The sequence below is a fragment of the Azoarcus sp. DN11 genome (assembly GCF_003628555.1).
In the GTDB taxonomy this organism is placed as follows: domain Bacteria; phylum Pseudomonadota; class Gammaproteobacteria; order Burkholderiales; family Rhodocyclaceae; genus Aromatoleum.
On sequence record NZ_CP021731.1, the window covers coordinates 1,464,853 to 1,520,989 of the forward strand.

Consider the following 56,137-nt stretch of genomic DNA (forward strand, 5'->3'; position numbering starts at 1 on the left):
ATCCGCACGCCTGAATGCGACGGCGTCGAACCTCGCGAACGCGGATAGCGTCGCCGGGCCGGACGGGCAGCCGTATCGCGCGAAGCAGGTGGTGTTCACGGCGACGCCGGTGGCGGGGCCGGGCGGGGTCGGCGTGAAGGTGTCGGACGTCGTCGAGAGTGCGGAGCCGGGGCGGCTGCAGTATGACCCCAGCAATCCGGCGGCGAACGGGGAAGGGTATGTGACGATGTCGAACGTGAATGTGGTCGAGGAGATGACCAACATGATTTCGGCATCGCGCGCGTACCAGGCCAACGCGGAAGTGATGAATACGGCGCGCACGCTGCTGCAGCGTACGCTGCAGATCGGACAGTAAGGGTTCCTGGAGCGGATCATGGCAACGGTCAACAACACGGTTTCGGCGGCGGCAGATTCGGCACTGGCCTTACTCGCGCGGAAGGACAAGCCCGAGGCGAAAGCGGACGCGAATGGCCAGGGCCGCTTTCTCACGCTGCTGACCGCGCAGCTGAAGAATCAGGATCCGATGAATCCGCTGGACAACGCGCAGGTGACTTCGCAACTCGCGCAGATCAGCACGGTGGATGGCATCGAGCGGCTCAACACGATGCTGACGCAACTGCTCGGCGGTCAACAGTCCGCCGAGTCCCTGCAGGCGGCGTCGCTGGTCGGGCGCGGGGTGCTGATTCCGGGCAACAGCCTGAAGCTGGGCGACGCGGGGTCGATCGGCGGTTTTGCGCTCGACGTGCCTGCCGATGCGGTGACGATGCACATCAAGGACGCGCAGGGCCTGGAGGTCGCGGCGGTCAACCTGGGGTCCTTCGCCGAGGGGACGCACAACTTCCAGTGGGACGGCACGACGCTCGGCGGCAGCCGTGCGGCCAACGGCAAGTACAAGGTGAGCATCGAGGCGGTGACCGGCGGCAAGTCCGTGCAGGCGGAGGTCCTCGAGTTCGGGGCGGTATCTAGCGTGGTGCGCGGCACCAAGGGGACCGACCTCCAGATTGGCGACCTCGGCATCGTGAAGATGTCCGACGTCAGGCAGATTGTTTGAGACTGAAGGTCCAGGGAGACGATCATGGCATTCCAGCAAGGCTTGAGCGGACTGAATTCCTCGTCCAAAGCCCTCGATGTCATCAGCAACAACGTGGCGAACTCGAGTACGGTGGGCTTCAAGGCGGGGCGTGCGGAGTTCTCCGACGTCTACTCGGCGGCGATGAACGGTGCGGCGGCTGGTGTCCAGGTGGGCATCGGTTCGGCGATCGGCGCGGTGACGCAATTGTTCTCCCAGGGCAACATCACGACGACGAACAACCCGCTCGACGTGGCGATCAACGGCAACGGCTTCTTCCGCATGACGGCGCCGGATGGGTCGATTGCGTACACGCGCAACGGGCAGTTCGATGTGAATAAGGACGGTTTCATCGTCAATGCGCATGGCTTCCAGCTGACGGGTTTTGCCGCGACGAATGGCGTTATCCAGGCGGGTGGGGTGCCGCAGCGGCTGCAGCTCGATTTCTCGGACGTGCAACCGAAACCGTCGTCGCAGATGACGCTGGCGATGAACTTCGATTCGCGCGAGCCGGTTTCGCCGTCTTTCAACCCGGCGAACCCGACGCCACTCGATCGTGCGAACGTGGCGGCGGGCGGGTACAACTTCTCGACGTCCGCGACCGCCTATGACACGCTGGGCAATGCGCATACCCTGACCTTCTTCTTCCAGAAGACCGCAGCGGGCGTGTGGAACGGGTACTACCAGGTGGATGGCACGGGCAGCGCGACCGCGATCCCCGCACCGGGTTCGCCGCTGCAGTTCGACACGGCCGGCAAGATGACATCAGGCGGCCAGTTCAGCATCACCTTCCCTCAATTTGCCGGCACCGGCGCATCGGCGACGCAGGCGATCAGCTTCAATCTGGCGGATTCGTCGCAGTTCGGCAGCGCGTTCGGCGTGAATACGCTGCGCCAGGACGGTTTTGCCTCGGGGCGCCTGACGGGTATCACGATCGGGAGCGACGGCGTCGTCCTGGGGCGATACAGCAACGGCCAGAGCCGCGATCTCGGTCAGGTGGTGATGGCGAATTTCCAGAGTCCCAACGGGCTGATGTCGCTCGGCAACAACCTGTGGGCGGAATCGCCGGATTCGGGGCAGCCGATCATCGGTGCGCCGGGCAGCGCGAATCTCGGTTTGCTGAATGCGGGTTCGGTCGAGGAGGCCAATGTCGACCTGACGGCGGAGTTGGTGCAGTTGATCGTGCAGCAGCGCGCCTACCAGGCCAACGCCCAGTCGGTGCGCGCGCAGGACCAGATCCTCCAGACGCTGGTCAACCTGCGCTGATCGGTTCCGGATAAGGGGGTAAGACATGGACCGGTTGATTTATACGGCGATGACCGGGGCGAAGTCCACGCTGGACCAGCAGGCCGCCGTGTCGCACAACATGGCGAATGCGACGTCGACGGGTTTCCGCGCCGAGATGCACAAGCTGCGCGCCGTGCCGGTGCAGGGCGAGGGGCTGGCGACGCGGGCCTTCGTCGTCGATGCGAGCGTGGCGACGAATTTCGAGCCGGGTGTGATTCAGCAGACCGGGCGTCCGCTGGACGTGGCGGTCGAGGGCAAGGGTTGGCTCGCGGTGCAGCTGCCCGACGGGCGGGAAGCCTACACGCGCGACGGCAGCCTCGAACTGAGCCCGAATGGCGTGTTGCAGACGCGCCGCGGCCTGCCGGTGCTCGGCGACGGCGGTCCGATCACGTTACCGCCGGACAACGAGATCTCGATCGGCAAGGACGGCACGATTTCGGCGATGCAGGCCGGCGGAGCCGAGAACGTCGTGAACGTCGTCGGGCGGCTGAAACTGGTGAATCCGCCCGAGGCCTCGCTGGTGCGGGGCGACGACGGGCTGTTTCGCACGCCCAATGGTCAACCCGCGCCGTTGGACGAGAACGCGCGCGTCGCCGGGGGTTTCCTCGAGGGCAGCAACGTCAGCGTGGTCGACCAGATGGTGACGATGATCTCGCTGGCGCGCCAGTTCGAGATGCAGACCAAGATGCTGCAGACCGCCGAGGCCAACGACCGGGCGGCAACGCAGCTGCTCTCGGCGCGTTGAGCAGGACGGGGCGAGCCAGGAAATTAGCGGGTCTTTTCGGCGGGTGTTCCGGCGATTGAGTCGTCCGGCGCCGCCGTAAACTGGCCGCGAGACTGCAGGCAGACCGTCTGCCAGCGAAGGGAAAGGGAGTCAGGATCATGATTCGCTCATTGTGGATTGCACGGACGGGCCTCGAGGCGCAGCAGACGCAGCTGGACGTGATTTCGAACAACCTCGCGAACGTTTCCACCAACGGTTTCAAGCGCGCGCGCGCGGTGTTCGAGGATCTGCTCTATCAGACGATCCGGCAGCCGGGCGCGCAGAACACACAGCAGAACCAGATCGGCAGCGGACTGCAGATCGGCGCCGGCGTGCGCACGGTGGCGACCGAGCGCATCCACACGCAGGGCAACCTGCAGCAGACCGGCAATCCGCTCGACATGGCGATCCAGGGCAACGGTTTCTTCCAGGTGACGCTGCCCGACGGCACGCCCGCCTATACACGCGACGGCGCCTTCCAGCTCGATTCGCAGGGGCAGATCGTGACGGCGAGTGGCTTCCCGATGGAGCCGGCGATCATCATCCCGAACGATGCGCAGACGATCACGATCGGCCGGGACGGGACGGTGAGCGTGTTGCAGGCGGGGCAGACCGCGCCGACGGTGGTGGGCAACATCCAGATCGCGACTTTCGTGAATCCGGGCGGCCTCTCCAGTGCAGGCGAGAACCTGTTCCGCGAGACGGTCTCAAGCGGCACGGCGACCCCCAACACGCCGGGAAACAATGGTGCCGGCCTGATCAACCCGCAGTTCGTCGAGACCTCGAACGTCAACGTGGCCGAGGAGCTGGTGAACATGATCACGACGCAGCGCGCCTTCGAGCTCAACTCGCGCGCGGTGCAGACGTCCGACCAGATGCTGGGACGGCTGACGCAGCTGTAAGGAGCGCATCATGAACCGCCTGAGCTTGCCGGTCCTGTCGATCCTGATACTGCTGTCGGGCTGCGCGTCGATCTACACCACGCCGCCGACGGTGGTGCATCAGCCGATGTCGGTGCGGCCGGAGGCTCGCTCGCAGACGGTGCCCACGAACGGCTCGATCTACCAGGCGGCGCAGATGCGGCCGCTCTTCGAGGACCGGCGCGCACGCCTCGTCGGCGACACGCTGACGATCAACCTCGTCGAGCGCAACACTGCACAGAAGCGCGCCAACAGCAGCGCCACCCGCGATTCAGACACCACCGGCGGCATCACGGCCGCATCGAAAGTGCCGCTGGCGGGGCTGGCAGGCATGAATCTGAAGGCCGGCGTGAAGTCCGATTTCGAGGGCAAGGGCGCTTCGGCAGCGAACAACGTGTTCAACGGCACGATCACCGTGACGGTGATCGAGGTGTATGCGAACGGCAACTTGCTGGTGTCGGGTGAGAAGCAGGTGGCGATCAACCAGGGCAGCGAGTTCATCCGCTTCTCGGGCGTGATCAATCCGAACACGGTGACGGCGGCGAACACGGTGCAGTCCACGCAGGTTGCGGATGCGCGGATCGAATACAAGGGTAGCGGTTATATCGACGAGTCGAACACGATGGGATGGCTGCAGCGCTTCTTCGTTGCGGTGTCGCCGTTCTGAACGTTCGAGTCCGTCGCGGGAGTCGATGATGTGGCGCATTAGGGGGCTTCGCGCGTTCGCGTGCGCGCTGGCGTTGCTGGTTGCGGGAACGGCGTGCGCCGCGGAGCGGCTGAAGGACCTGGCAACGATTGCCGGTGTGCGCGAGAACCAGCTCGTCGGCTACGGTCTGGTGATCGGTCTTGACGGTAGCGGCGACCAGACGACGCAGACGCCTTTCACGGTGCAGAGCATCATCAACATGCTCGGCAACATGGGCGTGTCGATTCCGACGGGCACCAACCTGCAGCTCAAGAACGTCGCCGCGGTGATGGTCACCGCGAGCCTGCCGCCGTTTGCGCGGCCCGGCCAGCAGATCGACGTGACGGTGTCCTCGATGGGCAATGCGAAGAGCCTGCGTGGCGGCACTCTGGTGATGACCCCGCTGAAGGGGGCGGACGGCCAGGTGTATGGCGTGGCGCAGGGCAACTTGCTCGTGGGCGGCGCGGGAGCGGCCGGGGGCGGTGCGTCGCAGACCATCAATCATCTGTCTGCCGGGCGGATTCCCGGCGGTGCGACCGTCGAACGCGCCGTGCCGACCCCGATCGCGCAGGGCGAGTTCGTGGTGTTCGAGCTCAAGGACACCGATTTCGGCACCGCGCGGCGGGTCGTCGACGCGATCAACATGGCGACTTCCGGCGGGACGGCTCAGGCGCTGGACGGGCGCTCCGTCCAGGTGCGCGCGCCGCTCGATCCCTCTGACCGGGTTGCCTTCCTCGGCAGGCTCGAGAATCTGGAGGTCACGCCGGTGCAGCAGGCGGCGAAGGTGATCGTCAATTCGCGCACCGGTTCGGTGGTGATGAATCAGACGGTGACGCTGCAGAACGTTGCCGTCGCGCATGGCAACCTGACCGTGACGGTGGGGGTCGAGACCGCCGTGAGCCAGCCGGCACCGCTGTCGGGCGGGCGCACGGTGACGACGCAGAGCGGTGCGGTCGATATCAAGCAGGAACAGGGCACGCTGCACAACGTCCGTGCCGGGGCGAACCTCGCGGACGTGGTGAAGGCGCTGAACGCGCTCGGCGCCACGCCGATGGACCTGGTGAGCATCCTGCAGGCGATGAAGGCTGCGGGGTCGCTGCGTGCGGAGCTGGAGGTGATCTGACATGGTTGCCGTCCCCCAGATCAACGTCATGGACCCCAACGCGCTGGCCGGCATGAAGCGGCTCGCGCGCGATGGCAATTCGCCCGAGGGCCTGCGCGCCGCGGCGAAGCAGTTCGAGGCGATGTTCCTGCAGATGGTGCTGAAATCGATGCGCGATGCGACCCCGTCGAACGGCATGTTCGACAGCGACCAGACGCGGCTTTTCCAGACGATGCAGGATCAGCAGATGGCGATGAACATGGCGCAGGGGCGCGGCATCGGCCTGGCGGACGTGATCTTCCGCCAGCTGGGCGGGGAGGCGGCGACGCAGGCGGCAGGCGGCGAAGGCAGCCTCGATGTGTCGCGCATCCCGCGGCGGGCGGCAATCGTTGCCGGCAGCCGCTTGCCGGCGGCAGAGTTGGCCGCAGGTCGCGCCGCAGACCCGGCCGATGACGCCGACGAGTTGTCGCAGTTCGTGGCCCGCCTTGGTGCCGTGATCGGGGGGGGCGGGAAGGAAGACCGACACGATGCGTCCGGCCGGTGGTGCCGCCGAATCGCCGGATGCGCTGTCGTCGTCGCGCCCGGCTCCCGAAGGGGCGCGGGAGTTCGTGAACCGCGTGTGGGCACATGCCGGCGAGGCGAGCCGCAGCACGGGAATCCCGGCCCACTTCATGGTCGGGCAGGCGGCGCTGGAAACCGGGTGGGGGCGTGGAGAACTGCGCCGGGCCGACGGGGCGCCGAGCTACAACCTCTTCAACATCAAGGCCGGGCCGAACTGGAAGGGGCCGGTGGTCGAGGTGCCGGTCACCGAATATGCGAACGGCCGGCCCTACACCGAAACCGCGCGCTTCCGCGCCTATGGCTCGTATGCCGAGGCGTTCCGCGACTATGCGGGCCTGTTGCGTGGCAATCCGCGCTATGCCGAGGTGCTGGGCCAGACCGACGCCGCCGGTTTCGCCCGCAGCCTGCAGCAGGCAGGCTACGCGACCGACCCGATGTATGCGGACAAGCTCACGCGCATCATCGGCGGCGCGACGCTGCGGACGGCTCTCGCCGGATGAGGCTGTCGCCTGGCAAAAGTTTTGCTAGGTAATGCCGTAAGAGCAGCGGTAACGAGGAAGTCATCATGGCAGGACTACTGAGCATCGGTCTGACAGGCATCAACAGTTCGCAAGCGAACCTGTTGACGACCAGCCATAACATCAGCAACGCGAACACGCCGGGCTTCAACCGCCAGGAGACCCTCCTGACCACGGCGGATCCGTTCTTCTCGGGCGCCGGGTTCTTCGGCCAGGGGGCCAGGGTCGACGGCGTGCGGCGGCAGTACGATCAGTTCCTGAGCCAGCAGGTGCTCAATGCGTCGGCGCGCAAGGAAGAATTTTCCGCCTACAACACCCAGATCTCGCAGATCGACAACCTTCTTGCCGATACCAGTTCGGGGCTGTCTCCGGCGCTTGCCGATTTCTTCGCCGGCGTGCAGAACGTGGCGACGAATCCGACGAGCGTTCCTGCGCGACAGGCACTGATTTCCACCGCGGGGTCGTTGGCGGCGCGCTTCAACGGACTCGATACGCGGCTGAACGAGATCCGCGACATCAACGAAGGCCAGATCGTCAGCGCGGTGGATTCGATCAATGCCTTTGCGCGCCAGATCTCGGACATCAACGAGCGCATCGCGCTGGCGCAGGTCGGCGGGACCTCGATCCCGGCGAACGACCTGCTGGACCAGCGCGACAACCTCGTCGCGGAACTCAACAAGTTGGTGAAGGTGAGCACGACAAAAGAGTCGGACGGCTCGCTCAGCGTGTTCATCGGCAGCGGCCAGCCGCTCGTCGTCGGCAAGTCGGTATCGCAGCTGCTCGTCGCGGCCGATTCGTCGGTGCCGCCCGACCCCTTCCGCGGCGAGATCCGGCTCGCGACGCCCGGCGGCGGTTCGGTGCTGCTGCCGGATTCGCTGCTCACTGGCGGGCAGCTCGGCGGGATGCTGAAGTTCCGCAACGAGACGCTCAACTCGGCGCGCGAACAGCTGGGCGACCTCGCCATCGCCGTCTCGGGCCAGTTCAACGCGATTCACGCTGCGGGCTACGACCTTGACGGGACGACCACCGGTGTCGCCTTCTTCAAGGATCTGAGCAGTTTCGCCGGCACGGCCCTCGGGCGCCGCGAGGCCGCCGGGGCCTTCTCAGTCGCGATCACCGACCCGCGCAAGGTGGCTGCTTCGGGGGCGCCGACCGCGACGGTGGGGGCCGGCGGCAGCAACAACGAGAACGCGCTGAAGCTCGCCGCGCTGCAGACCGAAAAGGTCATGAACGGCAACACCGCGACCTTCCAGTCGGCCTATGGGCAACTGGTCAGCTTTGTCGGCAACAAGGCGCGCGAGGTGCAGATCGGCGAGCGCAGCCAGGACGCGCAGCTGCAGCAGGCGGTCGATGCGCAGCAATCCCTGTCCGGGGTGAATCTCGACGAAGAGGCGGCCAACCTGATCCGTTTCCAGCAGTCCTACCAGGCGGCGGCCCGGGTCATGTCGGTCGCCGGGACGCTGTTCGACGATATCCTGTCGATTTCACGTTGAGCGGGAGTGACATCGTGAGAATTTCCAGCAGCATGATCTTCGACGCGGGCCGCAACGCGATGATGCAGCAGAGCGGGAGCCTCCTGCACACGCAGCAGCAGCTGTCTTCCGGGCGCCGCATCCTTACCCCTTCCGACGACCCGATCGGTGCATCCCGTGCGCTCGAAGTGACGCAATCGAAAAGCGTCAACACGCAGTTCCAGACCAACCAGGGTTATGCCAAGGATGCGCTGGCCGGTCTTGAGAGCAATCTCGGCAGCATCACCGACATCCTGACCTATGTCCGCACCCGTGCGGTGGAGGCGGGCAACGGGGCGTTCAGCGCCAGCGAGCATCAGTCGATCGCGACCGATCTCGAGGCGCAGTTCAACGCGCTGCTGGGCATTGCCAACAGCAAGGATGCGGCGGGGGATTTCCAGTTTGCCGGCTACCAGTCCGCGCAGCCCGCCTTCTCGGGTGGCGCTGCGGTTCCGTCGGCCGGGCCGGCTACCGTGACGTATGCGGGCGATGGCGGCGAACGCAGCATGCAGGTCGGGTCGACCCGCGTCATGCCGGTCGCCGAGCCGGGCAGCAAAGTGTTCATGGCGGATGCGACCGGCAAGTCGCAGATGTTCGGCGCCATCTCGGATTTCATTACCGCGCTGCGCGATCCGGCATCCAACGTTTCGACGGCCGTATCCAAGGCCATCGGCGACATGGATGCAGCGCTCGAGAACGTCAACACCATCCGCGCGTCGGTCGGCTCGCGCATGACGGAACTGGATTCGCTGGGTGACCTGTCGGCAGTCCAGGACCAGCAATATGCCGGAACCCTGTCCCGGCTGCAGGATCTCGACTACAACGAGGCGATCACGCGCTTCACGCAGCAGCAGACGGTGCTGCAGGCGGCTCAGCAGTCCTACCTGCGCGTAACGGGCCTGTCGCTGTTCAACCTGCTCGGCCGCTGAGGTTTCGAAGGTGATCCGCGTGCCCGCCCGCCTCGCCCTGTGGCTGATGGTCCCTGTCGTCGCGGGATGCGCAATGCTGCAGGAAAACGGGGCGAAGGTCGCGGGGGGCGTCGGCGCGGCGATCACCGCTTCCGAGCTCGACCTGTTCAAGACGGAGTTCATCGGCGGCGCGTTGATCGCTTACGCGATCTACGATCCCCTGGCGCCGACGTGGACGATCTCCGTGACCCGGCTCGACGAGGAGCGCGTGCGCTTCGACTTGCGCATGAAGAGCCTGGTCACGGGCGGCGAGGGCGAGGCGCGTCAGGTCTTCATGCGCAATGCGCGGGAAATCGCCGAATCGAAAGGCTTTGCCGGATACGACGTGATGCGTTTCGAGGAAGGCATCGACTCGACCCGTCCGTTCGCGCAGCGGGTCGCGAGCGGCGAAGTGCGCTACCGGCGTTCGCGCACCTTCCCGGGCATCTGAAACCGCATTAAACGAAAGCGCGCAGCAGCCGGTCTATCCCGTCGAAGCCGGATTCGAAGATGCGCTGCAGCACCGGCGCAAGGCGCCCCAGGCTCAGCAGCAGCACCACGAACCCTACCGAAAGCGTCACCGGAAAACCCACCGCGAAGAGGTTGAGCTGCGGTGCCGCCCGCGTCAGCACGCCGAGGGCGGTGTTGGTGATGAGCAACGCCGCGACCATCGGCAGCGCCAGCAGCAGGCCCGACGCGAACATCACGGCGGCGTACGAGGCGATCACCATCCACCCCGCGCCCTTGGGCAGCTTGCCGACCGGAAGCCATTCGAAGCTCGCGACGACGACGTTCACGAGCATCAGGTGGCCGTTCATCGCCACGAACACGAGCAGCGTGAGCAGGCCCATGAATTCGGCGATCACCGATGACTGGCCGCCGGTCTGCGGACTGAAGAACACCGCGAAGGACAGGCCCATCTGCAGGCCGATCAGTTCGCCGGCGACGTCGACCGCGGCAAACATCAGCCGCATCATGAAGCCCATCGCGATGCCGATGAAGGCCTGCTGGGCGAGGACCGCCAGCGCCAGCATCGAGTCGGCCGGCACCGCGGGCATCGGCGGCAGGGCCGGCAGCACCGCCATCGCCATCGCCAGGCCGATGGCCAGGCGCACGCGCACGGGCACCATGCGGTTGCTGAACAGGGGCGCCGCCGTGATGAGGCCCAGCAGGCGCGCCAGCGGGAACATCAGCGCGGCGAGCCAGGCATCGAGCTGGGCGGAGGTGACGCTCAGCATCGCCGCCGCTATCCGATCATCGTCGGAATCGATTCGAACAACCGGCGCGTGAAATCGGTGATGAGCGTGATCATCCAGTGTCCGGCGATCACCATCGTGACGAACACCGCGACGAGCTTCGGCACGAAGGTGAGCGTCATCTCGTTGATCTGCGTGGCGGCCTGGAAGACGCTGACGATCAGGCCGGTGACGAGTGCGGCGAGGAACATCGGCGCAGCCAGCATCAGGGTGATCTCGACGGCCTGGCGGCCGATATCGACGATGGTGCCCGGGGTCATGGCGAATTCTCCTGTCTTACACCGCGAAGCTGCCGACCAGCGATCCGACGAGCAGGGTCCAGCCGTCGACCAGCACGAACAGCATGATCTTGAAGGGCAGCGAAACGATCACCGGCGACATCATCATCATGCCCATCGACATCAGCACCGACGCAACCACCATGTCGATGATGAGGAAGGGGATGAAGACGAGGAAGCCGATCTGGAAGGCGGTCTTGAGTTCGGACGTGACGAAGGCCGGCACGACGACACGCATCGGCAGGTCCTCGGCCTTTTCGACGGGCGGCGTCTTCGACAGCTTCGTGAACAGCGCGACGTCGGGCTCGCGCACCTGCTTGAGCATGAAGGCCTTCACGGGCACGGAGGCGCGTTCGAGGGCCTGGTCGAACTGGATCTCGTTGCGCGACATCGGCAGGTAGGCGTCCGTATACACCTTCTCCGCGATCGGCGACATGATGAAGAAGGTCAGGAACAGCGCCAGGCCGAGCAGCACCTGGTTGGGCGGCGAAGTCTGCGTACCCAGTGCGGTGCGCAGCAGCGAAAACACGATGATGATGCGCGTGAAGCTCGTCATCATCAGCACGACCGCGGGCAGGAAACTCAGCGAGGTGAGCAGCAGCAGCGTCTGCACGCTCAGGCTGTAGGTGGTGCCGCCGCCGGGGGCGGGTGTGCCGGTGATGGCGGGCAGGCCCTGGGCGCTCGCTGCGAGCGGCAGGAGCAGCAGGCCGAACGGCGCGAGTGCGCGGATCAGCGCGCAGGAGGTGAGGGCGCGCATCGGCGCGCAGGGGGCGTCATTTCGCATCGTTGCGACGCTCCATCGAACGCTTGAGCCAGCCCTGGAAGTCGCCGAATGGGCCGGAGACGGAAGGGGCGTCGGGCGGTGTGGTGCCCTGCAACGCTTCCGCGGGCAGGGTGTGCAGCGTGCGCACGTTGCTTGGCGTCACGCCCAGCACCAGCACCGCGCCGCCCACTTCGACGAGGACGACGCGCTCGCGCGGGCCCACGGGGACTGCGCCGAGCACTTTCAGCCCGGCGGCGGCTCCGTGCGGCGCCGACAGTTTCTTGATGAGCCAGAGGCTGCCCAGCAGCAATCCGAGGACGACGGCGAGCCCCAGCAGCATCTGCGCGAGGCCGTCGGTGATGCCCGGGGCTGCGGGAGCGGCTGTCTCCGCAGCCAGGGCCGGCGTGGCCACGCCGGCGAGTGCCAACGGCACGAGGGCGGCGAGACCGGTAAATTTCTGGAAATGCGTCACGGCGAATCTGCGCTTCTTCGGATGGAGGAAGCATACCCGCGGGCCTGTCTTGCCGACCGGGCAATAAGACGGGCAAAAGGGGGGCAATTCGGTGGTTTGCCGCGGGGGATGCAGTGCCGCGCAGCAGGCGGCCGGTACGACCGCCTGCTGCGCTCAGCCGCGGATCTTTCGCATGCGCTCGGCGGGCGTGATGATGTCGGTCAGGCGGATGCCGAACTTGTCATTGACGACCACCACTTCGCCCTGCGCGATCAGCGTGCCATTGACGAGCACGTCCATCGGTTCGCCCGCGAGGCCGTCGAGCTCGACGACCGAGCCGTGGGCGAGCTGCAGCAGGTTGCGGATCGAGATCTTGGTGCGGCCCAGTTCGACGGTGAGCTGGACCGGGATGTCCAGGATCATGTCGAAGTCGTTGAGCCCGCCCGTGCGCGGCGAGGCGGCGCCGAAGTCCGGGAACAGGTGGCTGGCGGGCTTCGCCTGATAGGGCGATTCCGCCGCGGCGGCGAGGTCTGCCGCGACGCGACGCGCTTCGGCGTCCGGGCCGCCTTCGGCCGCGGCCTGTTCCATCATGGCGGCAGCCCAGTCGTCTTCGGTGATCTGGTTGTCGAGATTGTTGTCGTTGTCAGCCATTCCGGCCTCCGATTGGTGAGGTATCGGCGTCGTCGTTGGCGAGGAAGCGTTCGACGCGGATCGCATAGTTCCCGCCCTGGCGCCCGTAGCTCACTTCGAGCACCGCGCTGCCGTCGACGTCGGCCTGCAGCAGTTTGGGCACGTCGATCGGGATCACGTCGCCGACGCGCATGTTGACGATGTCGCGCAGCGTCACTTCCGCGCTGCCGAGATTGCACACCAGCTCGACCTCGGCGCTCTGCAGCTGCCGCGACAGCAGCTTGATCCAGCGGTTGTCCTGGCTCAGGTGGTCGCTCTGCATCGTCGAGTAAAGCAGGTCGCGGATCGGCTCGACCATCGAGTATGGGAAGCAGATGTGCATGTCGGCCTGAGCGCCGCCGAACTCCAGCGAGAAGCTCGCGGAGATGACGATCTCCGACGGCGTGGCGATGTTCGCGAACTGCGAATTCATCTCCGAGCGCACGTACTCCATCTCGATCTTGAACACCGGCGCCCAGGCACGCGTGTATTCGGTGAAGACGACGTTGAGCATGCCCTGGATGATGCGCTGCTCCGTGGGCGTGAAGTCGCGGCCCTCGACGCGCGAGTGAAAGCGGCCGTCGCCGCCGAACATGTTGTCGACGACGAGGAAGACGAGGTTCGGGTCGAAGACGATCAGCCCGGTGCCGCGCAGGGGCTTCGCCAGGATGAGGTTGGGGTTCGTCGGCACCACCAGGTTGCGGACGAACTCGCCGTATTTCTGCACCTTCACCGGTCCGACCGAGACTTCGGCGTTCCGGTGCATGTAGTTGAACAGCCCGATGCGCAGGTATCGGGCGAAGCGCTCGTTGATGAGTTCCATCGTGGGCATGCGCCCACGGACGATGCGTTCCTGGGTGGCCAGGTTGTACGGGCGGACGCCCGACTGGTCCCCAGGTTCCTCTTCCTGCTCCTCGGGTTCCCCGGTGACGCCTTTCAGCAGCGCGTCGACCTCGTCCTGGGAGAGAAAATCGGAAGACATGACGTTCTCTTACTGGATGATGAACGAGTTGAACAGCACCGCCTGGATCGGCCCGGCCGGTGCGGTCGCCTTTCCGTTGCCCTGCTTTGCGGGCGCCCCGCCGAGCACGCTGTTCGTACGGGTGACGATTTCCGCGGCCAGGGCTTCGCGGCCTTCCATCGTAGACAGCTCCGACGGCAGTTTGCTCGACAGCAACAAATTGATCTGGTGGCGGATTTCCGGCATGAAGGCCTTGAGGTTCTCGCCCGTCTTCATATCCGCGACGCGCAGCGCCATGACAACCTGCAGGTAGCGCTCGCCCTCCGCCGGCGCAAGATTCACGACGAAGGGGTCCATCGGGACGAAGGTCGGGGGCTTGCTCAGATCGACAGCGGCTGCAGGGGCATCCTCACCCCCTTCTGCGTCGGCGTGGCCCTTCTTCAACAGCAGCAGGCCGACCGCTGCGGCGGCAAGCAGCGCGACCACGAGCACGGCAGCAATGAGCAGCATGAGGAGCTTCTTGCCCCGCTTCGGCACCAGGGCCGCGGTTTCAGCTGCTGCGGGAGGGGGGGTAGGGGCCTTGGCCATTCGGTTCTCCTGTTTCCACAACCGGATTATCCGCGATAAGTTGCGTCGCCCAATTGCGGAAAAGTGGGGAAGACCGGCCCCAATTCAAGCTGTCAGGCGAAGGTGTCGACCATGCCCAGGCCCGCGTGCGTCCAGGACGCGGGGGCGAGGGGCACGCTCCGGGTGTCGGCCGCATGTTCGCTGCCGATCGCACCGCGCTGCCGGCGGCCCGACCCGGCGCCGGCATCCTGCTGCGCACGCTGGTCGCTCTGGGTGCTCACGTTCGCCTGGCCGAGGCTGATGCCCGCCTGCTCCAGCACTTCGCGCAGGCGCGGTATGGCCTGTTCCAGCGCGTCGCGGGCGGCTGCGGAGGAGGCGACGAAGTGCGCTGTCGTGTGGTCGCCGCTGATCTGGATGGAGACCTCGAGCTTGCCGAGATGGGCCGGCGTCAGCACCAACTCGGCCTTGGATTCGTGCCGCCCGACCATCCACATCATGCGATTGCCGACATCTTCGGCCCATGCGCGCTGGCCGGCGGGCGTATGCACCGGCAACTGCGGCAGTGGGGGCTGTTCGGTGCGGGCGGCGCCCGGCGCAAAGGTGGGCGCATGGAGGCCGGCTGTCTGGGCGTCCGGCTGCAGGGCTTGGAGGCCGGGCGCCTGCGGCAACGACCGCTCGCCAGCCGCCATCTGCAGGCGCGTTCCGAAGGCGAGCGGGGCCGTGTCGGTCGCGAGCTCGACTTTTGCCTTGCCCGTCGTGCCCGCCTCGATTCCGGGTTCGACCGCGGGCTTGCCCTCGGTCGCGGTCTTGCCGGTGGTGGCTTCGGCGATCAGCTGGCTGAGCGTGAAGGCGCCGGACTTGTGCTTGGGGGCGTCGAGCGCGTCGGAGGTCAGCAATCCACCTCCCGCGCTGGCGGCAGGAGCGGGCGGCAGCGCGGCAACGCCCGGCATCAAACCGGCAAGGCTTGCCGCCTGGGCGGCGGGATTCGCCTCCTGACCCTTGGCCTGGGAGGCGTTGTCACCGTGCGTGGTGTTTTCTGCCGTGGTGGATTCCGGGGAGGGATTCTTGGCAGGGGGCTCGGTGCCGGTCGTTTCGTTGCCAGCGGCGGGCTTGGGTGATTCTTCGCCGGGCCGCGTTTCGTCCGCAGCGTTGTCCTGCGGGCGTTCCGGTGCCTGCGCAGCGCGCTCGGGCGGCTTTTCACGTTCCGGGCGGGCGGGAGCGCGCTCGGGGGGATTCATGCGGCGCTCCAGTGCGCGGGAAAAGCCGTCGTCCTGCGGTTCGTTGCCGTCGGCCCGGCTCTCATCGGTGCCGCGCTGCAGCGGCTGTGCCGGCGCCGACGGGGCGGTGAGGCGCAACATGCTGTTCAGTACCGGATTCGACATGGTGGATTCCCTTTCACGGCTGTGTCTGCCGTGGTTCAGCAAGGCGCATGCCAAGCTGATGTGCGCTCGGGATTCAGGATTCGCCGGTTTCGTCGCGGAGGAGATAGCGCTTGGCGGAATGCTCGTCGGACTGCCGTTGCTCGATCCGCGCCTCCTTGCGCGCCTCGCCGAGCTCATGGCGTTTCTGCGGGGTGTCGAAGGCTTTCACTTTGTTGCGCTGCGTGATCCAGGCATTCTGGCCGGCGATGGTCATCAGGCGCGAGCGATCGACGTCGGCCTTCTGGAGGCCGATTGCTTCGTCGATGCGGCCGATGAAGGCGCTGAAGTTGCGCCACTCGTCCGGGCTGATGCCGTTGCGCGCTGCCTCGTGGAAGCGCGATTCGTATTCGTCGCGATAGTTTTGCAGCAGTTCGAGCTTGCGGGTGCCTTCCTGCTCGCTGGCGATGAGTTCGCCGAGCCGGCGAGCAGCCTCGTCCATGCGCGTCTGGCTCAGCTCAAGCAGCGGCCTGAGGGGAAAAGGATGGCTCATGGTGCGGAAATGGTCGGTGTCGCGGCGTGACGCGCGCATGTAATTTGTTTTTACATTTTATACGACGATCGTCGTATCGATCCGTGATCTGCCTCAAGAGGATGCGAACAAATCACCCAGGCCGGCGACGGCGTGCGAATAGCTTTCCTGTTCGTCGATGCGCTGCTGCAGGAAGGCTTCGAGGCGGGGATACATCGCCACGGCGCGGTCGAGCAGGGGGTCCGACCCCGCTTGGTAAGCGCCTACCGCGATCAGGTCGCGCGAACGCTGATAGCGCGAGAACAGCTGCTTGAAGCGCCGGACGAGCTCGAAATGCTCGGGGCTGACGAGGCTGTGCATCGCGCGCGAGATCGACTGCTCGATGTCGATCGCGGGGTAGTGCCCCTGGTCGGCGAGCGAGCGCGACAGCACGAAGTGCCCGTCGAGGATCGCGCGCGCCGAGTCGGCGATCGGGTCCTGCTGGTCGTCGCCTTCGGCGAGCACGGTGTAGAAGGCCGTGATCGACCCACCGCCTTCAAGTCCGTTGCCGGCCCGTTCGACCAGCGCAGGCAGTCGTGCGAACACGCTCGGCGGATAGCCGCGCGTCACCGGCGGCTCGCCGATCGCGAGCGCGATCTCGCGCTGCGCCATCGCGTAGCGCGTGAGCGAATCCATGATCAGCAGGACCTGCTTGCCGCGGTCGCGGAAGAATTCGGCGATGGTCGTCGCGTAGGCGGCGCCCTGCAGGCGCATCAGCGGGCTGGTGTCGGCCGGGGCGGCGACGACGACCGAGCGCGCGCGCCCTTCCGGGCCGAGGTTCTGCTCGATGAACTCCTTGACCTCGCGGCCCCGCTCGCCGATCAGCCCGACCACGATCACGTCGGCTGCGGTGTAGCGCGCCATCATGCCGATGAGGACCGACTTGCCGACGCCCGAGCCGGCGAAGAGGCCGAGCCGCTGGCCGCGCCCGACCGTGAGCAGGGCGTTGATGGCACGGATGCCGACGTCAAGTGCGGTGTCGATCGGTGCGCGTGTCAGCGGGTTGAACGGGCGGCTTTGCAGCGAGCGGCTTTCTGCCGCGTCCAGGGGGCCGAGGCCGTCGAGCGGGCGGCCGGCGCCGTCGACCACGCGCCCCAGCATGTGTTCGCCGACGGGAAGGTGCTTGGCGCGGTCCGAGGTGCGGCGCCGCGGTGGAAGCTTGTGGCCGACCGCGATGCGGGGCGGAGCGGGTTCGACCGGCAGCACCGGGGCGCCGGGCGCGAGGCCGAACACGTCATCGGTCGGCATCAGGTAGAGCCTGTCGCCGTTGAAGCCGACGACTTCGGCGTCGATCGTTGCGCCGCCGCTGGCGAGGATGCGGCAATCCGCACCCAGCGGCAGCCTGAGGCCGGCGGCTTCCATCACCAGGCCGTTGATGCGGGTCAGGCGCCCCGAGACCTCAAACGGATTGACGCCCGCGAGCAGGCGGCGGTGTGCGTCGAGGTGGCTCGTCCAGGCCTCCGCCCCGGTCATCCTCATTTGGCCGCTTCCCAGTGCGCGTCACCGCGGCCGAGCCCTTCCAGAATCCGACGCCAGCGTGTTTCGACCGTTGCGTCGATCTCGCTCGCGGGGCTCTGGAGCCGGCAACCGCCGCGCGTCACCGTGTCGTCTTCGAGGATCTGGTGATGCAGGTGAGTTGGCTGGTCGGCGAGGTAGCTGCGCACCAGTGCGACGTCGTCCGGATGCACGTGGATGCGCACCTGCGCCTGGGGCAACTGGTTCAGGGCGGCGCGCACGGTTTCGGTGACCGCCTCCTCGGGATTCTCGGCGAGCGTGCGGCGGACCATCTGGCGTGCGACCTCGATCGCCAGCGCGACGACTTCCTCCGCCACGTCCTGGTCGAGCCGTCTGAACGCATCGTCGAGGCCGTCGGCCAGGCCGGCGAGGCGGGCCACCTGCTGGCGCGCGAGTTCCGCGCCTTCGGCGAAGCCCGCTTCATGGCCTTCGCGACGCGCATCGTCGAACATCGCTTCGATCTCGGCGGCGGTCGGGAGCTGGATTTCGGGTTGCGGTGCCGGAGGCGGTTCAGTCTCCGGAGTCTCGGTGGCCGGCTCGGGCGCGGCAGGAGCCGCCTCGGGAAGCGGGGCGTCTGCCTGGGGCTCCTGCGCATCACCGAAAGCGGGCGGCTCCCAGCGGCGATAGGCACCGACGGCCTGGTGGCGCGAGACGCTCATGGCCGGCTCCGGCGGAATTCAGGATTCATCGGCCGATCACACGAAGGCATCTTCGGACCCCTTGCCACCCAGCACGATCTGGCCTTCCTCGGCGAGGCGACGCACGACCTTGAGGATCTCCTTCTGCTCCGCTTCGACCTCGGACAGGCGCACCGGCCCCTTCGCTTCGAGATCCTCGCGCAGCATGTCGGCGGCGCGTTGCGACATGTTCTTGAAGATCTTCTCGCGCAGTTCGGGCGCAGCCCCCTTGAGCGCGGTGACCAGCGAGTCGGACTGCACCTCGCGCAGCAGCGTCTGTATGCCGCGGTCGTCGACGTCCAGGAGGTTCTCGAACACGAACATCTCGTCGAGGATCTTCTGCGCGAGGTCCGGATCGTACTCGCGCACGTTATCGAGCACGGCCGTTTCGGCCGCCGCGCCGACGAAGTTGAGGATCTCCGCGGCGTGGCGCACGCCGCCCATCGAGGCCTTCTTTACGGCCGACGCCCCCGCCAGCATGCGGGCCAGGGCTTCGTTGAGCTCCTTGAGGGCTGCCGGCTGCACGCCGTCGAGCGTGGCGATGCGCAGGATCACGTCGTTGCGCAGGCGGTCGGTGAACTGCTTGAGGATTTCCCCCGCCTGGTCGAACTCCAGATGCACCAGGATGGTGGCGATGATCTGCGGGTGCTCGTTCTTGATCAGGTCGGCGGCGGTCACCGCATCCATCCACTTCAGGCTCTCGATGCCCGCGGTGTCGGAGCCCTGCAGCACGCGCGCGATGATGTGACCGGCGCGTTCGTCGCCCAGCGCCTTCGTGAGCATCGCGCGGATCTGTTCCTCGTCGGCTTCAACCGGCGCTCCCTTGATGCGATGGGCGTCGAGCTCGTCGAGCACCGCCTCGACCTTCACGCGCTGCTGCGAGGGCAGGCTGGCCATCGCCATGCCGAGCTTCTGCACTTCCTTCGGCCCCAGCAGCTTGAGCACTTCCGCCGCCTCGTCGGAGCCGAGCGCGAGCAGCAGTATCGCGCTCTTCTCGAGGCCTTCATCCATCGAGCTCATTTCTTGCCTTCCTCATTCACGCCCATCCATTCCTTGATCAGGTTCGCGACGACGCGCGGGTCGGACACCGCGAGTTCCTTCGCGCGGGCGAGCTTCTCGTCGAAGCTGCTGACGGGGGCTGCATGCGACAGGCTCACCACCGCGCCTTCCTCTTCCCCCTCGTCGGGTTCGGCGCGCGGCGCCGGCGGAGCCACCGTGCGCAGCAAGGGGCGCACGACGCCGAAATACACGACGGCGAGGGCGACGAGAATCACGACGTACTTCAGCACTTCCTTGCCGAGATCCACCATCTCGGGATCCTTCCAGACCGGCAACGGTGCCTGCGATTCGGTGTGGCCGGCGGCGAACGGCGCGCTCGACACGTTCAGGCTGTCGCCGCGCGCCTGGCTGAAGCCCATCGCTTCGCGAACGAGGCTCGTGATGCGCGCCAGTTCGTCGTCCGACATGGCTGCGGCGCGCGTCTCCCCGTTGGGCAGCGTTTCGCTGCGGTGGTTCACGACCACCGCCACCGACAGGCGCTTCACCTGGCCGAGCGCCTGCTTCGTGTGCTGGATGGTGCGGTCGAGTTCGTAGTTGATCGTGGCGGCGCGATTGCCGCTGACGGGCGTTGCGGAACCGCCCGGAGCGGCGCCGGCGGCCACCGGCGGCGAGGTGATCGGCGCGGTCGCGGGAACGGGCGGCTGGTTGCTGAGGGCACCGGGAACGCCCTGTGCGGCCGGCTCCCGCATCCCCTGCTCGTTGATCTGCTGGCTGCGGATCGCCTGGTCGGGCGAGGGATTGGGCTTGAAGGTCTCGGCTGTCGCTTCGACCTGGTTGAAGTCGACATCGGCGGTGACCTGCGCCTTGAAGTTGTCCGGGCCCACGATCGGCGTGAGGATCGTTTCGATGCGGCGGATGTAGCCCGACTCGATCTCGCGCACGTAGCTGAGCTGGGTCGGGTCGAGCCCCGCGTTGCGCAGCGGGTCGGGGCGGTTCGTGAGCAGCGTGCCGTTCTGGTCGATCACGCTGACGTGGTCGCTCGTGAGCTGCGGCACGCTGGAGGCGACCAGGTGCACGATGCCGGCGACCTGGGCGGCATCCATCGCGCGGCCCGGATGCAGGTTCACCAGCACGGAGGCGGTCGGTTTCTGCTCGTCGCGCAGGAAGCCGGACTGTTTGGGGATCGCCAGATGGACGCGAGCGGAGGCGACCGACGCGATCGACTGGATCGTGCGCGCGAGTTCGCCTTCGAGCGCGCGCTGGAAGTTCACCTGCTCGTGGAACTGCGACACCCCGAGCTTCTGGTTCTCCATCAGCTCGAAGCCGACCAGCCCGCCCTTGGGCAGGCCCTGCGCGGCGAGCCGCAGGCGCACGTCGTGCACCATCGCCGACGGGATCAGGATCGCGTTGCCGGCGGGCGAAAACTTGTACGGAACGTTCTGCTGCTGCAGCGCGGCGACGATCGCACCGCCGTCGCGTTCCTCGAAGTTGGAGAAGAGCACCGCGTAATCCGGTACCCGCGACCACAGCCAGACGCCCACCAGCAGCGCGATGGCGATCGCCGCGGCCACGCCGGCGGCGAGCTTCTGGCGCTGGCTCAGCTCATTGAAGCGCTGCAGCGCCAGCTGGGCCGGCGGCAGGGTTCCCCGATCAACGGCGGTGTCGGCGGTGGCCATGGTGCAATCCTTCGGTCACGTCACTTTTACGGATGACGGCATTGTCCGTCCGCGCGTGCAAATCATGCGAGTGGAAAAGCGGCATTTTTTGCCGGCTATTTGCCGGTTACCATGAACGCATCGGGGCTTAATCTGCCAGCCGTGAAATCACGTCCTGCACGCCATGTCCGTTGAAACGCCTCCTGACGCCTCAGATGCCGCGCCCGGCGAGGGGCAGCGCCTCGACGCCGCGCAGCTCGCCGAAGCGTTCGAGATGTTCTCGCGCGCATCGGAAGAGCTGTCGACCGCGTACAACGCGCTGCAGGGGCAGGTCGCGCAGCTCACCGAACGCCTCGCGGTGCTGCTCGGTGCGCTACCCGCCGGGGTCGTGGTGCTGGATCGCGGGGGGCGTGTCGAGCAGTGCAACCGCGCCGCCGAAACCCTGCTCGGCGGCGATCTCGCGGGCCGGCCGTGGGACGAGCTGGCGACCGCGCTCAACGCCACCGAGACGCCCGGCGAATTGACGGTGGGCGCCCGCCGCATGTCGCTGTCCGACGCGACGTTGGAGTCGGGCGAAGGGCGCATCATCCTGCTGCACGACGTTACCGATGCGCACCGCATGCGCCTGCAGGCCGAGCGCAACGAACGGCTGGCGGCGATGGGCGAGATGATCGCCGGCCTCGCCCACCAGCTCCGCACGCCGCTCGCGGCCGCGCTGCTCTACACCGGCAACCTCAAGCAGCCCGAACTGGCCCCCGCCGACCGCGCGCGCGTTGCCGACCGGGCGATTGAGCGCCTGCGCTATCTCGAGCGCTTGATCCGCGACATGCTGCTCTTCGCGCGCGGCGACAGCCTCGGCCGCCAGCGCTTCGGCATCTGCGATCTCGCCGGCGAGCTCGTGCATACCCTCGAACCGCTCGCCCGGGCGCGGCAGATCGCCTTCTCGTCCTCCTGCGACTGCGGCGATGCGACCCTGCTCGGCGACCGCAAGGCACTGAGCGGGGCGATCACCAACCTGCTGGAAAACGCCATCCAGGCCACCGAGCCGGGGGGCGCGGTGGATCTTTCCGCGGTGCTCGAAGGCGGCACCGTGCTGTTCCGCATCCGCGACAACGGCCGCGGCATCGAGCTGGTGCATCAGGCGCGCCTGTTCGATCCCTTCTTCACCACGCGTGCGGACGGCACGGGCCTGGGCCTCGCGATCGCACGCGGCGTCGCCCGCGGGCACGGCGGCGACATCGCGGTCGAATCCAGTCCCGGCAAGGGCGCCTTGTTCATTCTCAGCCTGCCGCTGCCGTGTCCCGACGAGGGGGACGCCGCGCAGGCGCCGAAGGAATCTTCATGATCGAACAGATCAACATCCTCGTCGTCGAGGACGACGACGCGCTCCGCGATGCCGTGTGCTTCACGCTCGAAATGGGCGGGCATCGCGTCACCGGCGTCGACGGCGGGCCCGCCGCCCTTGCCGAGATCGGCCGGCAGGCATTCAACCTTGTCGTCACCGACCTGCGCATGCAGCCGATGGACGGCCTGCAACTCCTCGGCGAAATCCGCGCGCGCCTGCCGCAGCTCCCCGTCCTGCTGATGACCGCCTACGGCGACGTCGACAAGGCCGTCGCCGCGATGCGCGGCGGCGCCTGCGATTTCCTGATGAAGCCCTTCGAGTCCGACGTCCTGCTCGAAAGCGTGCGCCGCTACGCCTCGCAGCCGCCGGGGGCCGACGACACCGTGGCCGAGGATCCGCACACGCGCAACCTGCTTGCGCTTGCCGCGCGCGTCGCCGGCACCGACGCGACCGTCCTGCTCACCGGCGAATCGGGCACGGGCAAGGAAGTGTTCGCGCGCTACATCCACGAACATTCGCCGCGCAAGACCGGCCCCTTCGTCGCGATCAACTGCGCCGCCATTCCCGAGAACCTCCTCGAAGCGACGCTCTTCGGTTACGAGAAGGGCGCCTTCACCGGCGCGCAGACGGCCCAGCCGGGCAAGTTCGAGCAGGCGCAGGACGGCACCATCCTGCTCGACGAGATCTCCGAAATGCCGCTCTCGCTGCAGGCCAAGCTCCTGCGCGTGCTGCAGGAGCGCGAGGTCGAGCGCGTCGGCGGGAAGAAACCGGTCGAGCTCGACATCCGCGTGCTGGCGACCAGCAACCGCGACATGGCGCGCGAAGTCGCCGCCGGCCGCTTCCGCGAAGACCTGTATTACCGCCTCAACGTCTTCCCGCTCGCGATCCCGGGGCTGCGCGAACGCCCCGGCGACATCCTGCCGCTCGCGCGCCATTTCCTCGCCCGCCACGGCGAGCGCCTCAAGCGAAACGCGCGGCTCAGCCTGGAAGCCGAACAGCTGCTGGTGCACCACGCCTGGCCCGGCAACGTGCGCGAGCTGGAAAACGCGATGCAGCGCGCACTGATTCTCGCTGCCGGCGACACGATCACCGCCGAGACGGTGCACCTGTGCCTGCCGAACTGGGTTGCGACGGAACCGGCGCGAAGCGCCGAAACGGCATCGCTGTCGGCAAATTTTGCCGCATCGCCGGAAAATGCTGCCGGTTTTTCCGTGGCCCGACCCGATCCGACTGCTGTCGGCCGGCCGGCAAACATGAAGGACCTCGAACGCGAACACATCCTCTCGACGCTGCGCGAAGTCGGCGGGTCGCGCAAACGGGCCGTCGAAAAGCTTGGCATTTCGGAACGGACCTTGCGTTACAAGCTTCAGCAGTACCGTGACGAAGGGTACGACGTGTAGTGCCTGTCGGATCCTTTCGGCACGGCGATTGCTTTGCTAGACTGAGCACATCGGATACTCGGTCTCGAGGTCGAGCGTATGGACACGCGTGGAATCAATCAGATGATCGGCGAACTGCGCGCCACCGCCCAGGCGGCGGCTGCCAAGCCGGCGGCCGCCAGCACCCAGGCCGCGGGTGGCGTCGACTTTGCCGAGGTCCTGCAGGGCGCCCTCAAGGACGTGAGTGCCGCGCAGCAGGAAGCCCGCGGCATGGCGCAGGACTTTTCCGCCGGCGATCCGAACGTGAATCTGCAGGACGTGATGGTCAACCTGCAGAAGGCCAACCTCTCGTTCCAGCAGATGGTGCAGGTCCGCAACCGCCTCGTCACGGCGTATCAGGACATCCTCAACATGCCCGTTTGAGGGCGTCCGGAACCAGCACAGGATTACCGCCGCAGCGAACTCAGCAGTACGGCATAAAGCTCGCCGGGGTTCACCGGCTTGGTCAGGAAAGTATTCATCCCGGCCGACAGGCAGCGCACCTTGTCCTCGGTGAAGGCATTCGCCGTCAGGGCAATGATCGGCGTCCGGGCGTATTCCGGCAGTTCCCGGATGCGCCGGGTCGTTTCGAGACCGTCCATCACCGGCATCTGCATGTCCATCAGGATCAGGGCGTAGGGATTCCGGCGGGCAAGTTCCAGGGCCTGTGCACCGTTTTCCGCGGTATCCGTTTCCAGTCCGACGTCCTTCAGCAGCAACAGCGCAATCTTCCGATTGATCGGTTCATCTTCGGCCATCAGGATCCGCGTGCCGGCATAGTCGCGGCGCAGAACGCTTTCCGCATTTTCTTCATCGACGATCCTTGCGGCTGCGACGCCAGGCTGCCCCTTCCTGAGTCGGGCCGTGAACCAGAACATGCTGCCTTTTCCGGGGATGCTGGTGGCCCCTGCATCGCCGCCCATCAGTCCAGCCAGTTTTTTCGCGATGGCCAGGCCCAGGCCCGTGCCGCCGTATTTGCGCGTGGTCGAGTTGTCGGCCTGCTCGAAACTCGAAAACAGCCGCGGCAGGATTTCCGCATCGATGCCGATGCCGGTGTCCTCGACTTCGAAGCGGACCTGAATGGCTTGATCGGTTGCCTCGACCTGCCGGAGGCGGACCGTGACGGTTCCGGATTCCGTGAACTTGATCGCGTTCGTCGCCAGGTTCAGCATCACCTGCTGGATGCGCGTGTGGTCGCCGAGAAGATTGCCGGGCAGCGCCTGAACCTCGGTTGCCCAGCGCAAGCCCTTCTCCTCCGCCCGGTTCCGGAGAATTGACGAGACATTCGCGACCAGGCCTTCGAGGTGCACGGGAGTTTCCTCGAGGGTGAACTTGCCGGCCTCGATCTTGGAGAGATCGAGAATCGCATTGATGATCTCGATCAGATGTTCTGCCGCGGTCTCGATGGTATCGAGTCGCATCCCCTGCTCCGGGCTGACGCCCGACCGCCTGAGGACATGGACCATGCCGGTGATGGCATTCAGCGGCGTGCGGATCTCATGGCTCATGTTGGCCAGGAAGGCGCTCTTGGCCACGCTGGCGGCTTCGGCCTCTTCCTTCGCCTCGCGCATCGCCAGCTCGAGTTCCTTGCGCGCCGTGAGGTCGATATGGGTTCCCACCGCGCGTAACGGTTTGCCATGCTCGTCGCGTGACACGAGCTTGCCCCGGCTGAGAATCCACTTGTAGCGGCCGTCCTTGCAGCGTATCCGGAACTCGAGTTCGTAGCTTCCAGCCGTCTCCAGCAGGTGCCGGGCCTGCAAAGGCACCGACTCCCGATCGTCGGGATGCAGCAAGGCGACTAAATGCCGGGAGGTGCTTTCCGGCAGTTCGCCGGGCGCGTAGCCCAGCATCCTGCTGTAGGCTGGATTGAGGTAGCTGATGTCTTTGCGGATATCCCAGTCCCACAAGCCGTCATTAGTGGCGTCCAGCGCATATTCGAGGCGTTCGCGGTCGAGCGCCTGCTGGGCCAGGGCTTGGCTCAGGGCTTCGGTACGTTCCGCGACCAGGGTTTCCAGCCGACTGTGGTATTGCTCCAGTTCCAGTTCGGCTTTCCTGCGCTCGGTGACATCGATGGCGACGCCGTCCCAAACGACGACTCCATCCGGGCGCCTGTGCGGGCGCGACTGCACGTGCAGCCACAGCGGCCGGCCGTCCGACGGGGTGAAGCGCAACGTACCCGAATAGACGCTGAGAGTCCGGGCGCTTTCCGCTTCGTCTTTGAGGTAGGCTGCGAGGGACTCCGGGGCGATCATCGCAAACAGTCGCCGGGCGTCCGCCAGCAGTTCGGACGGCTTCAGGCCGCCGATCTTCTCGACGCCGGCGCTGACGTAATTGAACCGCGGCTCGCCGTCCACCACTTCGTACTGATAGACGAAACCATCCGGCAGGTTGTCGCCCATGGACCGGAGCTGCTCCTCACGGTCGCGCAAGCGGGCTTCACTCGCCCGGTATTCCCGCTCGATCCGCTGCGAATTGATGCTGATCAGGGTCAATGTCACCAGCTGAACCGTCACGATTTGCGCGATCGCGTAAAACACGCCGACGCCTTTCGCGGCCTCGAAGGCGGTCGTGACATCGGGACTGCCGAGCTGCTGTGCAATTCGCGCAAGGGACAGCAAACCATAGGCCGACAGCCACAGCGCAAGCAGAACGTCGTTGGAGCCGAAATGTGCCGGACGGCGGCGCAAGGTGACGAGAACTGTCGCGAAGCTCAGGATGGCCGCATAGACGGAATAGGTGACGATGCGTGCGCCGAGATCGTCGGGGTCGAGGCTGTAGTAGCCGAACACGGCGAGGAAGGAGAGGGCGAGCAGCCACTCCAGCCGGTATTTGATCCGGTAGCCGCGGAAGGTCAGCATGCCGCGGAGGATCAGGGCCAGCCCGCCGACCCACATGGCATTGCGGGCCAGCCGGATCGGCCAGGTCGACGGCAAGGCCCCCGGAATCAGCATTGCCGCGCCCAACGCAAGACATGAAACGCCCGCCACCCAGAGACCGAATCCCGGATAGGTCTTGCGGGTGAACAGGACCACGAACATTATTACCGCGGCTGCCGCCGAGAGCAGTGCGTTGGTGGTCAACAGCGTCGAGGTGTCCATGGGCAGAAATCTTGCGCGCTGGATGAAGCCGTAAGGTCGCCGAATTCGTAAATAAAGGTCTGGCGAGATTGGTCGGCAGAATAGCGCTGCCGGTTTGCCCCGATTCGTTCCCGGTGGTGGGCGGGGTCAGCGCTCGCCGCGCATTCTCCGCTCCCGTTCGAGCTTGAACATGTAACGCTGGACTCTCGCGGTGGCCTGGTTCGACAAGCCCATGAACTCGCAGCCGGCGCGCCGCACCTTCACTCCGTTCGCTTTCTCGACCTCGAACAGATTCCGGACTTTCAGGCGCACCGCCAGCGGATCGCCGTCCGGCAGCCGGAGCACGCAGTCGCTGAACTCGGCGCCAGCCACGAACTCCAGTTCCCGCGGCGGGACCAGGATGGCGAGCCCGCCGCCGCTGATGTCCAGGATGCGCGCCCGAACCTCGTGGCGCCTGCCGTCACCGGCCGCATGGGTGATCACGCAGACGAGCGGATCGGCCTGCAGGGTCGGCAGGCGGTAATACTCGCGCCGCTGCAGGCGCAGCACGCTCTCGGGCAGCGCCGCGCGCAGTGCCGGCCGGCCGTCGTACATGATGCGTGCCGGAGCCTGTAGCGCGAATTGCAGCTTCACGTTGTCGAGGCGGGTCGTGCAGACGAGTTGCGCCGCGTTTCCCGCCCGGGCGTTGCGCGCGTCGTCGGGGCAGGCGTCGATGATCAGCGTTCCGTCGTCGATGACGGCGACCGCCAGGGTGATGAACGATTCGTCCTGGTCGATGAAGGCCGAGAGGAGCAGGCGCTTCTCCACCACGGCAGCGAGCAACCGATGGATCTCGCGCGGGTCGTGCACGGCGTAGCGCGCGAAGGCCTCGGGGTCCAGCGGACGCTGCTGCGTCGCGGCTTCGGGTAGTGGCGGCATGGGAATCGGGGCAAGCCGGGCAGGTGCAAAGCACCGTTTATAGCACGATCGACTAGGAGTGCGGTTGCCCAGCTGGTGGTGCGCCGGCCGCGGACGAGCCCTGCTCGACGCGATAGATCCACGCCAGCAGTTCGGCCACCGCGACGTAGAGTTCGGGCGGAATGCGGGCGTCGAGATCGACCTGCATCAGGAGACCGACCAGTTCCGGCGATTCATGGACGAATACGCCGGCTTCGCGAGCGCGCTCGATGATCTCGCGCGCAATCAGTCCGCGGCCCTTCGCGACCACCCGCGGTGCGGCGTCGCCCTTGCTGTAGGCCAGCGCGACCGCTTCGCCGCGCGGATTCGCGTCCCGGTCAGCTTCCGCCATCACGGCGCTCCGCGACGAAACCGGTGAGCGGGACGTTGGCGGCCTCGAGCGCGCTGTCGAGCCGCCCCCGGGCGCGGTCGAGCGCCGCAACCGTGGTGGCGTCGTCGGCGAGCAGGCGCAATGCCACGCCCGCCGGCGTCAGGACCAGGCGCGCCTCGACTCCGCCGAGCCGCGGCAGGGCGAGGCGCAGCGTGGTCTTCCATTCGGCTGCCGGCTCGTCCCCGCCCGCGCCGTCATCACGCCGCGGGTCCTCGATTTCCCATTCCATCGACTGTCCCGGCCAGACCTGGCCTTGCCAGACGTAGTTCTGCGTCGCCATCGCATCGAGTTGCTGATAGACGACGGGTGCCAGCCGGTCCGGAATCGCGGTCGTGCGTGTTCCGGCGGACGCCGAGGGATTCGAGCCTGCCGCCGTTCCCGTATCCTGCACGGCGGATGTCGCATCCGGCGGCGGCGTGCCGGTCGCGAATTCGCCCGTTGCCCGTACCGGGGGCGCATGGCGGGCGATCGTTGCCGCGTCGGCCGGGTTGGCCGAAGGCGTGCCAGGCGGGCGAGCCAGTTCGCCTTGCGGCTCCTGCAGCAGGGACGCGGTATCGAGTTTTCCGGAGATCCACTGCAACTGGTGCGATTCGTAGAACAGGCCGCTCTGGGACAGGGCCTGTCGTAGCGCCGGGGCGAGCGTCGCGGCGGCATCGTTTGCCGGCGGTACGGCGACGACGGGTTTGCCGCCGGCGAGCGTGGCAGCCTGGGGCGCTGGTTGGCCGGTAAGCAGAAAGCCGATCAGCCGCCCGGTTGCGCTGAGTGCGGGGCGCGCGCCTTCGTTGCCGGCAAGCAGCGGTTCCGCGAGCTGCGCGAACACCGCTTTCGGCGTGCTTTCGGTGACGACCAGTTCGAGCGTATCGCCCGATTTCGCCGACTGACCGAGGGCAAGCGTGTAATCGCGACCCGCGACAATCGCCCTGAAGGTGCCATCGGGCAACTGACGGTCGATCGTCGCGACGAAGCGCTCGCCGGGCATAAGCTCCGGCAGGCGCGCCTGAAGTTCGCGGCCGCGCGTCAGGCCCGTAAGTGGCGGCTCGCTGTCGAAGAGGCTCGCCTCCGTGAGCAGACGCAGGCGGGCGGCGAGATCGGAGGGGATCATCGTGAGCGCTCCTGTGTCTTGAGACCGTCCGGAGGCCGGTCAGATCCTCAGGGGCCGAATGCGCCGTAAGCGGCGCGCACGGCGCGGTCGCGGGCCGTGCCGGACAGCAGTTTGCGCACGCTGGCGAGCCACGGCTCGACGTGGCTGCGGATTTCGGCGTCGTTCCCGAGCATCGTGGCGATGAGCTCCGCCTTGTGCGCCGCCGCGTCGGCGCCAAGGGGTTCCTGTGCCGCGTCTGCGGTGTGAACGATCTCGTCGCGCAACGCTGCCATCTCGCGTTCCAGCGTGACGAGGCGGTCCCAGTCGTTCGCCCGCGCCGCTTCGACCATCGCCGCCGACACCGTGCTCATCGCTTCATACAGGGCGAGCGACGACATGGCGTCCCCCTCAGGCCGCGACGTTTGCTGCCGTGGTGCCCGGGGCAATCCCGGCCCAGGCTTCACGCAGGGTTTCGAGGAGTCCGTGCACTTCGTCGAGGGCAGGGCGGCTGTTGTGCAGGTTGGCGTAGAGCAGCCGTTCGCTCATATAGTCGTACAAGGTCGCCAGGCGCGCGGCGAGTTCGCCGCCGGCGTTCAGATCCAGGCTCGCCTTGAGGCCGTTCATGATGATCTCGATCGCCTTGGAGATCGCCTGGCCCTTTCCCCGGATATCCTGGTTTTCCATCGCCGCGGATGCGGTGCCGACGGAGAGCAGGGCGCCGTCGAACAGCATCAGGATGAGCTGATGCGGGTCTGCGGTGCTGACCCCGGTTTCGACGCCGACTTGGGCATACGCGGCGGCGCGATTGGGGAATGAACCGAACATTACACGCTCCTGTTTGCTAGCCGATCTTCGGCAAGTTCGCAATTTGCTGGGTGAGGAAGCTGCTGGTCTGCGTCATGCTGGAAACCATCGAATCGAGTGCCGTGAATTGGGCGCGGTAGCGCTTCTCGATCTGCTCCAGCCGGACGTTCAACGCGTCGCGCTGCTTGCCAAGCGCCTTGATGGAGGCATTGATGCCGTCCGTGCGGCCGGCGAGCAGGCCAGCGCTGCCGAGGAAGCCATCCAGCATCGTCGACAGCGTCGCGGCGAAACCGGTGATGCTCCCGCCGCCGCTGAAGAATCCCCCCACGTCCTTGCTGTGGTCCTTCAGCGCGGTAGTGAGCTTGGTGTTGTCGATCGCGAGCGTGCCGTCGGCCTGGAAAGCGATGCCGAGGTCGGAAAGCCGCTGCACGCCGGCAAAACCTGATAGCGCGCCGCCGATCAGGCCCCGGAGTCGGCTCTGAATCGAGCGGGCGGTCGAATCGCCGGTCAGGGTCGAGGCCCGGCGGGTGTTCGGGTCGAAGGCCGTCAGGTTCTTGATCGCGTTGTTGGCGTCATTGTAGGCCTTGACGAAGGCGCCCAGCGCGTTGCTGGCGGCGCTGGGGTCGTCGGCTACCGCTAGTCTGGCGGCAGTCGTGGTTTCCTTGGTGAGCGTCAGCGTCACGCCAGTGAGGGCGTCGCTGATCGTGTTGCTGGCGCGCGAGATCGAGATCCCGTCGATCGTCAGCGCCGCATTCTTCGCCGCCTGAACCTGGTAAAGGCTGGTTTCGATGCCGAGACCGGTTGCGGTAAACGCGTTGGCAGCGCCCGTGTTCTGGCCGGTGAGGACGAGTTGCTTCGCCGTCCCGTTATCGATGACGTTCGCGGTGATGCCGAGGTTGCCGCCATTGATGGCGTCACGCAGTTGCTCGATGGTGCCGCCGGCAAAGTTCAATGTCTTGGTCTGGCCGCCGATCGTCACCGACAGGGTGCCCGCACCGGGTACAAAGGTCGTGGTGCTATTGGTCGCGGAGCGCTGGGCGGCAGCGAGGGTCGTCACCTGGATCGCATAACTGCCGACCGCGGCCGCTGATGCCGCGGTCGCAGTGAAGCCGGCGTCGGCGGCTGGGGTGGCAATTTTCGCGGAAAATTTTGTCGGGTCCTTGAGGGCGTCCGACGCCGTCTGCAAGGCGGACAGGACGCTCTTGAGTTGCCCGAAGGCCGAGAGCTTCGCCTGGTAGCTGGATTCCTTGGCCGCAAGCGCCGTCAGCGGGCGCTGCTCGACTGCCATCAACTGCCCGACCAGGCCGTTGACGTCGAGTCCCGATCCGAGTCCATTTGCGGTGAGTGCCATGTCCGTCTCCTTCAGGCGTGCTGTCTGACCAGCAGCCCCTGCAGTTTATCGAGCGCTTTGGCGATCGCGAGGATTTCTTCCGACGGGATCTGCTTGATCACTTCGTCGGTGCTGCTGTCGATGATCTTGATGACGGTGCGGCCCGTGTTGTCATCAATCGAAAAGAGCAAATTCTGCGCCACGGGAGCAAGCGCTTTGCGCACTTCATCGAGCGCGTGGCCGATCCGGGTGGCGTCCGCTGATCCCGCGGTGCCGGGTACAGGCGTTTCCGCGCTCACGCCCGCGGCTTGCCGTACTGCCGGGTTCGATGCTTCCGGACCCGCGAGCTGCTGCGCGAGGTTTGCAGCCGCCGGCGGGATGGGTTGAATGCTCATGATGTCTCTCCCTCATGGGGCAACGGCGCGGGACTCTTGCGAATCCCGCGCCGTGCGTTCGTGGGACGCCTTGCCTTGCTTAGCCGCGGAGCAGGCTCAGCACGTTGTTCGGCAGCGAGTTCGCCTGGGCGAGCATCGCGGTGCCGGCCTGCTGCAGGATCTGGCCACGTGTCAGGTTGGCGGTCTCGACCGCAAAGTCCGCATCGCGGATCCGACTGCGCGACGCCGTCAGGTTTTCCGAAGTCGTGTTCAGCGTGGCAACCGTCGAAGCGAAGCGGTTCTGGATCGCACCGAGATCGGCACGGGCGCCATTGACCGCGTTGAGGGCTCCGTCCATCGCCAGAATCGCATTGTCTGCGCCCGCTACACTCGAAACGTCCAGATTCGTGAACCCGGTTTGCGCCGTGCCAGTGGTAGCGGTGACGGCCGCAGTACCGAAGGTCAGACCTGTAGCGTTCTGCGTGGCGGTCTGATTGGCGGCAGCACCGCCGATTACGATGGGGGTTCCCGTGGTAGAGGTCAGGGTGATCTTGCCCGTCGTTGCGTCAGCGCTGGCCGTAACGTTAGAGGTTGCCGTTGTCGCATTGATTGCTGTGGCGACGGCGGCGCCTTGCGCTACGGGAGTCGCACCGGCGGCGACCGCCCCGACAGAAACGCCATTGATCGTCAGATCGCCTGCAGCTAGTGCTCCGACAGCCGGTGCATTGCCCGCGGCGGTCGTATATGCGACGGAAGTCCAACTTCCCAGTGCCGCAATCTTGGCGTTGGCAATTCCCGAGATGGTGATCGTCTGGCCCTGATCCGCGCCGACCTGGAAGTCCTGGTTGGTGAAGCTGCCGTCGAGCAGTTTCGTGCCGTTGAACGAGGTCTGGTTCGCGACGCGGTCGATCTCGGCCTTGAGCTGCACCACTTCCTTCTGCAGTGCTGCACGGTCGTTGGCGGAGTTCGTGGCGTTGCGCGACTGGACGGCCAGTTCGCGGATACGCTGGAGGTTGTTGCCGATTTCGCTCAGCGCACCTTCTGCCGTCTGGGCTAGGGAAATACCGTCGTTGGCGTTGCGGGCAGCCTGGTTCAGGCCGCGGATCTGGGCGTTCATGCGCTCGGAAATCGCGAGACCGGCGGCGTCATCCTTTGCGCTGTTGATGCGCAGACCGGAGGAGAGGCGCTGCAGCGAGGTGGCGAGCGAACTCTGCGAGGTGGTCAGGTTGCGTTGCGCGTTCAGCGAGGCAACGTTGGTGTTGATGACTTGTGCCATGATGGTTCCCCTAGTGAGAGAGATGACTTCCGTTATCCCGGCTTCATGCCCCGTTTGCATCTTGCGCGGGCGTTTTGTCTGCCGTTGAATCCATTAACGGAGGGGCGCGAAGAAACTTTAGGGGATTTAGCGGAGGCCCGCACAACCGGCATGGATGCATGACGGTGTGCGGGTATTCGGGTCGGAATGCCTTCATTCCCGGGGTTTGGCGATGACCTTGTTCTTGCCTGCCTGTTTGGCCTCGTACATCGCTGCGTCGGCGCGCCGGATCGCGGTGTCCATCGTGTCGGCGGGCGTCCACTCGGTGACGCCCGCGCTGAAGGTGATGAGCAGCCTGCTCTCGTGCGTCATGAAAAAATTGCGCGTGAGTTCGCGCTGCAGGCGTACGAGCGCCGCCTGAGCCTGGTCGAGGGTGGTGTCGGGGTAGAGGAGGATGAACTCCTCGCCGCCGTGGCGCGAGAGGGTGTCCTGGGGGCGGAGGCTCTTCTGGACGATGGTGGTGAGGTGGATCAGGGCTTCGTCGCCGGTGCGATGGCCGAAGCTGTCGTTGAGTTGCTTGAAGTTGTCGAGATCGAGCAGGGCGAGGCTCAGTGCACCGCCGTGGCGGCGCGCGCGGGCTGACTCCTTGTCGAAGGCCTCGGCAAGGCCGCGCCGGTTGAGTACGCCGGTGAGCTGGTCGTGGCGCATCAGGCGGCTGGCTTCGTCGAGCTGCTGCTGCAGTTCGGTCATGCGCACTTCCGCTTCGTGGACGCGCTCACGCGTTGCTTGCAATTCGTCCCGCGAGCTGCGGGCCTGTTCGCGCATCGAGTGCGATTCACGCATGACTTCGCCGAGCACGTCGCCGATTTCGGCAATGTCGCGTGCAGCGGAAATCCGGTCGGCGCAGCTGCCGATTCGGTCGTGGTAGGTGCCGGTGGATTCCGCGAAGCTGGCGAGGTTGTCGACGAAGCCGGCCAGCATTTCCTTGAGCGAGCGCTGGGCTTCCGAGTAGTTGTGCTTGAGCTGGCTCTGCTTGTAGATGATGTCGCGCAGGCGGCGTTCGGCGTCGTCGATGAGGCGAACGTTCACCGGTTTGCCGAGGACGTCGCGCAGGAGTTCGATCTGGCCGCCGAGCCACCTGTCGTCGACGACGATCTGGTCGATGTTCTCCAGCAGCAAGTGCAGCAGGTTGATGATACCCGCATGGATTTCGGCGCGATCCCCGCCAACCATCTCGAGGCGGTAGGCGAATTTGCGCAGCTGTGTGGCGATGGCGCGCAGATCTTCGGCGCTGGCGGCGGCTTTGACTGCATCGGAGAACTTGTCGGCTTCCTGCGCGAGATCGGGTTGCTCGGAAAGCAGGGGGGGCACTACCGTGTCGAGCACGAGTTGCAGGAGTTCCTGGGAGGCAGCCAGAAATTCGCCGGTTTCGCCGGGAGCAAGGACGCGCAGGGCAGGCGGGACGCTGTCGGCTGACCCGGAGGTGTCTGGAGCAGGACGTGTCGCGGTTTCGGCCGACGCCGGCAATACCGGTGACTCGGGGTCGGTCGCCGCCCGCGACCACGAGCGGACCAGTCCCTGGAGCCGCATGAACAGCGTTGCCGGATCGTTGGCGCCGAGGACGCGGTCGAGCGATTCGCGCTTGCGTGCGGTGGTCCATCCGACCTGCCTTGACTCCCAGTGCCGGAGGAGGGTGCCGATCAGTTCATTCCAGGGGGGCGGTTGGTCGATCCTGAGGCTGGCAAGATAATCGGCCAGTGCCTGTCGGCAGGCATCAGGATTGTTTTCCGAAAGCGCCTGATCGAGTTGGCGGGTGATCCTTGCCCGTTCGGCGGTGTCGCGCGGCAACTGGCGTGCGAGACCGCGGACGAACTTGTCCGGGAAAGGGCCGTCGGCTTCCGGGGTGCCTGCAACTTCGTAATACAGGCTGCGGAAATTGTCCGGAGTGGGTGAGATGCGCCGCGCCGCAAACAGGCGCAGCACTTCGCGGGCTATTTCCGACGGCTGGGTGGGGGCGGACATCGACGACAGCGTTCATGCGGACAAAGTGTTCGGCGATTATAGGGATATCAGCGCAATGCCGACCATGTCGGTCTGGCCTGCGTGCGAATTTCCCGGCCGAAGGAGTGGCAGGGCTTCGACAGGCTCAGTCCGGAGGTGACGGCTTGCCAGACGGCGAGCTTGAATCGGGGGCGGGCCGCAACGGGCTTGTCGACAGCAAATTCACCGCTCGTCGGCCGCGTTGCGGGCCTGCATGCGCATGAACCACACAGCGAAGATCGTCGCGGCGGCAAGCGTCGAAGCCCCGATGGCTTCACCCGTGCCGAGCATCATGCCCGAAGCGCCGCCGCACCCCATCAGCAATCGATTGATCCACAGTTCCATGGTGGTCTCCGTCGGTAAGCAAGCCCATTGAGGGGCGCGTTGATTGATGACTGTAAGTATATACAGTATTCGACCCATAGGGCAAATCCGGGGCGACGGCGGTCACGGACGTTCGGGTGAGCGTGGCGAATGGCGGCGCGCAAAATGGAAAGGGGCGCCGAAGCGCCCCTTGATTGCGATGTTGCCGTGTTACTTCTTGCGCGGCGGCGGCACGTCGGTGCAGCTGCCGTGCGCGACTTCGGCGGCCATGCCGACCGTCTCGCCGAGCGTGGGGTGCGGGTGGATGGTCTTGCCGATGTCGACCGCGTCCGCGCCCATCTCGATGGCGAGGCAGACTTCGCCGATCATGTCGCCGGCCGAGGGGCCGACGATGGCTCCGCCGATCACGCGGTGCGTTTCGGCGTCGAAGATCAGCTTGGTGAAGCCGTAGTCGGCACCGTTGGCGATCGCGCGGCCGGAGGCGGCCCACGGGAACTTGGCGGTCTCGACCTTGCGGCCTTCCTTCTTCGCCTGTTCTTCGGTGTAGCCGACCCAGGCCACTTCCGGATGGGTGTAAGCGACCCCCGGGATCACCGTCGCGTCGAAGGCGGACTTCTCGCCGGCGGCGACTTCCGCTGCGACGTGCGCTTCATGCACCGCCTTGTGCGCGAGCATCGGGTTGCCGACGACATCGCCGATTGCGAAGATGTTGGGCACGTTGGTGCGCATCTGCGCATCGACCGGGATAAAGCCGCGGTCGGTGACGAGCACGCCCGCCTTCTCGGCCCCGATCTTCTTGCCGTTCGGGCTGCGTCCAGCGGCCTGCAGGATCATGTCGTAGCGCTGCGAACCCTGCGGAGCCTTCTCGCCCTCGAAGGTGACCCACAGACCATCTTCCTTCGCCTCGACGGCGACGGTCTTGGTCTTCAGCATCACGTTGTCGAAGCGTTGGGCGTTCTGCTTTTCCCACACCTTGACGGCGTCGCGGTCCGGGCCCTGCATCAGGCCGTCGAGCATTTCGACGACATCAACCCGGGTGCCGAGGGTCGAATACACCGTCGCCATTTCCAGGCCGATAATGCCGCCGCCGATGACGAGCATCTTTTGCGGCACGAAGCGCAGTTCCAGCGCCCCGGTCGAGTCGACGATGCGCGGGTCGCGCGGGATGAAGGGCAGGTGCACCGCGGCGGAGCCCGCGGCGATGATGCACTGCTTGAACTTGATGACCTTCTTCTCGCCGGTCTTGTCTTGCGCGTCGCCCGTCGTGACTTCGACTTCGACGTGGTTCGGGTCGAGGAAGCTGCCGTAGCCACGCACGACGTCGACCTTGCGGCCCTTGGCCATGCCGGCGAGGCCGCCGGTCAGCTTGCCGACGACCTTGTCCTTGTGGGCACGCAGCGCATCGATATCGACAGTCGGCTTCGCGAAGGTGATGCCCGCTGCCGACATGTGCTCGGCCTCGTCCATCACCGCGGCGACGTGCAGCAGCGCCTTCGACGGGATGCAGCCGACGTTCAGGCACACGCCGCCGAGGGTCGCGTAGCGCTCGACGATCACGGTCTTGAGACCGAGGTCGGCGGAGCGGAACGCGGCCGAGTAGCCGCCGGGGCCGGCGCCGAGCACGAGCATGTCGCACTCGATGTCGGCACCGCCGGTGTGACTTGCGGCGGTCGGGGCGGCGGCGGGAGCAGCGGCCGGAGCCGGGGCTGCTGCGGGTGCAGCTGCAGCGGCAGCGCCAGCAGCTTCCACCTTCAGCAGCACGGCGCCTTCGCCGACCCTGTCGCCGACCTTGACCAGCACTTCGGTGACGATGCCGGCGGCCGACGAGGGCACGTCCATCGTCGCCTTGTCCGATTCGAGCGTGCAGATCGCGTCGTCGATGGCGATGGTGTCGCCGGCCTTCACGAACAGTTCGATCACCGGGACGGACTCGAAATCGCCGATATCCGGAACCTTGACTTCAACTTGGCTCATGGTGCGGCCTCCTTACAGCATGACCCGACGGAAGTCGGCCAGCAGTTGCGCGAGGTAGACGTTGAAGCGGGTCGCCAGCGCGCCGTCGATGACGCGGTGGTCGGCGGTCAGCGACATCGGCAGCGTGAGGCGCGGCAGGAAAGCTTTGCCGTCCCACACCGGCTTCATCACCGACTTGTTGACGCCGAGGATCGCGACTTCGGGCGCATTGACGATCGGCGCGAAGTAGGTGCCGCCGATGCCGCCGAGCGACGAGATCGTGAAGCAGGCACCCGACATGTCGGCCGGGCCGAGCTTGCCGTCGCGCGCCTTCTTCGCCAGTTCACCGGTTTCCGCGGCGATCTCGAACACGCTCTTCTTGTCGGCGTTCTTCACCACCGGCACGACGAGGCCATTCGGCGTATCGGCCGCGAAGCCGATGTTGAAGTACTTCTTGAGAACCAGATTGTCGCCGTCGAGCGAAGAGTTGAACTCGGGGAACTGCTGCAGCGCGCGCACCGAGGCCTTGATGATGAAGGCGAGCATCGTGAGCTTCTTGCCCGACTTCTCGTTTTCCTTGTTGATCGCGACGCGGAAGGCCTCGAGGTCGGTGATGTCGGCGTCCTCGTGATAGGTCACGGCCGGGATCATCACCCAGTTGCGGGCGAGGTTCTGTGCGGAGATCTTCTTGATGCGCGACAGCGGCTTGGTCTCGATTTCGCCGAACTTGGAGAAATCGACCTTCGGCCAGGGCAGCAGATCCAGGCCGCCACCGAGGCTCGCGCCGCCAGTTGCTGCGGCGGCCTTGCCCGGGACGACGCCGGTCTGCATCGCGCCCTTCACGAAGGCGGTGACGTCTTCCTTCAGGACGCGGCCCTTCGGGCCGGTCGCCTTGACCTGCGCGAGATCGACGCCGAGTTCGCGCGAGTAGGCGCGCACCGAGGGGCTTGCGTGCACCTTGCCGCCGAGGGTGACGGCGGAGGGGGCGGCGACGTTGATCGGGGCGGACAGCGCCGACTGGCCGAAAGCGGCGGTCGAGGCCGCGGGGGTCGCGCCCGCCGGGGTCACGGCGGCAGGAGCCGGAGCCGATGCCGCAGCCGCAGGCGCGGCACCTGCGCCTTCGATGACGATCAGCACAGCGCCCTGGGACACCTTGTCGCCGACCTTGACCTTCACTTCCTTGACGACGCCGGCGGCGGACGAGGGCACGTCCATCGTCGCCTTGTCGGATTCGAGCGTCGCGATCGCGTCGTCGACCTTGATGGTGTCGCCCGCCTTCACGAATAGCTCGATCACCGGCACATCGGAGAAGTCACCGATGTCCGGCACGGCGACTTCGATCCGGCCGGCGGCGACCGGCGCTGCCGCGGGGGTAGCGGGCGCAGCAGCGGGCGCGGCAGCCGCGGGGGCTGGAGCGGCTGCGGGGGCCGGAGCCGGTGCAGCGGCGCCGGCGGCGGCAGCCTCGACCTTGATCAGCACGCTGCCTTCGCCGACCTTGTCGCCGAGACCGACCAGCACTTCCTTGACGACACCGGCGGCCGAGGACGGCACGTCCATCGTCGCCTTGTCGGATTCGAGCGTCGCGATCGCGTCGTCGATATTGATCGTGTCGCCGACCTTCACGAACAGCTCGATGACCGGCACCGCGGAGAAATCGCCGATGTCCGGGACCTTCACTTCAATCATTTGACTCATGTTCTTGGTCTCCCTGGCTCTCTCAGACGGACATCGGATTCGGCTTGGCGGGATCGAGGTTGTACTTCAGCAGCGCGGCGGCAACCTTGTCGCGCTCGATCAGGCCGTCGTCGGCCAGCGCCTTCAGTGCGGCCACGGTGACCCAGTAGCGATCGACCTCGAAGAAGTGACGCAGCTTTTCCCGGGTGTCCGAGCGGCCGAAGCCGTTGGTGCCGAGGGTGACGTAGGTGTTCTTGATGAACGGGCGGATCTGCTCGGCGTAGAGCTTCACGTAGTCGGTCGCGGCGACGACCGGGCCGACGGCGCCCGTGAGGCACTTCTCGACGTGGCTCAGGCGCGGCGCTTCCATCGGGTGCAGCATGTTCCAGCGCGCGGCGTCCTGACCTTCGCGGGCCAGTTCATTGAAGCTCGGGCAGCCCCAGAGGTCGGCCTCGACGCCCCAGTCGTTCTTCAGCAGGTCGGCCGCGGCGATGACTTCGCGGAAGATCGTGCCGGAGCCCAGCAACTGCACGCGCAGCTTGCCTTCGTTGCCCTTCCTGAACGCGTACATGCCCTTGACGATGTCGCCTTCGGCGCCGACCGGCATCTCGGGATGCTCGTAGTTCTCGTTCATCACCGTGATGTAGTAGTACACGTCCTGCTGTTCGGCGAACATGCGGCGCATGCCGTCCTGCACGATCACGGCGACTTCGTACTGGAAGGTCGGGTCGTAGCTGACGCAGTTCGGGATCATGTTCGCGAGGATCAGGCTGTGGCCGTCCTCATGCTGCAGGCCTTCGCCGTTGAGCGTCGTGCGGCCGGCGGTGCCGCCGACCAGGAAGCCGCGGGTGCGCTGGTCGCCCGCCGCCCAGCACAGGTCCATCGTGCGCTGCAGGCCGAACATCGAATAGAAGATGTAGAACGGGATCATCTGCACGCCATGCACCGAGTACGCGGTGCCGGCGGCGATCCAGTCGGCCATCGCGCCGGCCTCGTTGATGCCTTCCTGCAGCACCTGGCCGGTCTTCGATTCCTTGTAGAACATCAGCTGGTCATGGTCTTCCGGCACGTAGTTCTGGCCCTGCTGGTTCCAGATGCCGTACTGGCGGAACATGCCTTCCATGCCGAAGGTGCGCGACTCGTCCGGGACGATCGGCACGACGTGGCGGCCGATCTGCTTGTCCTTGAGCAGCGTGTTCATGATGCGCACCATCGCCATCGTGGTCGACAGCTCGCGGCCTTCGCCCGAGGCCTTCAGCAGCGCGGCGAAGTTTTCCAGCGCGGGCACGGCCAGGGGCTCGGCCTTCTGGCGGCGCTGCGGCAGGAAGCCGCCCAGCGCCATGCGGCGCTCCATCAGGTACTTGTGTTCGGGCGAATCCTCGGCGAACTTGAGGTAGGGCAGTTCGGCGATTTTGTCGTCCGGCACGGGGAGGCCGAAGCGGTCGCGGAAGCGGCGGATCGCGGCTTCGTCGAGTTTTTTCTGCTGGTGCGAGATGTTCATCGCCTCGCCGGCCTGGCCCATGCCGAAGCCCTTGATGGTCTTGGCGAGGATCAGCGTCGGCTGGCCCTTGTGCTCGACGGCCGCCTTGTAGGCCGAGAAGATCTTGAAGAGATCATGGCCGCCGCGGTTCAACTGCCAGATCTCGTCGTCGGTCCAGTCGGCGACCATCGCCTTCAGTTCCGGCGTGTTGAAGAAATACTCGCGCACGTAGGCACCGTCCTTCGCCTTGAAGGTCTGGTATTCGCCGTCGACCGCTTCCATCATGCGCTTCTTCAGCAGGCCCTTGGTGTCGCGGGCGAGCAGGGCGTCCCAGTGCGTGCCCCACACGAGCTTGATGACGTTCCAGCCGGCGCCGCGGAATTCGGCTTCCAGTTCCTGGATGATCTTGCCGTTGCCGCGCACCGGTCCGTCCAGGCGCTGCAGGTTGCAGTTGATGACGAAGATGAGGTTGTCGAGCTTTTCGCGCGCGGCCATGCCGATCGCGCCCAGCGATTCGACTTCGTCGGTCTCGCCGTCGCCGAGGAAGGCCCAGACCTTGCGGTCCTGCGCCTTGGCCATGTCACGGCTGTCCATGTACTTCATGAAGCGCGCGGCGTAGATCGCGCACAGGGGGCCGAGGCCCATCGACACGGTCGGGAACTGCCAGAAATCGGGCATCAGCCAGGGGTGCGGATAGGACGAGATGCCGTGGCCGTCGACTTCCTGGCGGAAGTTGTCCATCTGCTCCTCGGTCAGGCGGCCGAGCATGAAGGCGCGCGCATAGATGCCGGGAATCGAGTGGCCCTGGAAGAAGATCAGGTCGCCGCCGTGTTCGGCGGAAGGGGCGCGCCAGAAGTGCGAGAAGCCCACGTCGTATAGGGCCGCGGCGGACGCGAAGGAGGCGATGTGGCCGCCGACGTTGGTGTGCTTGTTCGCGCGTACGACCATCGCCATCGCGTTCCAGCGGATGTAGGAGTGCAGCTTGATCTCCATGTCCGGGTTGCCGGGGTACTTCGGCTGCTGGTGGGCGGGGATGGTGTTGATGTACTGCGTGGTTGCCGAATAGGGGATGTCGATGCCTTCCTCGCGGCCGGCTTCGATCAGCTTCTCGACCAGGAAATGGGCGCGTTCGACGCCTTCATTGGCGACGACGGCCTGGAGGGCGTCCAGCCATTCCTGGGTTTCCTGCGTGTCCGGGTCCGTCTGCAGCGTTACGTTGGGTGTCGCGGCCATGCTCTGTCTCCTTGTGTTGAGCTTCGCGGTTGGCGAATCCGCCCTTGAGAGGTGGTCCGGGTCGAATCCGTGAGACGCCGATCGCGTTTGATGATCGACATTTTTCGCATTCTAAAACCAGATTTCAGGATGTGCAATAATCTTGGCTGCCTATTCCGGGCAGGGAGAAGAGTTTGCGAGGGGCATGTGAGAGGCATGCGGGAAACGCGGCCAAGGCCATGCGGCGAGCGGCGTCGAGTGCGTTCGCGGTGGGGGGCGTGGGCATGGGTACGGCGCGGACGAACCGGTCCGCGCGGACCGGAGCGAGGAAAAAAACCGGCCGGGAGAAAGGGAGGGAGAGGAAGATCTCCCGGCCGATTCGGAAAACGGGATGCGGCAGGCTAGCGGCCCGATGCCCTGCGACGGTCGTCATCGTAGGCAAACACCACGTGACCGTCGCGCACCTCGCCCATGAAAATATCATGGACGCTGGTGATCGTCTCGTGGCGGTCCTTCGAAAAGGGGGTGCGATACGTCATGACCACGCCCTCGATCTTCTCGTGCAGATTTTCCAGCGCCTCGCGGATGCGGTCGCCATCCGTGTTACCGGCCTGGCGTATCGCTGCGGCGAGCAGCAGCAGCGAATCATACCCCTGCGCGGCGGCGGGCGGGACGGGAATGCGGCCACCGCCCGTCGCTGTACGCCACGCCTCGAGAAAGGCCTGGCGTCGCGGCGAGGTCGGTTCGGGGATGAATGTCTGCGGCATGCGTGCGCCTTCGGCGTTGGGGCCGGCGTTGTCGATGAAATTCGACATCGCGAGCGTCCAGCTGCCGATCAGGGGCACACGCCAGTTGATGCGCGCCATGCCGTTGGCGATATGGGCGAGTTCCGGGCCGATGCCGTAGGTGAGGATCGCTTCGGCGCCGGCATCGCGCGCGCGGCGCAGCGGTATCGTCATGTCGGTCTGCTGGAGATTGAAGCGCTCGACCGCGACCGGTTTCAGGTCGCGTCCGGCAAGTGCGTGCTCGAGGTCCTCGCGCCCGAGCTGGCCGTAGTTGGTCGCGTCGTGAAAGATCGCGACGCGCTTCAGGCCACGCCGGTCGATCGCCTCGGAGACGATCATCGCGGCCTGGATCGTATCGTTGGCGGAAACGCGGAAGATGAAGTTGTCGGGATGTTGCGGGGGCAGGAACTGCCGGGTCAGCATCGAGCCGGTCGCCACGGAGGTGACCATCGGGATGCGCGCTTCCTGGTAGAAGCGCTGGCTCGCGAGGGCGACGCCGGTGTTGACGATGCCGAGTCCGGCGACGATGTGCTGCCTGGTGATGAGTTCCTGCACGACCTGTGCGCCGCGCTCGTTGCGCGCCTCGTCATCGCGTTCGATCAGCTCGATCGGCCGCCCGAGCACGCCACCCTTCGCGTTCAGTTCGGCCGCGGCGATGCGGATGCCTTCGCGCATCGAAATGCCCATCGGGCTGGAGCCGCCGGTGAAGGGGCCGGACACGCCGATGCGGATCGGATCGGCAGCGAGGGTCGGCAGGGCGAGGAGATACAGCAGTGCGAAGATGAGGCGCAGCACGCGGGAATCTCTGTGTGGTCGGCAAGGCGGACAATGTACGTTCCGGGCGGGTGGGGCTGAATTGGCGAAAACCCCAAGCGCCGCCGGTTGCCCGGTCATAGGGAAAAACCCGACTGACGCCCGGCGGCCGCGGCCATGACAATGGCGCCCGTCCGGAGGCGTCGCAGGGCTTCGCGTTCCGGATTCGCTCCGCCTTGCTGTCGCCTGCTTACGATTTGACTCGAATGTCCGATTCCGGCCGCCTCTCGCCGACCCACTGGTACTGGACCGCTCCCTACGTGGCGGTGGGCATCTTCGCGCTGACGATGCTGGGCCTCGTGTGGCTGCTGCAACTGCGCGACGCTGAAACCCAGCGCAATGCGGTGGCGCGCGACGTGCAGTGGGCCGAGCAGACGATGCGCCTGCACATGCAGGGCACGGAGGAATTCCTGTCCCAGCTCGCCCGCGACCTCGCCGTCTCGGCGCTGGACCTGAACGGCTTCCAGGTCCGCGCCAACCAGCACATCGCGAACAACGGCGAACTGGTGAACGTCGCCTGGGTCGGCCCGGAAGAACTCGTGCGCTGGACCGCGCCTTTCGACACCACCGACTGGCTGGCGGGCGACGCCCTGTCGCGCGTGCAGGCCGCCACCTTCCACCGCGCCCGCGATACGGGGCATCCGAGCTATGGCGAGGCCTATCAGGCGGCGGGCAAGCACATCATGCTCGAAGTGTTCGTGCCGGTGCGGCACGGGCGCGAGTTCCTCGGTGCGATCGTCGGCGTCTACTCGATCGAGCGGGTGTTGCAGTACCTGGTGCCGAGCTGGTTCGGCGAGAAATACCATCTCGCGCTGATCGGTGCCCTGGGCGAAACGCTGGCGGTGAATTCGAGCGTCGCCGACCTCGACAAGAGCATCTCGTACTCGATCCCCCTCGATCCGCCCGGCACCGGACTGGTGTTGCGCGCGACGGCCTTCCGCACCGCGAGCCAGCTGCCGCAGGCGTTGCCGACGGCGATGATCATCGGCCTGTCGATCATCGTGCTGTGGAGCCTGTGGCTGCTGCGCACCCACGTGCAGCGGCGCGTGCGGGTCGAGAAGGAGCGCGACCGCCTCTTCAACCTGTCGCTCGACCTGTTGTGCATCGTCGGCCTCGACGGCGTGTTCCGCCGCGCCAACCCGGCGTTCGAGCGCACCCTCGGCTATCTGCCGGACGAGTTGCCAGGGCGGCCGCTGCTCGAACTCGTGCATGCGGATGACGTGCCCTTCGCGGTCGAGCAGTTACGCCGGCTCGCGGACGGGCAGGCGGTCAGCTTCGAGATCCGCTGCCGCGGCGCCGATGGCAGCTTCCGCTGGCTCGACTGGAGCATCAATCCGGTGCGTGAGGAAAAGCTCGTGTATGCCGTCGCGCACGACATCACCGGCCGCAAGGCGAGCGAGGAGGCGCTGCGCGCGGAATCGGCGTTCCGCAAGGCGATGGAGGAGTCGGTGATGACCGGCATGCGCGCCATCGACCTCACCGGCCGCATCATCTACGTGAACTCGGCCTTCTGCCGCCTGGTGGGTTTCGACGAGGACGAGCTCATCGGCGCGACGCGGCCGTTCCCGTACTGGGCGCCCGAGGAGCTCGAGGTGTGCAGCCACAACCTCGACCTCACGCTGCTGGGCCGCGCGCCCCCGAGCGGCTTCGAGATGCACATCCGGCGCAAGAACGGCGAGCGGATCGATGCACGCTTCTACCTGTCCCCGCTGATCGACGCCAACGGCGTGCAGACCGGCTGGATGGCTTCGGTCACCGACATCACCGAGCCGAAGCGCATCCGCGCCGCGCTCGAGGCCGCGCACGAGCGCTTCGAGGCGGTGCTGGACGGCCTCGAAGCCGCGGTGTTCGTCGCCGACGCCCGCACCGACGAGATCCTCTTCGCCAACCGCGCGTTCAAGAGCATCCACGGCTTCGATGCGGTCGGGCGGACGGTGCGCGGCGTCGCCGTGCCGCAGCCCGAGCGCGGCGACTACCCGGTCGATCCCCGCGGCCTCACGGCCGCCGACCTGCCGCGCGAGCTCTTCGACGGCGAACTGCAGCATCCGCTGTCCGGGCGCTGGTACCACGTGCGCGAGCGTGCGACGCGCTGGGTGGACGGGCGCGTCGTGCGCATGGGTATCGCGACCGACATCACCGAGCGCAAGCAGACCGCGGAAGTGTCGCGCCAGCAGGCCGAGCGCCTGCAGCGCACGTCGCGCCTGATCACGATGGGCGAGATGGCCTCCACGCTCGCGCACGAACTCAACCAGCCGCTGTCGGCCATCGCCAACTACAGCATGGGATGCGTCACGCGCATCCAGTCGGGCAACTGGCGCGAGGAAGAGCTGCTGGCGGCGATGCAAAAGGCGAGTTTCCAGGCCGAGCGCGCCGGCAAGATCATCCGCCGCATCCGCGAATTCGTGAAGAAGAGCGAGCCGCGACGCAGCGCGGTGCAGATTTCCGACGTGCTGGACGACGCGATCGGCTTCGCCGAGATCGACGCGCGACGGGTGAGCTCGCGCATCGTGTCGGAGGTCGCCCCCGACCTGCCGCCCGTCTTCGCCGATCGCATCATGATCGAACAGGTCGTGCTGAACCTGGTGAAGAACGGCATCGACGCGATGGCGGACCTGCCCGACGAGCAGCGCGTGCTCACCGTGCGTGCCCGCTCGCTCGGCCCGCGGGCGGTGGAGGTCGCGGTCATCGACCGCGGGCACGGCATCGGTGAGGAAGAGCGCGGGCGTCTCTTCACGCCCTTTTACACAACCAAGGCGGAAGGCATGGGGATGGGCCTGAACATCTGCCGCTCCATCATCGAATTCCACGACGGGCGCCTGATTGTGGATTCCAACCCGGAAGGGGGTACCATCTTCTCATTCACATTGCCCACCGAGGTCGCCGGTGACCGGACAGTCCGCCGTGTCTGAACAATGCATCTACATCGTCGACGACGACGAGGCGCTGCGCGATTCACTGGTGTGGCTGCTCGAATCGAGCGGCCATCGCGTGCGGGCGTGGGAGTCGGCCGAGAGCTTCCTGCGCGACTACCTGCCGGCGATGACCGGCTGCCTGGTGCTCGATGTGCGCATGCCGGGCATGAGCGGGCTGGAACTGTTCGAGGAGTTGAAGCGCCGTCATTGCACGCTACCGGTGATTTTTATCACCGGTCACGGCGACGTGCCGATGGCAGTATCGGCGGTGAAGAAAGGGGCGATCGATTTCATCGAGAAACCGTTCAGCGAGCGCGACATGCTGAACCTGATCGGAGAGTGCCTGACAGCCGAGCAGGAGAGCCGCAACAAGCGCCAGCACGAAGCCGACACGGCGCGGCGGCTGATGCACCTGACGCAGCGCGAGCGCGAAGTGCTGGATCTCATCATCGCCGGCAAGCTCAACAAGCAGATCGCCGACGTGCTCGGCATCAGCATCAAGACGGTGGAAGTGCATCGGGCGCGGGTGATGGAGAAGATGGAGGCGAATTCGCTCGCCGAACTCGTCCAGAACGTGCTGGTCCTACCGGGAGTCGGCGGCCGCGGATAGGTAGCGGCTCGCCTGTGAGGTTTGGGGGGAGGGGTATGAGCGTCGGGAAGTTTCTGGTCGCGGTTCTCGTCCTCGGCGGCGTGGCGCCGGCCATCGCGGCCCCCGACCGGCCCGCGGAGCAACTGGTGAGTGAGCGCTGCCACAGGTGCCACGGCACGAACGGCCTGAGCGGGGACGCGGCGTTCCCCAAGCTTGCGGGACAGAACGTCGACTATCTCACGCGGCAGATGGCCAACTTCAAGACCGGCGTGCGCACCAGCAGGCGCATGCAGAAACGCGTCGAAGACCTCTCGGGCGGCGAGATGCGTGCGCTGGCCGAATATTTCAGTGAAAAACCGATGGTGCCGGAAACGGGAGGTGATCCCGAGCAGGTCGACCGCGGCCGCCACATCTACTTTGCCGGCATTCCGGCGAAGGGCGTGACGGCGTGCACGACCTGCCACGGCCCGCAGGGGCGTGGCGCGATGTACCTGCCGCGGCTCGCCGGCCAGCATGCCCAGTACCTCGCGTCGCAATTGCGGGCCTTCCGCGATTATTCGCGCTCCTCGCCGAACATGGTGATGCATACGGTTGTCGAGAACATCGACGACCCCGAGATCGAGTCCGTCGCCCGGTTCCTCAGCGTGATGGAGTAAGCGCTGCCGACCGCGCCCTTCGGCGCGGTTCAAGGGGAGGCACATCGGGGCGCGCCCGTCCGGCGCGGGGTGGCCCGCGCCTTTGATCCTCGTCAATGGGGCAAAGTTGACCGATCGGTAAACTTTGCTGTCCCCATTCACATTGCCCAGGGTCCCCCCATGCCAGCCACCCAGCCCGTCCCCGCGGCCGCCCGCCTGTTCCTCTCCGGCAACGACGCGGTCGCTCGCGCCGTCTGGGAAGCCGGCACGCGCGTCGCCGCCGCCTATCCCGGCACGCCGTCCACCGAGATCCTCGAAGTGCTGGCGCGCTACCCCGACCTCTACACCGAGTGGTCGGTGAACGAGAAGGTCGCGCTGGAAGTGGCCCTCGGCGCATCGATGGTCGGCGCCCGCGCGTTCTGCGCGATGAAGCATGTCGGGCTGAACGTCGCCTCGGATGCGCTGATGACGATCACCGTGACCGGCACCGAGGGCGGACTGGTGATCGCCGTCGCCGACGACGTGGGCATGTCCTCGTCGCAGAACGAACAGGATTCGCGCTACTGGGGCCGCTTCGCGCATGTGCTGGTGCTGGAGCCGGCCGATTCGCAGGAGGCCTACGCGATGACGCTGGCGGCCTTCGACCTGTCCGAACGCCTGAAGAGCCCGGTGATCCTGCGCCTGACGACGCGCATCTGCCATGTGAAGGGTGTCGTGCAGACGGGCGGGCGCAGCGAGCATGAGCCGGCCGGCTTCGTGAAGGATCCGCGCCACTGGGTCATGGTGCCGGGCAACGCCAAGCCGCGCCTGCCGTCGGTGTTCCAGCGCGAGACCGCGGCCCGCGCCGAGGCGGAGGCGTCGCCGCTCAACTTCCGGATCGACGGCAGCGATCGCCGCATCGGCTTCGTCACCTCGGGGCCGACTTTCATGCACGTGCGCGACGCCTTCCCCGATGCGCCGGTGTTCAAGCTGGGCCTGTCCTGTCCGCCGCCGCTGGAGAGCCTGCGCGCTTTCGCCGCGACCGTCGACACCGTGCTGGTCGTCGAGGAAACCGAGCCGCTGCTGGAAACCGAAATGAAGGCCGCGGGCATCGCCTGCCACGGCAAGGACGTGCTGCCGCGCATCGGCGAGCTCGCGCCCGACGTGCTGGAACCCGCCGTCAGGCGCCTGCGCGGCGAGGCCGTGCCGGAACCCGAGCACGTGCCGCCCCAGCAGGTCTTCCCGCGCCCGCCGACGATGTGCGTCGCGTGCCCGCACCTGGGCGTGTATTACACGCTCTCGCAGATGCGCAACGTGCTGATCGCGGGTGACATCGGTTGCTACACGCTGGGCGCGGGGCACCCGTGGAACGCGCTCGACTCCTGCATCTCGATGGGGGCATCGATGGGTACCGCGCTGGGGATGGACAAGGGGCGTGGCAAGGTTGACGAGAACAAGAAGGTCGTCGCCGTGATCGGCGATTCGACTTTCATGCACATGGGCATGCAGGGCCTGCTCGACATCACCTGGAACCGCGGCAACGTCACGGTGCTGCTGCTCGACAACCGCGCCGTCGGCATGACCGGCGGCCAGGACAACCCCGGCACCGGCCGCGACATCCACGGCGAGGAAACCCAGCGCGTCGACTTCGCCCGGCTGTGCGAGGCGCTCGGCGTGAAGAAGGAGCGCATCCGCGTCGTCGATCCCTACCAGCTGCCGGTGCTGTTCAAGGCGCTGCGCGAGGAGACGAAGATCGAGGAGCCCTCGGTCATCATCACGAACCGCCCCTGCGTGCTGATCGACCACTACGAGCCGGCCAAGTCCTACCTGGTCGAGGAAGACCGCTGCACCGGCTGCGGTAACTGCGTCGAAGTCGGCTGCCCCGCGATCCACGTCACGCGCCGCGACAAGGAGGTCAAGGCTTCGGGCAAGGAAGTCGACCTCTCCTTCGTGCGCATCGAAACGTCCGCCTGCACCGGCTGCGGCCTGTGCGTGCAGCCTTGTGCGCCGAAAGCCATCGTGCACGCGCAGCCCGTCCAGTCCATCCAGTCCGTCCAGTTCGTCAGGAAGTGAGCGCCGCCATGTCCCAGATCACCAACATCCTCGTGTGCGGCGTCGGCGGGCAGGGCGTCATGACGGCGACCGAGATCCTCGCCGAAGCGGCGATTTCGCTCGGCTTCGACGTGAAGAAGACCGAAGTCGCGGGCATGAGCCAGCGTGGCGGAGTCGTGACCTCGCACCTGCGCTTCGGCAGGGTCGTGCTGTCGCCGCAGATCGTGCCGGGCGAAGCCGACCTCCTGATCGGCTTCGAGTCGGCCGAAGCGCTGCGCTGGAGTCACATGCTGCGCCCCGGCGGCATCGCGCTGGTGAACGCCGGCCGCATCGTCCCGCCGGTCGTGAATCTCGGCCTGTTCGACTATCCCGAAGATCCTGTCGCGCGCATGCGCGCACTGGGCCTGGCGGTGCATGCGTTCGACGCCACCTCGCTTGCGCTTGAGCTCGGCAACATCCGCCTCGGCAACACCGTGATGCTCGGCGCCTGTGCCGACCGCCTGCCGTTCCCTGCCGAAGTCCTGCGCGACGCCGTGCTGGCGCGCTTCGGCGCACGCAAGCCGCAACTCGTCGAGGCGAACCGGGAGGCCTTCGAGGCGGGGCGGCGGGCAGTGGCTGGTGAAGCGAAAGCCGCCTGAGTCGCGGTAAAAGCGGCGGGATTTCATCCCGCCCGGGGCGTCGTCGTGATTCTTGCGCAGGGCGGGATGAATCCCGCCTGTCCCCGCTGAGTCGCACACGCAACGGCTACGCAAGCCGCGGTCACCCGGCACGCGGGCAGCCGGCGGCGGGTCGAGGCCATCCTCCAGTGTTGGTGCCAACGCCCCCAGGACCACGGAATCGAATCGCACAAGCCCATGATCCTGCGATAAAATACGAAGTTTTTCATTCGGGGCTTCGATAATGACGGCTCGCATCATCGACGGCAACGCGCTTTCTGCGCGCGTGCGCGGCGAACTCGCGCAACGTGCGGCGCAACTCACCGCGCAAGGCGTGCAACCCTGCCTCGCGGTGATTCTGGTGGGCGACAACCCCGCCTCCGCGGTGTACGTGCGCAACAAGGTCTCCGGCTGCGAAAAGGCCGGCATCCGCTCGCTGCGCTTTGACTTCGCGGTCGACGTCGATGCCGCCCAGGTCATGAAGAAAATCGCCCAACTCAACGCCGACCCGGCGGTGCACGGCATCCTCGTGCAGTTGCCGCTGCCGAAGCAGTTCAACGAAGCCGAAGTCCTCGAGGCGATCTGCGTCGACAAGGACGTCGACGGCTTCCACGCCGAAAACGTCGGCCGCCTGTCGCAGGGGCAGGAAGCCTTCCTGCCCTGCACGCCGCACGGCGTCATGAAGATGCTCGAAGCGGAGAAGGTGCCGGTGCAGGGCGCCGAAGCCGTCGTCATCGGCCGCTCGAACATCGTCGGCAAGCCGATGGCGATGCTGCTCACGAACGCCGGCGCGACCGTCACCGTGACCCACTCGAAGACGCGCGATCTCGCCTTCCACACCCGCCGCGCCGACATCCTCGTCGCCGCCATCGGCAAGCCGCGCTTCGTCACGGCCGACATGATCAAGCCCGGCGCCGTCGTCATCGACGTCGGCATCAACCGCCTGACCGAAGGGCCGGAGGCCGGCAAGCTCTGTGGCGACGTGGATTTCGCCTCGGCGAAGGAAGTCGCCTCCGCGATCACGCCGGTGCCCGGCGGCGTCGGCCCGATGACCATCACCATGCTGCTCGCGAACACCGTCGAGTCGGCCGAACGCGCCCTGCGCAAGAAAGGTTAATGCGATGAGCGACAAACCCGTCGTCGGAATCATCATGGGATCGAGCTCCGACTGGCCGACGATGCAGGCCGCGGCGAAGGTCCTGAAGGAATTCGGCGTCCCCTACGAGGCGCGCGTCGTCTCGGCGCACCGCACCCCTGACCTGATGTTCGCCTATGCGGACATGGCTCGCAGCCGCGGCCTCAAGGCGATCATCGCCGGCGCGGGCGGCGCTGCGCACCTGCCCGGCATGGTCGCGGCGAAAACCACCGTCCCCGTGCTGGGCGTACCGGTGCAGTCGAAGGCCCTGTCCGGCCAGGACTCGCTGCTTTCCATCGTGCAGATGCCCAAGGGCATCCCGGTCGCGACCTTCGCGATCGGCGAGGCCGGGGCCGCCAATGCCGGCCTCTTCGCTGTCTCGCTGCTGGCCAACGAGGATGCGGCGCTCGCGAAGAAACTCGACGAATTCCGCGCCCGCCAGACCCAGGCGGTGCTCGACATGACGCTCGACGAGGTCTGAGATGATCCTGCCTCCCGCAACCCTGGGAATGCTCGGTGGCGGCCAACTCGGCCGCTTCTTCGTTTCTGCCGCCCACGAAATGGGCTACAAGGTCTGGGTGCTCGACCCGGATGCCAACAGCCCCGCGGGCCTGATCGCCGACCACCATATCGTCGCCGCCTACGATGACTACGCCGCGCTGGACGAACTGGCGAACGGCTGCGCGGCAGTGACGACGGAATTCGAGAACGTGCCGGCGTCGACGCTCGACTACCTCGCGAAGTTTGTCCCGGTCCATCCGTCGGCGAGCGCTGTCGCGGTGTGCCAGAACCGCGTCGCGGAAAAGACCTTCCTGGTCGACAACGATCTCCCGCACGGCCCCTTCGCGGTGATCCGCCACGACGAGAACCTGCGCGATACGGACGAAGCGCTGTTCCCGGCGGTGCTCAAGGTCGCCCGCTTCGGCTACGACGGCAAGGGACAGGCACGCGTCACCAACCGCGACGAGGCGCTCCACGCTTTCCGCGAGTTCGGCGGCGAATCCTGCGTGCTCGAGAAGCTGCTCAAGCTCGACAGCGAAATGTCGGTCGTGCTCGCGCGCGACGAGGCGGGCGACGTCCGCTGCTTCCCGCCCGGCGAGAACAGCCACCGCCGCGGCATCCTCGACGTCACGATCATGCCGGCGCGCATCGAGCCGGTGCTCGCCGAGCGCGCGCGCGAAGTGGCGCAGACGATCGCGGAGCGCCTCGACTACGTCGGCACGCTGGGTGTCGAGTTCTTCGTCTGCGGCGGCCAGCTCTTCGTCAACGAGATGGCGCCGCGCCCGCACAACAGCGGCCATCACACCATCGACGCGTGCGTCACCAGCCAGTACGAACAGCAGGTCAAGGCCCTGTGCGGCCTGCCGCTCGGCGAGCCGCGCGCCCACAGCGCTGCGGTGATGGTGAACCTGCTGGGCGAGCTGTGGTACGACGCGGATGGCAACTACCGCGAGCCGGACTGGTCCGTGCTGCAGGCCGTGCCGAACCTGCGCGTGCACCTGTACGCCAAGCACCACGCCCGCCCCGGCCGCAAGATGGGCCACTTCACCGTGATCGGCGCGGACGCGTCCGAGGTGCTTGCCACCGCGACGCAGGCGCGTGCGGCGATCGGCATCCGCAATGACGAGCACTGATCGCGCGACGATGTCCGTCGCCGCCGACGAGATCCAGCGCGCCGCCGATCTGCTGCGCGCCGGCGAACTCGTCGGCATGCCGACCGAGACGGTGTATGGACTTGCCGCCGATGCGCTGAATGTCGAAGCGGTCGGCAGGATCTTCAGCGCCAAGGGCCGGCCGGCCGATCATCCGCTGATCGTCCATCTGCCCGACGCCACTCACCTCGCGCGCTGGGCGCGCGCCATCCCGAAGGATGCGCTCGCGCTCGCCAAGGCGTTCTGGCCCGGCCCGCTGACGCTCATCCTCAAGCGCGAGGAGGGCGTTCCCGACGCCGTCACCGGCGGGCAGGACACGGTCGGCCTGCGCGTGCCCGACCATCCCGTCGCGCTCGCGCTGCTGCGCGCGTTCGATTCGGGCATCGCCGCCCCGTCCGCAAACCGCTTCGGCCGCATCAGCCCGACCACCGCGGCCCACGTGCGCGAGGAGCTCGGCGACAAGGTCGCGCTGGTCCTCGACGGCGGCCCCTGCCAGGTCGGCATCGAATCCACCATCCTCGATCTCTCGCGCGACACGCCCGTGATCCTGCGCCCCGGCGCGATCTCCGCCGACGACATCGGCCGCGTCATCGGCCGCGTCATCGGCCGCCGGCCCGACATGCGCAAGCCGCACGCGGAGGAGGGCGCCGCCACCGCCGCGTCGGACCAGCCACGCGTCTCCGGCTCGCTCGCCGCCCACTACGCGCCGCGCACGCCGCTGCAACTGATCCCCGCCGCCCGCCTCGCCGAAGAGTCCGCCATGCTCGCCGGCGAAGGCAGCCGCGTCGCCGTCCTCGCCCGCATCTGCGCCGACCCCAAGGATGCCCGCCTGACCTGGCGCAATGCCCCGAGCGATCCGGCCGGCTATGCCCACGAGCTCTACGCCAACCTGCGCGACCTCGACGCCTGCGGCGCAGACTTCATCGTCGTCGAGGTACTGCCCGAGACCCTCGACTGGCAAGCCATCACCGACCGCCTCGGCCGCGCGGCCGTGGGTTCGGGTGACGGCGAAGATCCGCTGCTTGAACGTGATGAAACCTGAGTGAAAAATCGGCCTTCCAAACTGAAAGAAGCCCCGCTATAATCTGCCGCTCTTGAGGGCCGATAGCTCAGCTGGGAGAGCGCTGCGTTCGCAATGCAGAGGTCGAGGGTTCGATCCCCTTTCGGTCCACCAACACATGAGGCCAGCCTTCGCGCTGGTGTGCCGTTAAGCATAAAGTGGCCACCAGGCCAATTTATGCTTTATTTCACGATTGGCCATATTTTGGTTTATCGGGTGCGGCATAGTAGTCTGGCTGGTTTGCAACTGCGGTCTGTGCCCGCGGTTGCAGCAAAGAGTCAAAAAAACGGGACCTCGCGGTCCCGTTTTGCTTTCCAGGTGAAGCTGGGGTCAGCGGCGGCGGCTGTCCATCACGGCGGTGATATGGCGGAAGATGCCGGGCACGGATTGCGCCTCGGTATCGAGCCGACTCCAGATGTCGCGCGCGCTCATCCCCTCGTAGCCCGCTGCCAGGCGCTCATCGAGCACCTCCCCAATCTGCGATTGCAGGCGAGTCTGCCGTTGCTCGCCGCGGGCGGCTCGATGGCGGAGGTAGCGGTCGGCAATGGCGCGGGCTTCTGCATTGGCCTGCAGGTAGAGGCTCTTGCGGTCGACGCCCACGCGTTCGCTCGCTTCATTGACGGACACCGGCTGCGGCTCCTCAAGCATTGCGCGCAACTGTGCACGGATGTCGTCCCAGTCCAGTTCCCTAGACTTGATGCCTGCTCGCGGCGATTCGGGGAGCTCGATGGGCATCTGTACAGGCACGAGAGGAGGTTCCCATCCTTCGACATCGCCGGCGAACAGCTTGTCCAGTCCAATCCCGCCGTGCAGGGCAATGGTCAGCCAGGCCTTCAGGGCCGGGATGCCTCCTTTGTTGAGCCAGTGGGAGATGCCGCTCTTCGAGAAGCCATACCGACTCGCAAAGGTACTTGGCCGCCCGTCGGCCATGCGCTCGATGACGGTCTCCAGCAGTGGGACCAGTCCAGGGGACGCGACCTTCGGAGGCTCCTGCAGCATCTGCCCGACTTGGCGGGCCACCCAAAGTGCTTCCGGTGAGGCGGATTCGGTTTCAGCGTCGCCGAGAAACCCGCCGCACGAGGTGCAATAGCCGGGAACAACCACCGCGGAACGACTCCGGACATTGCTGCGGTGGCAGCGCGGGCAGGTCGTTACCAACTGCACCTTGTGACGCAGGCAGGCGGTAACGGGGGCGACGTCCCAGGCTAGGAGTCTGCGCGGCAGAACTCCAGAGAGTGGGGTTTTAGCAGAAGGATCGGCGAAGCGAGAGGTGCGGGAAGAGACTGCGGCCGTGGTTGAATTGCTTCGCGACGGTGCTGCGCCCGTGCCGGACGGGAACGGGGACAGATTTGCGCCCCTTTTTCCCGTTATGCCGTCCTCAGTGTGCTCATCCTGCGCAGGTTCAGGGCCATACAGACGAGCTTCCACTCCGCTTTGACGCGCTCCAGGCCCCGCAGGCTGAACTGCCGGAATCCCAATACGTTCTTGATCCAGCCGTTGGGCGGTTCGGCGATCCATTTCCGTTTTCGGTAAGCCGTCTTGCCCGCCTCGCTATCGAGCTTGTCGGCCATCTGCGCGGTGTGCGGACTGCGTTCACGGTCGAAACCGAGTCGGCGCTTGCCTTCCCGGCCCAGCGCCACCACCAGTTCGGTCCCGCAGCCGTCGAGCTCCCGGAACGTCTGCTCCGAGCGGTAGCCGGTGTCGGCCAGCGCCTGGCGCGGGCGCTGCGCGAGGGTGTCGCGCACGACCTGCAACATCCCCGGCAGTAGCCCGGCGTCGCTGGCGTTGTTGGTCAGTTCGGCCGCCACGATGATGTGGGCGGTCTCGTCGACCGCCGTCTGGGCGTTGTAGCCCGGATCGAACCCGCCGCCGGCGCGCTTCATGATGCGGCTGTCTGGATCCGTGAAGTTCTCCTGTGCCTTGTCCTCGGGCACCCCGAAGTCGCGCTTGTAGCGCCCACCCTTCGGTTTGCCGTCACCGCCGCGCGGACGGCGGTCGTCATCGTCGCTGCGCCCGCGCGCCTGATCGGCCTCGCGCTGGCGCTGCTCGAGCCGCGCCCGGGCTTCGGCAATCGCCGTCAGCCGCGCCTCGC

At 66.5% G+C, this 56,137-nt stretch carries 53 protein-coding genes, 1 tRNA gene and 1 pseudogene (2 of these 55 running past the window's edge); 25 read left to right on the plus strand and 30 right to left on the minus strand.

Annotation, left to right across the window (positions count from 1 at the left end; genetic code table 11):
• The 12 genes and pseudogenes from flgC to CDA09_RS06770 all read left to right on the plus strand — a co-directional run.
• A protein-coding gene (flgC, locus tag CDA09_RS06720) for a flagellar basal body rod protein FlgC (protein WP_121427915.1) crosses the window boundary here: on the plus strand, window positions 1–355 show its 3' portion. 50 nt of this gene lie to the left of the window's left edge; the window shows 355 of its 405 coding nt (coding positions 51–405); the start codon falls outside the window, past its left edge; it ends in the stop codon at window positions 353–355.
• Window positions 356–373: 18 nt separating this feature from the next.
• Window positions 374–1,051, plus strand: a complete 678-nt coding sequence (locus CDA09_RS06725; protein WP_121427916.1) for a flagellar hook assembly protein FlgD — start codon at window positions 374–376, stop codon at window positions 1,049–1,051.
• A 24-nt stretch (window positions 1,052–1,075) separates the two neighbouring features.
• Window positions 1,076–2,335, plus strand: a complete 1,260-nt coding sequence (gene flgE, locus CDA09_RS06730) for a flagellar hook protein FlgE (RefSeq protein ID WP_121427917.1) — start codon at window positions 1,076–1,078, stop codon at window positions 2,333–2,335.
• 25 nt (window positions 2,336–2,360) lie between these two features.
• Window positions 2,361–3,101, plus strand: coding sequence for a flagellar basal-body rod protein FlgF (flgF, locus tag CDA09_RS06735; RefSeq protein WP_121427918.1), 741 nt, complete (start codon window positions 2,361–2,363; stop codon window positions 3,099–3,101).
• Between the two features lie 137 nt (window positions 3,102–3,238).
• Window positions 3,239–4,021, plus strand: coding sequence for a flagellar basal-body rod protein FlgG (gene flgG / locus CDA09_RS06740; RefSeq protein ID WP_121427919.1), 783 nt, complete (start codon window positions 3,239–3,241; stop codon window positions 4,019–4,021).
• A gap of 10 nt (window positions 4,022–4,031) precedes the next feature.
• Window positions 4,032–4,706, plus strand: a complete 675-nt coding sequence (locus CDA09_RS06745; RefSeq protein ID WP_121427920.1) for a flagellar basal body L-ring protein FlgH — start codon at window positions 4,032–4,034, stop codon at window positions 4,704–4,706.
• 28 nt (window positions 4,707–4,734) lie between these two features.
• Entirely contained in the window at window positions 4,735–5,847 is a 1,113-nt protein-coding gene (locus CDA09_RS06750; protein WP_121427921.1) for a flagellar basal body P-ring protein FlgI, read from the plus strand.
• A 175-nt stretch (window positions 5,848–6,022) separates the two neighbouring features.
• A pseudogene (locus tag CDA09_RS23810) lies at window positions 6,023–6,073 on the plus strand (hypothetical protein); the annotation flags it as partial.
• Window positions 6,074–6,353: 280 nt separating this feature from the next.
• Complete coding sequence (flgJ, locus tag CDA09_RS23815; RefSeq protein WP_502697088.1) at window positions 6,354–6,887, plus strand: flagellar assembly peptidoglycan hydrolase FlgJ; 534 nt, start codon at window positions 6,354–6,356, stop codon at window positions 6,885–6,887.
• A gap of 65 nt (window positions 6,888–6,952) precedes the next feature.
• Window positions 6,953–8,398 (plus strand): flagellar hook-associated protein FlgK, encoded by a 1,446-nt coding sequence (gene flgK, locus CDA09_RS06760; protein ID WP_121427922.1) that lies wholly within the window; start codon window positions 6,953–6,955, stop codon window positions 8,396–8,398.
• A gap of 14 nt (window positions 8,399–8,412) precedes the next feature.
• A complete protein-coding gene (gene flgL, locus CDA09_RS06765) occupies window positions 8,413–9,345 on the plus strand; it encodes a flagellar hook-associated protein FlgL (protein ID WP_121427923.1) in 933 nt (310 codons plus the stop codon).
• Window positions 9,346–9,364: 19 nt separating this feature from the next.
• Window positions 9,365–9,814, plus strand: coding sequence for a hypothetical protein (locus CDA09_RS06770; protein WP_121430760.1), 450 nt, complete (start codon window positions 9,365–9,367; stop codon window positions 9,812–9,814).
• Between the two features lie 7 nt (window positions 9,815–9,821).
• Here the strand turns inward: CDA09_RS06770 and fliR are convergent, their stop codons facing one another.
• From fliR to fliF, 13 genes are all read right to left on the minus strand, one after another.
• On the minus strand, window positions 9,822–10,601 hold the full coding sequence (gene fliR, locus CDA09_RS06775) for a flagellar biosynthetic protein FliR (RefSeq protein WP_121427924.1): 780 nt from the start codon (window positions 10,599–10,601) through the stop codon (window positions 9,822–9,824).
• A gap of 8 nt (window positions 10,602–10,609) precedes the next feature.
• Complete coding sequence (fliQ, locus tag CDA09_RS06780) at window positions 10,610–10,879, minus strand: flagellar biosynthesis protein FliQ (protein ID WP_121427925.1); 270 nt, start codon at window positions 10,877–10,879, stop codon at window positions 10,610–10,612.
• A 16-nt stretch (window positions 10,880–10,895) separates the two neighbouring features.
• Window positions 10,896–11,654, minus strand: coding sequence for a flagellar type III secretion system pore protein FliP (gene fliP / locus CDA09_RS06785; protein WP_121427926.1), 759 nt, complete (start codon window positions 11,652–11,654; stop codon window positions 10,896–10,898).
• Between the two features lie 16 nt (window positions 11,655–11,670).
• On the minus strand, window positions 11,671–12,132 hold the full coding sequence (gene fliO / locus CDA09_RS06790; protein WP_286164399.1) for a flagellar biosynthetic protein FliO: 462 nt from the start codon (window positions 12,130–12,132) through the stop codon (window positions 11,671–11,673).
• Window positions 12,133–12,285: 153 nt separating this feature from the next.
• Window positions 12,286–12,762: a flagellar motor switch protein FliN gene (gene fliN, locus CDA09_RS06795; RefSeq protein WP_121427927.1), complete on the minus strand. Its 477-nt coding sequence runs from the start codon at window positions 12,760–12,762 to the stop codon at window positions 12,286–12,288.
• On the minus strand, window positions 12,755–13,762 hold the full coding sequence (fliM, locus tag CDA09_RS06800) for a flagellar motor switch protein FliM (protein WP_121427928.1): 1,008 nt from the start codon (window positions 13,760–13,762) through the stop codon (window positions 12,755–12,757). The genes fliN and fliM overlap by 8 nt, the downstream gene beginning before the upstream one ends.
• A gap of 9 nt (window positions 13,763–13,771) precedes the next feature.
• Window positions 13,772–14,329 carry a flagellar basal body-associated FliL family protein gene (locus CDA09_RS06805; protein ID WP_121427929.1) on the minus strand — a complete coding sequence of 186 codons (558 nt, stop codon included), beginning with the start codon at window positions 14,327–14,329 and terminating at the stop codon, window positions 13,772–13,774.
• Window positions 14,330–14,421: 92 nt separating this feature from the next.
• Window positions 14,422–15,690, minus strand: a complete 1,269-nt coding sequence (locus tag CDA09_RS06810) for a flagellar hook-length control protein FliK (RefSeq protein WP_164844376.1) — start codon at window positions 15,688–15,690, stop codon at window positions 14,422–14,424.
• Between the two features lie 73 nt (window positions 15,691–15,763).
• Window positions 15,764–16,219, minus strand: a complete 456-nt coding sequence (fliJ, locus tag CDA09_RS06815) for a flagellar export protein FliJ (protein ID WP_121430762.1) — start codon at window positions 16,217–16,219, stop codon at window positions 15,764–15,766.
• Window positions 16,220–16,312: 93 nt separating this feature from the next.
• Window positions 16,313–17,716: a flagellar protein export ATPase FliI gene (fliI, locus tag CDA09_RS06820; protein WP_121427931.1), complete on the minus strand. Its 1,404-nt coding sequence runs from the start codon at window positions 17,714–17,716 to the stop codon at window positions 16,313–16,315.
• Window positions 17,713–18,411 (minus strand): flagellar assembly protein FliH, encoded by a 699-nt coding sequence (locus tag CDA09_RS06825; protein WP_121427932.1) that lies wholly within the window; start codon window positions 18,409–18,411, stop codon window positions 17,713–17,715. Before CDA09_RS06825 ends, fliI begins: the two co-directional genes overlap by 4 nt.
• 36 nt (window positions 18,412–18,447) lie before the next feature.
• Window positions 18,448–19,449, minus strand: a complete 1,002-nt coding sequence (gene fliG / locus CDA09_RS06830) for a flagellar motor switch protein FliG (protein WP_121427933.1) — start codon at window positions 19,447–19,449, stop codon at window positions 18,448–18,450.
• Window positions 19,446–21,104, minus strand: a complete 1,659-nt coding sequence (gene fliF / locus CDA09_RS06835; protein ID WP_121427934.1) for a flagellar basal-body MS-ring/collar protein FliF — start codon at window positions 21,102–21,104, stop codon at window positions 19,446–19,448. Before fliF ends, fliG begins: the two co-directional genes overlap by 4 nt.
• Window positions 21,105–21,267: 163 nt before the next feature.
• On the opposite strand from fliF, the gene CDA09_RS06840 reads away from it, so the two are divergent.
• The 3 genes from CDA09_RS06840 (at window position 21,268) to fliE (ending at window position 24,230) form a co-directional block, all read left to right on the plus strand.
• Window positions 21,268–22,428: a sensor histidine kinase gene (locus tag CDA09_RS06840; RefSeq protein WP_121427935.1), complete on the plus strand. Its 1,161-nt coding sequence runs from the start codon at window positions 21,268–21,270 to the stop codon at window positions 22,426–22,428.
• Window positions 22,425–23,828, plus strand: a complete 1,404-nt coding sequence (locus CDA09_RS06845; protein WP_121427936.1) for a sigma-54-dependent transcriptional regulator — start codon at window positions 22,425–22,427, stop codon at window positions 23,826–23,828. Before CDA09_RS06840 ends, CDA09_RS06845 begins: the two co-directional genes overlap by 4 nt.
• A gap of 78 nt (window positions 23,829–23,906) precedes the next feature.
• A complete protein-coding gene (gene fliE, locus CDA09_RS06850) occupies window positions 23,907–24,230 on the plus strand; it encodes a flagellar hook-basal body complex protein FliE (RefSeq protein ID WP_121427937.1) in 324 nt (107 codons plus the stop codon).
• A 23-nt stretch (window positions 24,231–24,253) separates the two neighbouring features.
• On the opposite strand, the gene CDA09_RS06855 is transcribed toward fliE, so the two are convergent.
• From CDA09_RS06855 to CDA09_RS06920, 15 genes are all read right to left on the minus strand, one after another.
• Window positions 24,254–26,944 (minus strand): PAS domain-containing protein, encoded by a 2,691-nt coding sequence (locus CDA09_RS06855; protein ID WP_121427938.1) that lies wholly within the window; start codon window positions 26,942–26,944, stop codon window positions 24,254–24,256.
• Window positions 26,945–27,070: 126 nt separating this feature from the next.
• Window positions 27,071–27,841 (minus strand): flagellar brake protein, encoded by a 771-nt coding sequence (locus CDA09_RS06860; protein ID WP_121427939.1) that lies wholly within the window; start codon window positions 27,839–27,841, stop codon window positions 27,071–27,073.
• A 52-nt stretch (window positions 27,842–27,893) separates the two neighbouring features.
• Entirely contained in the window at window positions 27,894–28,211 is a 318-nt protein-coding gene (locus CDA09_RS06865) for an EscU/YscU/HrcU family type III secretion system export apparatus switch protein (RefSeq protein ID WP_121427940.1), read from the minus strand.
• Window positions 28,198–29,352: a flagellar hook-length control protein FliK gene (gene fliK, locus CDA09_RS06870; protein WP_121427941.1), complete on the minus strand. Its 1,155-nt coding sequence runs from the start codon at window positions 29,350–29,352 to the stop codon at window positions 28,198–28,200. Before fliK ends, CDA09_RS06865 begins: the two co-directional genes overlap by 14 nt.
• A 47-nt stretch (window positions 29,353–29,399) precedes the next feature.
• Complete coding sequence (locus CDA09_RS06875; protein WP_121427942.1) at window positions 29,400–29,729, minus strand: flagellar protein FliT; 330 nt, start codon at window positions 29,727–29,729, stop codon at window positions 29,400–29,402.
• A 10-nt stretch (window positions 29,730–29,739) separates the two neighbouring features.
• Window positions 29,740–30,156 (minus strand): flagellar export chaperone FliS, encoded by a 417-nt coding sequence (gene fliS / locus CDA09_RS06880; protein ID WP_121427943.1) that lies wholly within the window; start codon window positions 30,154–30,156, stop codon window positions 29,740–29,742.
• A gap of 16 nt (window positions 30,157–30,172) precedes the next feature.
• A complete protein-coding gene (gene fliD / locus CDA09_RS06885; RefSeq protein ID WP_121427944.1) occupies window positions 30,173–31,486 on the minus strand; it encodes a flagellar filament capping protein FliD in 1,314 nt (437 codons plus the stop codon).
• Window positions 31,487–31,497: 11 nt separating this feature from the next.
• Complete coding sequence (locus CDA09_RS06890; protein ID WP_121427945.1) at window positions 31,498–31,860, minus strand: flagellar protein FlaG; 363 nt, start codon at window positions 31,858–31,860, stop codon at window positions 31,498–31,500.
• A gap of 79 nt (window positions 31,861–31,939) precedes the next feature.
• Entirely contained in the window at window positions 31,940–33,115 is a 1,176-nt protein-coding gene (locus CDA09_RS06895) for a flagellin (RefSeq protein WP_121427946.1), read from the minus strand.
• Window positions 33,116–33,307: 192 nt separating this feature from the next.
• Window positions 33,308–35,116: a GGDEF domain-containing protein gene (locus CDA09_RS06900; RefSeq protein WP_121427947.1), complete on the minus strand. Its 1,809-nt coding sequence runs from the start codon at window positions 35,114–35,116 to the stop codon at window positions 33,308–33,310.
• A gap of 201 nt (window positions 35,117–35,317) precedes the next feature.
• Entirely contained in the window at window positions 35,318–35,479 is a 162-nt protein-coding gene (locus CDA09_RS23275; protein WP_164844377.1) for a hypothetical protein, read from the minus strand.
• 189 nt (window positions 35,480–35,668) lie between these two features.
• Window positions 35,669–37,432 carry a dihydrolipoyl dehydrogenase gene (lpdA, locus tag CDA09_RS06905; RefSeq protein WP_121427948.1) on the minus strand — a complete coding sequence of 588 codons (1,764 nt, stop codon included), beginning with the start codon at window positions 37,430–37,432 and terminating at the stop codon, window positions 35,669–35,671.
• Window positions 37,433–37,444: 12 nt separating this feature from the next.
• Window positions 37,445–39,106, minus strand: coding sequence for a dihydrolipoyllysine-residue acetyltransferase (gene aceF / locus CDA09_RS06910; protein WP_121427949.1), 1,662 nt, complete (start codon window positions 39,104–39,106; stop codon window positions 37,445–37,447).
• A 22-nt stretch (window positions 39,107–39,128) separates the two neighbouring features.
• A complete protein-coding gene (gene aceE / locus CDA09_RS06915; RefSeq protein ID WP_121427950.1) occupies window positions 39,129–41,798 on the minus strand; it encodes a pyruvate dehydrogenase (acetyl-transferring), homodimeric type in 2,670 nt (889 codons plus the stop codon).
• Between the two features lie 380 nt (window positions 41,799–42,178).
• On the minus strand, window positions 42,179–43,357 hold the full coding sequence (locus tag CDA09_RS06920) for an ABC transporter substrate-binding protein (protein WP_121427951.1): 1,179 nt from the start codon (window positions 43,355–43,357) through the stop codon (window positions 42,179–42,181).
• A 224-nt stretch (window positions 43,358–43,581) separates the two neighbouring features.
• Between CDA09_RS06920 and CDA09_RS06925 the strand changes: the two genes are divergently transcribed.
• The 10 genes from CDA09_RS06925 (at window position 43,582) to CDA09_RS06970 (ending at window position 54,159) form a co-directional block, all read left to right on the plus strand.
• Complete coding sequence (locus tag CDA09_RS06925) at window positions 43,582–46,284, plus strand: PAS domain S-box protein (RefSeq protein WP_121427952.1); 2,703 nt, start codon at window positions 43,582–43,584, stop codon at window positions 46,282–46,284.
• A complete protein-coding gene (locus CDA09_RS06930) occupies window positions 46,277–46,897 on the plus strand; it encodes a response regulator transcription factor (protein ID WP_502697089.1) in 621 nt (206 codons plus the stop codon). Before CDA09_RS06925 ends, CDA09_RS06930 begins: the two co-directional genes overlap by 8 nt.
• Before the next feature lie 35 nt (window positions 46,898–46,932).
• Entirely contained in the window at window positions 46,933–47,532 is a 600-nt protein-coding gene (locus CDA09_RS06935; RefSeq protein WP_121427954.1) for a c-type cytochrome, read from the plus strand.
• A 159-nt stretch (window positions 47,533–47,691) separates the two neighbouring features.
• A complete protein-coding gene (locus CDA09_RS06940; RefSeq protein ID WP_121427955.1) occupies window positions 47,692–49,563 on the plus strand; it encodes a thiamine pyrophosphate-dependent enzyme in 1,872 nt (623 codons plus the stop codon).
• Window positions 49,564–49,571: 8 nt separating this feature from the next.
• Window positions 49,572–50,180: an indolepyruvate oxidoreductase subunit beta gene (locus CDA09_RS06945; RefSeq protein WP_121427956.1), complete on the plus strand. Its 609-nt coding sequence runs from the start codon at window positions 49,572–49,574 to the stop codon at window positions 50,178–50,180.
• 262 nt (window positions 50,181–50,442) lie between these two features.
• Window positions 50,443–51,315: a bifunctional methylenetetrahydrofolate dehydrogenase/methenyltetrahydrofolate cyclohydrolase FolD gene (folD, locus tag CDA09_RS06950; RefSeq protein WP_121427957.1), complete on the plus strand. Its 873-nt coding sequence runs from the start codon at window positions 50,443–50,445 to the stop codon at window positions 51,313–51,315.
• A gap of 4 nt (window positions 51,316–51,319) precedes the next feature.
• Window positions 51,320–51,814, plus strand: coding sequence for a 5-(carboxyamino)imidazole ribonucleotide mutase (gene purE / locus CDA09_RS06955; protein ID WP_121427958.1), 495 nt, complete (start codon window positions 51,320–51,322; stop codon window positions 51,812–51,814).
• Between the two features lies 1 nt (window position 51,815).
• Window positions 51,816–52,967, plus strand: coding sequence for a 5-(carboxyamino)imidazole ribonucleotide synthase (locus CDA09_RS06960; protein WP_121427959.1), 1,152 nt, complete (start codon window positions 51,816–51,818; stop codon window positions 52,965–52,967).
• Window positions 52,954–54,027 carry an L-threonylcarbamoyladenylate synthase gene (locus CDA09_RS06965; protein WP_217351284.1) on the plus strand — a complete coding sequence of 358 codons (1,074 nt, stop codon included), beginning with the start codon at window positions 52,954–52,956 and terminating at the stop codon, window positions 54,025–54,027. The genes CDA09_RS06960 and CDA09_RS06965 overlap by 14 nt, the downstream gene beginning before the upstream one ends.
• A gap of 56 nt (window positions 54,028–54,083) precedes the next feature.
• Window positions 54,084–54,159 (plus strand) — tRNA-Ala (locus tag CDA09_RS06970).
• Window positions 54,160–54,375: 216 nt separating this feature from the next.
• Here the strand turns inward: CDA09_RS06970 and CDA09_RS06975 are convergent.
• Complete coding sequence (locus CDA09_RS06975; protein ID WP_128106535.1) at window positions 54,376–55,149, minus strand: hypothetical protein; 774 nt, start codon at window positions 55,147–55,149, stop codon at window positions 54,376–54,378.
• Between the two features lie 263 nt (window positions 55,150–55,412).
• Window positions 55,413–56,137, minus strand: the 3' portion of a protein-coding gene (locus CDA09_RS06980) for an IS1182 family transposase (protein WP_121427554.1). The gene runs 598 nt beyond the window's last position; only the last 725 of its 1,323 coding nucleotides appear in the window; the start codon falls outside the window, past its right edge; it ends in the stop codon at window positions 55,413–55,415.

Excerpts from the sequence above, each read along its gene's own strand:
- fliE (WP_121427937.1), top strand. The coding sequence starts at position 23,907 with ATGGACACGCGTGGAATCAATCAGATGATCGGCGAACTGCGCGCCACC.
- CDA09_RS06840 (WP_121427935.1), top strand. The coding sequence starts at position 21,268 with ATGTCCGTTGAAACGCCTCCTGACGCCTCAGATGCCGCGCCCGGCGAG.
- flgF (WP_121427918.1), top strand. The coding sequence starts at position 2,361 with ATGGACCGGTTGATTTATACGGCGATGACCGGGGCGAAGTCCACGCTG.
- fliF (WP_121427934.1), bottom strand. The coding sequence starts at position 21,104 with ATGGCCACCGCCGACACCGCCGTTGATCGGGGAACCCTGCCGCCGGCC.
- fliI (WP_121427931.1), bottom strand. The coding sequence starts at position 17,716 with ATGAGGATGACCGGGGCGGAGGCCTGGACGAGCCACCTCGACGCACAC.
- CDA09_RS06925 (WP_121427952.1), top strand. The coding sequence starts at position 43,582 with ATGTCCGATTCCGGCCGCCTCTCGCCGACCCACTGGTACTGGACCGCT.
- CDA09_RS06875 (WP_121427942.1), bottom strand. The coding sequence starts at position 29,729 with ATGTCGTCGCTCGCCCTGTATGAAGCGATGAGCACGGTGTCGGCGGCG.
- CDA09_RS23275 (WP_164844377.1), bottom strand. The coding sequence starts at position 35,479 with ATGGAACTGTGGATCAATCGATTGCTGATGGGGTGCGGCGGCGCTTCG.
- folD (WP_121427957.1), top strand. The coding sequence starts at position 50,443 with ATGACGGCTCGCATCATCGACGGCAACGCGCTTTCTGCGCGCGTGCGC.
- CDA09_RS06825 (WP_121427932.1), bottom strand. The coding sequence starts at position 18,411 with ATGAGCGTCTCGCGCCACCAGGCCGTCGGTGCCTATCGCCGCTGGGAG.
- CDA09_RS06855 (WP_121427938.1), bottom strand. The coding sequence starts at position 26,944 with ATGGACACCTCGACGCTGTTGACCACCAACGCACTGCTCTCGGCGGCA.
- fliN (WP_121427927.1), bottom strand. The coding sequence starts at position 12,762 with ATGGCTGACAACGACAACAATCTCGACAACCAGATCACCGAAGACGAC.
- CDA09_RS06810 (WP_164844376.1), bottom strand. The coding sequence starts at position 15,690 with ATGTCGAATCCGGTACTGAACAGCATGTTGCGCCTCACCGCCCCGTCG.
- fliP (WP_121427926.1), bottom strand. The coding sequence starts at position 11,654 with ATGCGCGCCCTCACCTCCTGCGCGCTGATCCGCGCACTCGCGCCGTTC.
- CDA09_RS06745 (WP_121427920.1), top strand. The coding sequence starts at position 4,032 with ATGAACCGCCTGAGCTTGCCGGTCCTGTCGATCCTGATACTGCTGTCG.
- fliK (WP_121427941.1), bottom strand. The coding sequence starts at position 29,352 with ATGATCCCCTCCGATCTCGCCGCCCGCCTGCGTCTGCTCACGGAGGCG.
- flgJ (WP_502697088.1), top strand. The coding sequence starts at position 6,354 with ATGCGTCCGGCCGGTGGTGCCGCCGAATCGCCGGATGCGCTGTCGTCG.
- CDA09_RS06945 (WP_121427956.1), top strand. The coding sequence starts at position 49,572 with ATGTCCCAGATCACCAACATCCTCGTGTGCGGCGTCGGCGGGCAGGGC.
- fliD (WP_121427944.1), bottom strand. The coding sequence starts at position 31,486 with ATGGCACTCACCGCAAATGGACTCGGATCGGGACTCGACGTCAACGGC.
- fliM (WP_121427928.1), bottom strand. The coding sequence starts at position 13,762 with ATGTCTTCCGATTTTCTCTCCCAGGACGAGGTCGACGCGCTGCTGAAA.
- CDA09_RS06725 (WP_121427916.1), top strand. The coding sequence starts at position 374 with ATGGCAACGGTCAACAACACGGTTTCGGCGGCGGCAGATTCGGCACTG.
- flgK (WP_121427922.1), top strand. The coding sequence starts at position 6,953 with ATGGCAGGACTACTGAGCATCGGTCTGACAGGCATCAACAGTTCGCAA.
- CDA09_RS06935 (WP_121427954.1), top strand. The coding sequence starts at position 46,933 with ATGAGCGTCGGGAAGTTTCTGGTCGCGGTTCTCGTCCTCGGCGGCGTG.
- CDA09_RS06895 (WP_121427946.1), bottom strand. The coding sequence starts at position 33,115 with ATGGCACAAGTCATCAACACCAACGTTGCCTCGCTGAACGCGCAACGC.
- flgE (WP_121427917.1), top strand. The coding sequence starts at position 1,076 with ATGGCATTCCAGCAAGGCTTGAGCGGACTGAATTCCTCGTCCAAAGCC.
- fliS (WP_121427943.1), bottom strand. The coding sequence starts at position 30,156 with ATGTTCGGTTCATTCCCCAATCGCGCCGCCGCGTATGCCCAAGTCGGC.
- purE (WP_121427958.1), top strand. The coding sequence starts at position 51,320 with ATGAGCGACAAACCCGTCGTCGGAATCATCATGGGATCGAGCTCCGAC.
- aceE (WP_121427950.1), bottom strand. The coding sequence starts at position 41,798 with ATGGCCGCGACACCCAACGTAACGCTGCAGACGGACCCGGACACGCAG.
- CDA09_RS06900 (WP_121427947.1), bottom strand. The coding sequence starts at position 35,116 with ATGTCCGCCCCCACCCAGCCGTCGGAAATAGCCCGCGAAGTGCTGCGC.
- CDA09_RS06865 (WP_121427940.1), bottom strand. The coding sequence starts at position 28,211 with ATGGCGGAAGCTGACCGGGACGCGAATCCGCGCGGCGAAGCGGTCGCG.
- CDA09_RS06940 (WP_121427955.1), top strand. The coding sequence starts at position 47,692 with ATGCCAGCCACCCAGCCCGTCCCCGCGGCCGCCCGCCTGTTCCTCTCC.
- CDA09_RS06890 (WP_121427945.1), bottom strand. The coding sequence starts at position 31,860 with ATGAGCATTCAACCCATCCCGCCGGCGGCTGCAAACCTCGCGCAGCAG.
- CDA09_RS06860 (WP_121427939.1), bottom strand. The coding sequence starts at position 27,841 with ATGCCGCCACTACCCGAAGCCGCGACGCAGCAGCGTCCGCTGGACCCC.
- CDA09_RS06750 (WP_121427921.1), top strand. The coding sequence starts at position 4,735 with ATGTGGCGCATTAGGGGGCTTCGCGCGTTCGCGTGCGCGCTGGCGTTG.
- CDA09_RS06960 (WP_121427959.1), top strand. The coding sequence starts at position 51,816 with ATGATCCTGCCTCCCGCAACCCTGGGAATGCTCGGTGGCGGCCAACTC.
- lpdA (WP_121427948.1), bottom strand. The coding sequence starts at position 37,432 with ATGAGCCAAGTTGAAGTCAAGGTTCCGGATATCGGCGATTTCGAGTCC.
- fliQ (WP_121427925.1), bottom strand. The coding sequence starts at position 10,879 with ATGACCCCGGGCACCATCGTCGATATCGGCCGCCAGGCCGTCGAGATC.
- CDA09_RS06965 (WP_217351284.1), top strand. The coding sequence starts at position 52,954 with ATGACGAGCACTGATCGCGCGACGATGTCCGTCGCCGCCGACGAGATC.
- aceF (WP_121427949.1), bottom strand. The coding sequence starts at position 39,106 with ATGAGTCAAATGATTGAAGTGAAGGTCCCGGACATCGGCGATTTCTCC.
- fliR (WP_121427924.1), bottom strand. The coding sequence starts at position 10,601 with ATGCTGAGCGTCACCTCCGCCCAGCTCGATGCCTGGCTCGCCGCGCTG.
- CDA09_RS06845 (WP_121427936.1), top strand. The coding sequence starts at position 22,425 with ATGATCGAACAGATCAACATCCTCGTCGTCGAGGACGACGACGCGCTC.
- flgG (WP_121427919.1), top strand. The coding sequence starts at position 3,239 with ATGATTCGCTCATTGTGGATTGCACGGACGGGCCTCGAGGCGCAGCAG.
- fliJ (WP_121430762.1), bottom strand. The coding sequence starts at position 16,219 with ATGAGCCATCCTTTTCCCCTCAGGCCGCTGCTTGAGCTGAGCCAGACG.
- fliG (WP_121427933.1), bottom strand. The coding sequence starts at position 19,449 with ATGAGCTCGATGGATGAAGGCCTCGAGAAGAGCGCGATACTGCTGCTC.
- CDA09_RS06805 (WP_121427929.1), bottom strand. The coding sequence starts at position 14,329 with ATGGCCAAGGCCCCTACCCCCCCTCCCGCAGCAGCTGAAACCGCGGCC.